Source organism: Mesorhizobium sp. B2-6-4 (assembly GCF_006441495.1).
Lineage (GTDB): Bacteria > Pseudomonadota > Alphaproteobacteria > Rhizobiales > Rhizobiaceae > Mesorhizobium.
This window is the reverse complement of sequence record NZ_VFUE01000001.1, coordinates 1-56,444: the sequence shown is the minus strand read 5'-3', so window position 1 is coordinate 56,444 and position 56,444 is coordinate 1. Positions and strand designations below refer to the sequence as shown.

The window sequence follows — 56,444 nt, the reverse complement described above, 5'->3', positions numbered from 1 at the left end:
GCCGGCGCGGCGACGGCGCCAAACCCTGCCGCGACTCCGAAGGCGGCCCGGCAACGTGACTATGTGGCCTCGATAGCGCCGGTGCGTTGACGATGCTCATGGACCCTCTCAATCCGTTCTCCAACGCAAAGGGCGGCGCGGCGCTTACCCTCCTGGCGTCGGTGCACGGCGACAGCAACCAGTTCGGTGGCGTGGCGCCTCAGGCTGGTTCTGGCAGAGCGCCGTCGTGCTCCAGCAATGACCTTGTCTTCGGTCGGACCGGAGAAAGCGACGTTGCTTCAACTTTGATCGATCCCGAGGCCCGAATATTAGGCAGCACTTGCGATGATCTCCCCACATTACGAGGGGACTGTAACAATGAATCTGCATTCTGTCTTTGTTGCGGGCGTCGTCTTGGCGTCGGCGCCTGCCCAAGCCGGCAACGAACTGGTTATCCTGGCCCAGCACGGGTTGTCCAATTCGCTCATGCTCGGCGTGAGCGGCAGCCTCAATGCGGTGTCCGTTCTTCAGGCCCACCACGGTCTCGGCGCGGCGAACGTGATCGACGTCAACATCGAGAGCGATTTCAACGGCGGCCCGCTTGGCCCGTCCTTCATCGGAGCGATCCTCTCGGCTGGCCTCACGCCCGGTTCGATCACACAGAGCGGATTCGACGACCACATCATCGCCAGCGTAACCGGCAGCTACAATCTCTTCGCTTTCGCGCAGGAGGGCAGCGGCGACCGGCTTACAGCCTCGATCTCGGGCATGGCAAATCAGGCAGCCGTCACCCAATCCGGAAGAAATAACGTCGTGGGATTTTCACAGTCCGGAAACGGCAATACGGTCAGCGTCTCGCAGACATCCTGGTGACGCAACACAGGGAGCTTGTTCGCATCATGCGCAAATCTACGGCTGTTCTGGCGAGCGCTCTCGTCTTATGTTCCTCTCCGGCCTTTGCTGGCGACAATAACGTCCTGAAGATCATCCAGACCAGCCCTCCTGGCGCGCTCGAGGGAAACGTCCTGTCGTCAGACCAGTCGCGCGCCACCGGTTCGCTTGTCGCCGGCCCGACGCAGCAGATGATCGATAACGCGCTCGGCGGCACGCTTGCTGTCGGCGACCTGTACCGGATGGACCAGGCGACTGCGCCGTCCGCGCTTCAGACAGGCCAGGGCAACACCGCAACGCTGACCATCGAAGGCGATGGTGGTCAGTTGTTTCTTCTCCAGGACAATTCGGCTGGCGGGACGTTGGGCAATTCGGCTCAGTTGAGCGCATTTGGAGCCGATTCCCTTGGCGCCGTCCTGCAGCTCGGCGATGGCAACGATGCATCGCTGACCGTAGGCGGTGGCGCAACCGGTCTGATCGTGCAGAACGGCAGCGGCAATGCCAACTCACTCACCGTGGGTTCTGGTGGCAGCGGCGAGATAGTTCAGAACGGCAACGGCAACACCTTCTCCACGTCCGTGGCGGCCAACACCGCCGTGACCATCACGCAGAACGGCAACAATCTTAGCCCGGTAGGCGTGACAGGCATGCAGGTGTTCTCGACGGCGCCGGGAACAGTTTCGATCACCCAGACCGGTTTCTAGCGATGCGCGGCGCGGCTGCACTCGTCGTGGGTCTTGCCGCCGCCTGCGGTGCAGGCGGCGCGGTGGCGCAGCACGGAGGCGCCGTCGCGGTCCCCTCCATCGCCATCGTGCCCACGGGCGCCGGGGTCCAGATCACTGCATCGGCCGTCGGCCTTGGCGTTGTGGAGATCGAGGGCTCGGTTGAGATCGACCGGACGGGCGGCTCGGGCACGATGACCACGCGCCAGAACCGCACACTGAGGCTCTCCGCCGGCCAATCCCAGGACATAGCCAGGACTGCGCTGTCTCTCGCCAAGGGCGACCACATCTCCATCAGGGTTGTTCTCCGGCAGGACGGCAGGGTCGTCGGCCAGGCCGAGGTTTCGGCGGGCGAGCCCTGAGGAAGTCGCTAGCTCCCTAATTTTCGACTTTCGCGTAGCGGAGAGGGCATCATGAAGGTTGCGAGATTTTTGACCGTCGTTCTGGCCGTGGCGGGCATGTCGTTCCCGGCCACGGTGGTACGGGCGCAGTCCGTGGACCAGTTCGTTCAGGCATTCAGCGGCACTTGGCAGCTCGTTGATGCGCGCTATTCCAACCTTCCCTCAACTTGCCACATGGCGCTGGGGTCGACAGCCGATGCGAACGGCCGCTTCGCCATTAAGGGGCTGGGCTGCCGCGGCGATGCCGCTCTGGTCAGTTCCTGGGGCGTGAGCGAGGGTCAGATGGCCCTGTTCGATGCGGCCGGAGCGGTGATCGCCCGTCTTGGCGGCAACCAGCGGCGGATCAGCGGCACCAGCGTATCGGGCGCTCCGCTGATCTTCGAGAAGGTCGGTGTTGCCGGAACGGCGGCCATGCTCAAGACTGCCAAGCGGGCCGGGGGCTGCTTCTATTCGGGCTTCACCGGCAAGTGCGCGGATGCGGCACAGGCCGCGCCTCCCGCGCCGGAAGGCGCCAGCGTCCAGGTCCTGGTTAACCTGAACGTCCGCGCCGAGGCGCGCGACGACGCCGAGGTGGTCGGCGTGGTTCCGTCGCAAACCTGCGTCACGACCGAACTGTGCATGACGGCGACCGACGGCGCCTGGTGCCGCGCCAAGTTCGGGGAGAGGACCGGATGGATGCGCAAGTTGGCCTTGCGCCAGAACCGCTGGGCCATCGTCACCTTCGACAACTCTTGCCCCAAGCAGGGCGGCTAACTCTCTATGAGGTCTTTCGGTACGCGGACGTGAACATAGTAGATGCCATTTCGGATGATTGTGTTTGGTATCTTGCGCATGTCGTCCATTCCTCGACTGTATCACAGCGTGTGTGACAGTCGAGGTGGGTCAAACCCTTGGAAAATAACGCTTCAGGAAAATCAGCGGCTTGGGGGGAAATGGTGCCCAGAGGCGGATTCGAACCACCGACACGCGGATTTTCAGTCCGCTGCTCTACCAACTGAGCTATCTGGGCCTGTTCCGGCTTACGAAAACTCGCGCTCCGGATTTCATGGAAGCGCCGTGGGCGTCCCCTTGAAAGCGCGTGGGTTATAGCATGGGAATCCGGCCTGTCCAGCGCCCAGATGTGGATTTCCGGCAGGAAAAGAAGTGCCGCCCGATGCGCTGGTTTCCGCGCCTCACCGCCGCTATCGGGCGCCCGCCAATCCCTTGCGAAAATCCGTAGGTGTCATGCCGGCGAGCTTCCGGAACGACTTGTTGAAGGCGCTGAGCGAACCGAAGCCCGAATCCATCGCGACCCTGAGCACATTGGCGTCCTGGTGCATGAGCAGCGCCTGCGCATAGCTCAGCCGCAACAGGTTGACATATTCGTTGAGCGTCATGCCGGTCGATTTCTTGAAGATGCTCATGGCGTATTTGGGATGGAGGTCGGCGGCCGCCGCTATGTTCATGCAATCGATGTCGTAGAGGAAATTCTCGGCGATGAAATCGCACATGCGCCCGACATTGCGCGACGACTGCTGGTCGAACGGGCTGCCCGCTTCCTGTCCGGCCGCGTTTTCCGGCACCAGCCTGTAGGGCTCGAACCGCACCCGCTCGAGCCGCAGCAACAGTTCGTTGACGGCGTGCTCGGCCTTGGCCGGGTCGCCGGAGCGGGCGTAGCGGTTCCAGCGGTCGAAATTATCGTTGTCGGACTGATCGGTGGCGCTGGTCACCAGCGTGGCACCCGTCATCAGCCGGTGACGTATGTCAGCCGGCAGATGCAGCCGGAAGAAATGCACCAGCGGCAGATGCGCGCCGGCATAGATGGCGTCGTCGCTCAAATCGTCCATCTGGTGCGGCAGTCCGCCCCAGAACAGACACATCTCACCGGCCGAAAGCGAGATTTCGTGGTCGTTCATGCGGTAATGCACGCTGCCGCGCACGATGAAGTTCACCTCGACCTGCGCATGCCAATGCGGCTTGAGCATCACCAGGGGAGCGGTGTGGAACATCTGCAACAGCAGCGGCATTCCTTCCACGCTGCTGGCGCCAGGCTGGTAAAACTGCCGGTCCGGCATCTTACTTTCCGCCAATTTCGTATTCCCTTTGTCGGGGACAAGCCTTCCGCACCGCATAGTCTAGCCCGGCTCGCAGAGAGAGCAAATGAAATGGGAGGATTTCAATGCGCATCACACTGTCCTGCGCCGCGCTCGCGCTTGCCTTGGGTTCAGCCCCGGCCTTCGCGCAATCGGGCGAAATCACCATCTGGAGCTGGAACATCGCCGCCTCGTCGCTGAAGGCGACGATTGCCGGGTTCAACAAGCTGCATCCTGACATCAAGGTCACCGTCCAGGATCTCGGCAACCAGCCGACCTATGACAAATCGATCGCCGGCTGCGCCGCCGGTGGCGTCGGCCTGCCTGATGTCGTCACCATCGAGAACGGCGAGGCCGAGAATTACTGGAGCCAATTTCCCGATTGCTTTGTCGACCTGCACACGCTGGGCTACAGCGCAGAGGACCAGGCGAAATTCCCCGATTTCAAGCGCACCGAGCTCGAAGTCGGCGACAAGGCCTATGCAATGCCGTGGGATTCCGGCCCGGTCGCCGCCTTCTACCGCCGCGACTTCTACGAAAAGGCCGGCGTCGATCCGGCGTCGATCAAGACCTGGGACGATTTCATTGCCGCCGGCAAGAAGATCCAGGCCGCCAATCCCGGCGTCACGATGACCAACGCCGACTTCAACGGCGACACCGAATTCTTCCGCATGATCTCCAATGAACAGGGCTGCGGCTATTTCTCCGAGGATGGCCAGTCGATCACGGTGAACCAGCCGAAATGCATCGATACGCTGGCCAAGATCAAGGAGATGAAGGACGCCGGCGTCATCTCCTCGGCCGACTGGGGCACCAAGATCACCAACAACACCGCCGGCACCGTCGCCACCCAGGTCTATGGCGGCTGGTATGAAGGCACCATCCGCACCGAATCGGCTGGCGAAAACGGCAAATGGGGCGTCTACCTGATGCCGAGCCTTACCGCCGACGGGCCACGCGCCGCCAATCTCGGCGGGTCGTCGCTGGCCATCGCTTCCGGGTCGAAGAACAAGGAAGCGGCTTACGAGTACCTGAAATACACGCTCGAAACCAATGAGGGCCAGATCACCATGCTGAAGGAGTTCGGCCTCGTTCCCTCGCTGGTCTCGGCGCTGAACGACCCCTACGTCTCTGAAGGCCTGCCCTATTGGGGCGGCCAGGCGGTGTGGAAGGACATCCTCGCCACCCTGCCCAAGATCGTCCCCAGCCGCGGCACGCAGTTCCAGAGCGACGCCGAAATCATCATGCGCGCGGTGCAGACCAAATATCTCGCCGGCGGCTATCCCGATGCCAAGGCGGCACTCGACGATGCCGCCGGCCAGATCGCGGCGGCGACCGGACTGCCGGTCAAGTCATAACCTCCCAGACGGGGTCCGGGCAGGCATGCGCCGCCCGGACCCGACCGCGGCCCGCGGGGCTTCCTCGCGGGACGTGTGAAATGTCGCATGTCCCGACCAACCGGTTGCCGCTGCGCGCGGGACCACAGCTTGAAACGCCGACGAGAGAAGGAGGAGCACGATGCGCAACCGCAACGCCACGGCCTATCGTTTCCTCGCGCCCTATTTGCTGATCTTCTCCGTCTTCTGGGTATGGCCGATCATCTCTTCGTTCCTGATCTCGTTCCAGGCGACGCGCACCGTGCCCTGGCGCTTTGCGCCCGGCTTCAACTGGGGCCGGCTGATCGGCGATCCGGCCTTCTTCAATGCCTTGAAGAACACGCTGCTCATCCTCGTCATCCAGGTGCCGGTGATGATCGCGCTGGCGATGGTGATGGCCGTGCTTTTGAATTCGCCGCTCCTGAAGGCGAGAGGACTTTACCGCTTCGCCTTCTTCGCTCCCGTGGTGGTCGGCGAGGTCGCCTATTCCGCGGTGTTCCGGCTGATGTTCAACCTCGATTTCGGCATCATCAACAAGCTCCTGAACAGCGTTGGGCTGCCCAAGATCGACTGGTTCTCCAATGTCACGCCGGCCATGGCGCTGATCATGATCGCGGTCACCTGGCGCTGGGCCGGCTACAACGCCATCATCCTTCTGGCCGGCATGCAGTCCATCCCCGAGGACGTCTACGAGGCGGCGACGCTCGACCGGGTCAGCAAGCTCAAGCAGTTCTTCTTCATCACCTTGCCGCTGTTGAAGCCGGTCATCGTGTTCTGCACCGTGCTGTCGATCATCGGCACCATGCAGCTGTTCACCGAGCCGTTCCTGATCACCGAACGCGGCGGGCCGGGCGGCGGCACCGAGACGCTCGGCCTGCTGCTCTATCGCCAGGGCTTCCGGTCGCTCAATTTCGGCTACGCCTCGGCCGTCGCCTACACCATGGCGGGGCTGGCGATCGCCATCACGCTGGTGCAACTGTGGCTGACGAGGGAACCGAAATGAGCTCGCTCGCCTCGGCCAGGCTGAAGCGCAGCCTCTTGCTGCATCTTTTCCTCACGCCACTGGCGCTGATCTGGCTGTTTCCGCTATGGATGATGGTCGTGTTCTCGACCATGCCGGACAACGGCATCTTCAGCCCCGGCATCGAGTTGCTGCCGCACGGCAATTTCGTGGACAATTTCAACAACCTGCAGCGCGACACCGACTTTGTCGGCGCGATTTTCATCTCCGTCTCGGTGGCGGTCACCTACACTTTTCTGTCGGTGCTGCTGACGTCGATGGCCGGCTGGGCGCTGGCGCGTTACCGGTTCGTCGGCAAGGGCTTGGTCGTCGCCATCATCCTGGGCACCATCACGCTTCCCTATGCGGTGGTGCTGATCCCGCAATTCATCATGGTGGCGCGCGATTTCAAGCTCGCCAATACCTGGGTGGCGCTGATCGTGCCGCCGCTGTTCAATTCGCTGGGCGTGCTGTTCATGCGCCAGAGCTTTTCCATGATGCCCGATGACCTGTTCGATGCCGCCCGCGTCGAAGGCGTGAAGGAGTGGCGCATCTTCGTCTTCATCGCGCTGCCGCTGGCGCGGCCGATGCTGGCCGCCCTTTGCATCATCCTGTTCCTGGCGTCCTGGAACAATTATCTCTGGCCGCTTTTGATCAACAGCCAGCCCGGCGCGATGACCGCACCGGTGGCGCTCGGCACGCTGATCGGCCTCACCAAAGTGTCGTGGGGCGGCATCATGGCGGGCGCGGTAATGCTGACGGTGCCGATGCTGATCGTGTTCGTGCTGCTGCAACGCCATTTCATTGCCGGCATCGCCGCCGGCGCGGTCAAGTAAGGGTAGGCATGGCAACCGTCACGCTCACGAATGTCGTCAAGCGCTTCGGCGTTTTCGAGGTCGTCCATGGCGCCAACATCGACATCAGGGATGGCGAGTTCGTCGTGTTCGTCGGTCCGTCTGGCTGCGGCAAGTCCACGCTGCTCAGGATGATCGCCGGGCTGGAGGATATCAGCGATGGCGAGATCGCCATCGGCGGCAAGGTGGTCAACGATGTCGAGCCGGCCGACCGCGGCATAGCCATGGTGTTCCAGTCCTACGCGCTCTATCCGCATATGAACGTGGAGCAGAATCTCTCCTTCGGCCTGCGTATGACCGGCAATCCGAAGGCCGACACCGACCGCAGGGTGAAACGGGCGGCCGAGATCCTGCGCATCAGCGAATTGATGGAGCGCCGTCCGAAGAAACTCTCCGGCGGCCAGCGCCAGCGCGTTGCCATCGGCCGCGCCATCGTGCGCGAGCCGCAGGTGTTCCTGTTCGACGAGCCGCTGTCCAACCTCGACGCCGAACTGCGCGTCCAGATGCGGGTCGAGATCTCGCGCTTGCACAAGGAGCTCGGCACCACCATGATCTATGTCACGCACGACCAGACCGAGGCGATGACGCTCGCCGACCGGATCGTCGTGCTGCGCGGCGGCCATGTCGAGCAGATCGGCCGCCCGCTCGATCTTTATGACAATCCCGACAATCAGTTCGTGGCCGGTTTCGTCGGCTCGCCGAAGATGAATTTCATCGAGGGCCGCGTCGTCGGCTGCGATGCGCGCGGGGTCGTGGTGGAACTCGCTGGCCAGGAGAAGACCCGCATCACGCAGCCGTTGAAGGGCGCCGCGTCCGCAATCGGCAGCAAGGTCATCGTTGGCGTGCGACCCGAACATTTTGGCAGCGCCGGAGAAGGCGACGCCGATCTTGCCGTCACCATCGATGTGGTCGAGCACCTGGGCGGTACGAGCTTTCTCTACGCCAGAACGGCCAATGGGGAGGACGTGGTGATCCAGCGCGACGCGGCCAAGGTCCCCGAGACATCAGAGATCATCGTATCCATCCGCAAATCCTACCTGTTCGACGAAAAAGGGCTGCGGCTGCGCTGATCGGCTGCCCTTTCCCATCCCGCAAGGAGAATGACAATGACTGCAACCACGCCCATCCGCTGGGGCATTCTCGGCCCGGGCAGCATCGCCAAGGCCTTCGCCGGCGGCGTCGCCGGCTCCCGCAACGGAAAGCTGGTCGCCATCGGTGCGCGCGATCCGGGCAAGCCGAGTTTGGCGCAGAGCTTTCCCGGCGCGCGCATTCTCGAGGGCTACGAAGCGTTGCTCACTGACGCGGAAATCGACGCGATCTACATTTCGGTCCCGCACCCGGGCCACGCGCAATGGGCGATCCGGGCGGCGGACGCGGGAAAGCATGTGCTGTGCGAAAAGCCGCTGGCGCTGACCGCCTTCGAGGCCGACGCCATGATGCATGCGGCGCGCAAGGCCGGCACCTTTCTCGGCGAGGCCTTCATGTACCGGCTGCACCCGCAGACGCTGAAGCTGGTGGAACTGATCAAATCCGGCGTCATCGGCGAGATCAGGATGATCAAGTCGAGCTTCGGTTTTGCCATGCCTGATTTCATGCCGCAGCACCGGCTTTATGCCAACGACCTCGCCGGCGGCGGCATCCTGGACGTCGGCGGCTATCCCGTCTCGATGGCGCGGCTGATTGCCGGCGCCGCGGCCGGCAAGCCGTTCCTCGAGCCGGACAAGGTGACCGGCGTTGCCCATCTTGGCCAGTCCGGCGTCGACGAATGGGCCTCCGCGCTGCTGCATTTCCCGGGCGGCATCGTCGCCGAGGTCTCCTGCAGCATCTCCCTCAACCAGGACAATGTGCTCAGGATTTTCGGCACCAGGGGCCGCATCGAAGTGCCGGATTTCTGGTTCGCCGGCGGCGACCGCGATGTCGGCCTCGGCCGGATCGATGTGATCGGCGCGGACGGCGTGCGCGAAACCATCAGCGTGAACGAAAAGCGTCACGTGTATTCCTTCGAGGTCGACGCCGCCGGCGACGCCATCCTCTCCGGGCGGCAGGAATTCGCCTGGCCGGGCATGGCCTGGGCCGACAGCCTCGGCACACTGCGCGTGCTCGACAGATGGCGCGCGGCCGTGGGGCTGGAATACGAGATCGAAAAGGCCCCGCTGCGCACCAACACCATCTCCGGCCGGCCTTTGCGCCCCGGCGGCACGGCGATCGCCAAGCGCGGCATTCCGGGCCTGTCGAAGCCGGCCTCGGTCGTGGCGCTCGGTTTCGAGGACTTCCGCACCTTCTCCTCGGGGTCGATCCTGCTCGATGCCTTCTTCGAGGCAGGCGGCAATCTGTTCGACACCGGCTATGTCTATGGTGGCGGCTACACCGAGACGCTGCTTGGACAATGGCTGAAGAACCGTGGCGTGCGCGAGCAATCGGTGGTCATCGCCAAGGGTGCGCATTCCCCGCTCTGCTATCCCGACGTGATCGGCAAGCAGCTCGACCAGTCGCTCGACCGCCTGCAGACCGACCATGTCGATATCTATTTCATGCATCGCGACAATCCGGACGTGCCCGTCGGAGAATTCGTCGATGCGATGGACCGCGAGGTCAAGGCAGGCCGCATCCGTGGCCCGTTCGGCGGCTCGAACTGGACGATGCAGCGCATGGACGAGGCGATCGCCTATGCCGAGCGCACCGGCAAGCAAAAGCCCGGCGCGCTCTCCAACAACTTCTCGCTGGCTGAAATGCTGGAGCCGATCTGGGCCGGTTGCGTGACCTCCTCCACCGATGACTGGAAGGCCTGGCTGACCGCCCGGCAGATGCCGAATTTCGCCTGGTCGAGCCAAGGGCGCGGCTTCTTCACCGAACGCGCCGGGCGCGACCGGCGCGACAATGAAGAACTGGTGCGGGTCTGGTACTCGGAGCGCAATTTCGGCCGCCGCGACCGGGCGATCGAACTTGCCGCGCGGCTGGGCAAGAGCCCGATCCATATTGCGCTCGCCTATGTGCTCAACCAGCCTTTCCCATCGGTGCCGTTGATCGGCCCGCGCACGCTGGGCGAACTGGACGACAGCTTGCGCGCCCTCGACATCGCGCTTTCACCTGCCGATCTCCAATGGCTGGACGGCGGCAGCCGGCAAGCGGCGTAGTGCATGTCATGCAAGGCTGCGCTGGACGGCGACGGGGTCAGGTCTCGTCGTCGGACACCCTGATGTCGCGCCTGGCCGGAACCCTCATGCTGGCATACATGCCGGTGGTGCGGAACTGGCCCGGGCTAATGCCGTAACAGCGGCGGAAGACCTTCGAGAAATAGTTCGCGTCCTCGAAGCCGCACAGGATGGCGACTTCCTTCACGGGCAGGAAGTCAGCCTTGGTCAAAAGCTTGGCGGCGCGTTGCAGCCGCTGCTGCAGTACGAACTCCGCGGGCGGGATGCCTTCGCTCTCGGCGAAGCAGCGCGAGAAGTGCGCCCGGCTGAGGCCGCTGATCTGGACGAGGTCCGCTACCGGCAGCGGCCTGTCGAGATTGGCGTTGATGTGGTCGATGACCGGCTGCATGGCGCTCTGCTTCTCCGCAAAGGCGTGCGAGCCGAAGACATCGTCGTAGAGCGCCATCGCCGCCTCATAGGCGATCGCTGAAGCCGCCCCCGGCGCAGCGGCCCCGTTGATGAGACGCAGGCTGCAATCGGCGAGATGATCGATCGTCTCCGGCTGCAGCCGGAACACCGGACCCGAGACGTCGAGGATCGATTTGTGGATGCGCAGCGCCTCCTCGCCATTCATCGAGATCCAGAAATATTCCCAGCGCTCGTCCTTGGCCAGCCAGTAGCGGTGGTTGTGCGGCACCAGCACCAGCAGCGTGTCGTTCTGCTGCAGGCGATAGTCGCGGTTCTCATAGCGAAGCCGGCCGCTTCCGTTGATCGTGTGCTGGAGCACGGTGAATGGCGTCTGGCCGCGCTTGCGCCCGTCCCAATCATAGATTTCGCCTTCGCGCACTTCGTAGCCGGTGCTCGTCGGCATGGCATGCAGGCGCTGGCGACCGCGCGGCAGCGAGATCGTGCGCATCGACTGTCCGTTGGCGATCAGATCCCGCAGCACAAAATTACCCTTGAAAGCATAATCCTTCTCTGGCCGCGCTCGCGAATAAGCGCATAATCCATCCCCGAAGAACGTGAAGAACCCGCGGTCGAGGAGCGGGCGGGAGGAGAAAAGCCGGAATTCGGCTCGATTGGCACGCGCGCCTTGGCGTGTGGCCATATCCTCCCTTGCTGCTCCTTGCCTAGCATCCGATCGGATCGAGGTGAAGGTGATGAGTTTCAAAATCGCTATTATCGGCGCCGGCAGCGTCGGCTTCACCAAGAAACTGTTCACCGACATACTGTGCGTGCCGGAATTCAAGGGTATCGAATTCGCGCTGACCGATGTCAGCGAGCACAATCTCCAGATGATCAAGGCGATCCTCGACCGGATCGTCGAGGCCAACAAATTGCCGACCAAGGTGACGGCGACGACAGACCGCCGCGAGGCGCTCGAGGGCGCTCGTTATGTCATCAGCTGTGTGCGGGTCGGTGGCCTCGAAGCCTATGCCGACGATATCAGGATCCCCTTGAAATACGGCATCGACCAATGCGTCGGCGACACGATCTGCGCCGGCGGCATCCTCTATGGCCAGCGCAACATCCCGGTGATCCTCGATTTCTGCAAAGATATACGCGATGTCGCCGAGACCGATGCGAAATTCCTCAACTATGCCAACCCGATGGCGATGAACACCTGGGCGGCGATCGAGTACGGCAAGGTCGACACGGTCGGGCTGTGCCACGGGGTCCAGCACGGCGCCGAGCAGATCGCCGAGGTACTGGGCGCGAAGTCACCTCGGGAGCTCGACTATGTCTGTTCCGGCATAAACCACCAGACCTGGTTCATCGAGTTGCGCCTGAACGGGCGCGAAATCGGCAAGGACGAGCTGGTCGCCGCCTTCGAGGCTCACCCGGTCTATTCCAGGCAGGAAAAGCTGCGCATAGACGTGTTGAAGCGCTTCGGCGTCTATTCGACCGAAAGCAACGGCCATTTGTCCGAGTATCTTCCCTGGTACCGCAAGCGCCCGGACGAGATCACCCGCTGGATCGACATGTCCGACTGGATCCATGGCGAGACGGGCGGCTATCTCCGTTATTCCACCGAGACCCGCAACTGGTTCGAGACGGAATATCCGCAATTCCTCGAAGCGGCGTCGAAGCCGATCGATCCGTCAAAACGCTCCAACGAGCATGCCAGCCACATCTTGGAGGCGCTGGAGACCAACCGCGTCTATCGCGGCCACTTCAACGTCAAGAATGACGGTGTCATCACCAATTTGCCGCAGGACGCCATCGTCGAATCGCCCGGCTTCGTCGACCGCTTCGGCATCAACATGGCGGCCGGCATCACCTTGCCGGAAGCATGTGCCGCGACCTGCATATCCTCGATCAATGTCCAGCGCATGTCGGTGCATGCCGCCATATCCGGCGACATCGACCTGCTCAAGCTTGCCGTGCTGCATGACCCGCTGGTTGGTGCGGTATCGACACCGGAGGAGGTCTGGCAGATGGTCGACGAAATGGTCGTCGCCCAAGCGGCCTGGCTGCCGCAATTTGCGCATGCGGTTCCGGCGGCAAAAGAGAGGTTGTCGAAATCCAGGGTCAAGACCCGCGAATGGGCGGGCGCCGCTTGGCGCAGCGTCCGCTCGATCGAGGAGTTGCGCGCCGAAAAGGCCGCGCTGAAGCAGGCCGGCTGAAAACCCAGGTGGCGGCGACGGGCCTGCGGGAGACAGGTCCGCCGCGGTCGCCGTCCGGGCAGAAGACGAGCAGCAGCAAAACAAAACGTCCGAACACGAGGGAGGAGACAATGAGGAACCTACGCAGCATTGGCATGGTCGCGGGACTGGCGCTGGGCGTTTCCGTCCCGGCGCTTAACGCTTTCGCCTCCGAGCCGACGGTCCCGCCGGTACCGGCGGCGTTTCCGGCCGAAGGCAAGATCACTTATGTGCCGCGCGACTCCATCCTGGAGTTCAAGGCGCTGCCCGACTATCACGAGCCGGACTGGGTGACCGAGAAATACGTCAAGGCCGGCAAGCTGCCGCCGGTGAAAGACAGGCTGCCGAAGGAGCCCTTGGTTTTCAAGACGGGCAACATGCCTGATGGCATCGGCGTCTACGGCGATACAATGCGCCACGTTATCGGCGGGCGGCCGGAAGGCTGGAACTACGGCGCCGGTCAGACGCAGGGATGGGGCGGCATCGATATCGGCCTGTCCGAATGCCTGACGCGCACCGCGCCGCTGTTCCAGGTCGAGGCCAAGGACACCGAACCGCTGCCCAACCTCGCCAAAAGCTGGGACTGGTCGGCGGATGGCCACAAGCTCACCATGCACCTCGTCGAGGGTGCCAAATGGTCCGACGGCGCGCCCTTCAACTCAGACGACGTCATGTTCTACTGGGACGACGAGGTCGTCGATCCCAATGTCTCGCCGCTCAATGGTGCCACCCAGGAAACGTTCGGCGTCGGCACCACGCTCAAGAAGGTCGACGACTACACCGTCGAGTGGACCTTCAAGGAAGCCTTCCCGAAACAGTATCTCTACGCGATGGCCTACGGCACTTTCTGTCCTGGCCCCGCGCACATATTGAAGCCGCAGCATCCGAAATATTCGAAGAACACCTACGACCAGTTCAAGAACGCCTTCCCGCCGGAATATATGAACATGCCGGTCATGGGCGCCTGGGTGCCGGTTGAATACCGGCCAGACGACATCATCGTCATGCGCCGCAATCCCTATTATTGGAAGGTCGATGAGAAGGGCAATCAGCTGCCCTACCTCAACGAATTACATTACAAGCTGTCCACCTGGGCCGACCGCGATGTCCAGGCGGTGGCCGGCTCGGGCGATTTCTCCAATCTGGAGCAGCCGGAGAACTTCGTCGCCTCGCTGAAGCGGGCCGCGGAGGCGAATGCGCCTGCACGCCTGGCGTTCGGTCCACGGCTGATCGGCTATAATCTGCGCCTCAATTTTTCCGCTAATGGCTGGGGCAACCCGGACGAGCGCGGTCAGGCGATTCGCGAGCTGAACCGCAATGAGGATTTCCGCAAGGCCGTTACCATGGCGCTCGACCGCAAGGCGCTGGGCAACTCCCTGGTCAAGGGGCCGTTCACCGCCATCTACCCCGGCGGCTTGTCCTCCGGCACCAGCTTCTATGACCGCAAGTCGACGGTCTACTATCCCTTCGACCTCGAGGGCGCCAAGGCCGAACTCGCCAAGGCCGGACTCAAGGATACCGATGGCGACGGTTTCGTGAACTTCCCGGCCGGCACGGCCGGCGGCAAGAATGTCGAGATCGTCATGCTGGTCAACAATGACTACGGCACCGACAAGAGCCTCGCCGAAGGCGTTGTCGCCCAGATGGAGAAGCTCGGGCTGCGGATCGTGCTCAACGGTCTCAACGGCACGCAGCGCGATGCCTCGCAATATTCCGGGCGCTTCGACTGGCTGATCCGGCGCAACGACCAGGAGTTGACCTCCATCGTGCAGAACACCGTGCAGCTCGCTCCCGTCGGCCCCAAGACCAGCTGGGATCACCGCGCACCTGAAAGCGGCGAGGTCGACCTGATGCCTTTCGAGAAGGACCTCGTCGACATCGTCAACAAATTTGTCACGTCTGAGGACAATGACCAGCGCGCCGCCCTGATGAGAGACTTCCAGAAGATTTCGACGGAGCACGTCTACAATGTCGGCCTGACGGAATATCCCGGTGCGCTGATCGTCAATAAGCGCTTCTCCAACGTTCCAAGGGGCACGCCGATCTACATGTTCAACTGGGCAGAGGATTCGATCATCCGCGAGCGGGTCTTCGTGGCGGCCGACAAGCAGGCGAAATACGAACTGTTCCCGGAAGAGCTGCCCGGCAAGCCTGGAGACAAGGGCCCGATGTAAGTTTACCTCCCCTGACTGAGACCTCCGGCCGCGCCGCTGGCGCGGCCGGACAAAGGCAACCTCCGAACGCACCAAAAGGACGCGATCGGCAAGACGAGGAAGCGGACCGTCCATGCTGCGATTTCTGCTCATGCGCATAGCGTCGGCAATCCCGGTCCTTGCCATACTGAGCCTCGTCACCTTCGCCATCATCCAGGCACCGCCCGGCGATTATGCCGACTACATCCGCTCGCAGCTGATCAACCAGGGAGGCGCCTCCTTCGCCGAAGCCGACGCGCAGGCCAACGCCTACCGGATCGAACATGGCCTCGATAAGCCGCTGCCCGTCCAGTATCTCAACTGGATCGGCGGCATCGTCACCCGCGGCGATTTCGGCTACAGCCTCTACTACAACAAGCCGGTGGCCGACGTTGTGGGCGAGCGCCTGCCGCGCACCCTCATCCTGGCGCTTGTGTGCCATCTGCTCGCCTCGGTGCTCGGCATCACCTTCGGCATATGGGCGGCGACCCGGCAATACACCTGGATCGACTCGACACTTTCGGCCATCTCCTTCCTCGGCATGACGGTGCCGCGCTTCCTGATGGCGCTGATCATCGTCTATCTCCTGGTCTTCCAGTTCAACGTCTCGGAGATAGGCAGCTTCTTCTCGCCGCAATATGGCGGCGCGCCATGGTCGTGGGCCAAGTTCCTCGATCTGGTCAAGCATGTCTGGCCGGTGGTTGCGATCGCCACCTTCGGCGGGCTCGCCTACAACATGCGCGTCATGCGCGGTAATCTGCTCGACACGCTGAACGCCCAATATGTCGAGACGGCCAAGGCCAAGGGGTTGACCGGCAGCGCCGTCGTCATGCGACACGCCGTGCCCAATGCGCTGCATCCGCTGGTCATGTATCAGGGCGTGGTGCTGCCTTACATGCTGACCGGCGAAATCGAGACGGCGATCATCTTCGCGCTGCCGACCGTCGGCCCGGCGATCGTCGGCTCGATGGCGGTCGGCGACGTCTATGTCACCGCCACTTTCATGATGGTGCTGTCGGCGACGCTGATCGTCGGCAACATCATCGCCGACATGTTGCTGGTCCTGCTCGATCCGCGCGTGCGCCAGTTCGGGGAGAGCTAGATGTTGGCCCGCGATACATCGCCACCGCCGCTGCCGGCTGAAGGACCCGTCGAGAGACCCGCGCACGGCAACGAGAGCTACACCGCGCTCGTCTGGCGCCGGCTGAAGCGCTCCTGGACCGGCATGGCGGGGTTCTGGCTCGTCGTGCTGCTGATCCTCATGGCGGTATTCGCCGAGTTCCTGGCGCCGATGGACCCGAAGGTGACCGATGTCGCCTTCGCGCCGCCGCAACTGCCTGCTTTCCACGACAGGGACGGCGATTTCGTCGCCCGGCCCAGGGTCTATGCGCTGGCGGATTCGGCGGATCTCGATCCGGTCACCTTTCAGCCCATCGTCGGTCCCGACTATGATCATCCAAGATTGCTCGGCCTTTTCGTCGAGGGCGCGCCCTACAGGCTCTTCGGGCTCATTGCGGCGAACCGGCATTTCTTCGGTTCGATGGACGGCCAGCCGGTGCATTTCCTCGGCACCGACAAGTTCGGACGCGACGTGCTCTCGCGCGCCATCCATGGCTCGCGCGTCTCGCTGATGATCGCGCTGACGGTGGTCTTCATCATCACCGTCATCGGCACTACGGTCGGCATGGCTTCCGGCTATTTCGGCGGTCGGTTCGATGTCTGGATGCAGCGCTTCGTCGAACTCGTGCTGGCCTTCCCGCAGCTGCCGCTCTATCTGGCGCTGACGACGCTGATCCCGGTCACCGCGCCCACCAACGTCTTCCTCGCCTTCGTCATCATCGTCATGTCGGCGCTGGGCTGGGCGCAGATGTCGCGCGAGGTGCGCGGCAAGACGCTGGCGCTTGCGCGCATTGAATACGTACGCGCCGCCATGGCGGTCGGTGCCACCGACCGGCGCATCATCATGCAGCACATCTTCCCCAATGTGATGAGCCATGTGATCGTCGCGGTGACGCTGGCGATCCCCACCGTGGTGCTGCTCGAATCCTTCCTCGGGTTCCTCGGCTTCGCGGTGAAGCCGCCGCTGATCTCGTGGGGGCTGATGCTGCAGGACACCGCGACCTACTCCGTCATCGGCACCTATCCGTGGATCCTGTCGCCGGTCGGTTTCGTGCTGGTCACCGTCTTTGCCTTCAACGCGCTGGGCGACGGGCTGCGCGACGCCGTCGATCCTTATTGAGGTGGTTGGGATGACGCTCGCGCTCGCCGAACCTTTCGCACCTTCCGTCCGGCACGACCATGACGGACGCCAGGGAGAACCCGTCATCGATGCCCGCAACATCGAGGTCGTCTTCAAGGTCGAGCACGGCACGGTCGAGGCGGTCAAGGACGTCTCGTTCCAGCTCTATCGCGGCGAGACGATCGCCATCGTCGGCGAATCCGGTTCCGGCAAATCGGTGACGGCGCGCACCGTCATGGGATTGCTGTCCCGGCGCGCCACCGTGTCGCCGAGATCGACCGTCTGTTATGATGGGCAGAACATCCTGAAGTTCCCCGAAAGCGCCCGGCGCAAGCTGCGCGGCAACCGCATCTCGATGATCTTCCAGGAGCCGATGAGCTCGCTCAATCCGATCTATACGATCGGCAGCCAGATCGTCGAGGCGATCAGGGTTCATCGCAAGGTCGGCCGGCGGCAAGCCTGGGCACGGGCGCTCGAACTCCTGCAGCATGTCCAGATCCCGGATCCCGTCGCGCGGCTCAAGCAATATCCGCATCAGCTCTCGGGCGGCCAGCGCCAGCGCGTGATGATCGCCATGGCGCTGGCCAACGATCCCGACGTGCTGATCGCCGACGAACCGACGACGGCGCTCGACGTCACCGTCCAGGCACAGATCCTGAACCTGATCCGCAATCTGCAGAAAGAGCTGCGCATGGCGGTGATCCTGATCACCCATGACCTCACGGTCGTGCGCAAATTCTCCGACTACGTCTATGTCATGCAGCATGGCGAGATGCGGGAGCATAACGTCACCGAACGTCTGTTCTCCGATCCCCAGCATCCCTATACGCAACGACTGCTCGCCTCCGAACCGCGCGGGCGGCCACAACCGCTGCCGGAGGGCTCCGGCACCATCCTCGAAGCGAACGGGGTGCGCGTCTGCTTCATGCTGCGTCACGGCACCTTCCTCAAACCCGACTGGCGCGAGCTGGTCGCCGTCGACGATCTCGATCTCAAGCTTTGCCGCCACGAAACACTGGGACTGGTCGGCGAATCCGGCTCCGGCAAGACCACATTCGGCCAGTGCCTGCTCAGGTTGATCGATGCCAAGCGCGGCGAGATCCGTTTCGACGGCCAGCCGATCCATGGGCTGTCACGGGCCGAGATGCGGCCGCTGCGATCGCGCATGCAGGTCGTCTTCCAGGATCCGTTCTCCTCGCTCAACCCGCGCATGACGATCGGGCAGATCATCGAGGAAGGGCTGATCGTCAACGGCATCGGAGCGACGCGGCGCGAGCGGGTCGAGCGGGTGCGCGAGGCGCTGGTCAGCGCCGGCATGCCGGGCGACATCCTTTCGCGATTTCCGCACGAGTTCTCCGGCGGACAGCGGCAGCGCGTCGCCATCGCCCGAGCCATCGCGTTGGAACCGGAATTCATCCTGCTCGACGAGCCGACATCGGCGCTGGACCTCTCCGTCCAGGCGCAGATCATCGATCTCTTGCGCAGGCTGCAGGACGAGCGCGGCCTGAGTTATCTCTTCATCTCGCACGATCTCAAGGTGGTTCGCGCTCTGTGCCACCGCGTCATCGTCATGCAGCACGGCAAGATCGTCGAACAGGGACCTGTCGACGAGGTCCTCACCAATCCCAAGACCGCCTACACCGAACGGCTCGTCCGGGCCGCTTTCGACGTGGCCTGAACACATGCCGGAGGTTAGCGTGGCAAGAAATCCCAGGATCACTTTCATCGGCGCCGGCTCGACCGTGTTCATGAAGAACATCGTCGGCGACGTGCTGCAGCGGCCGGCGCTTTCGGGCGCGACGATCGCGCTGATGGACATCGATCCGCAGCGGCTGGAAGAGAGTGCCGTCGTCGTCAACAAGCTGATCGCGACGCTCGGCGTGAAGGCGAAAGCGGAGACCTATTCCGACCAGCGCAAGGCGCTGGCCGGTGCCGATTTCGTCGTCGTCGCCTTCCAGATCGGCGGCTACGAGCCCTGCACCGTCACCGACTTTGAAGTGCCGAAGAAATATGGCCTGCGCCAGACCATCGCCGACACGCTCGGCGTCGGCGGCATCATGCGAGGCTTGAGGACCGTGCCGCATCTGTGGAATATCTGCGAGGACATGCTCGCCGTCTGCCCCGATGCGATCATGCTGCAATACGTCAATCCGATGGCGATCAACACCTGGGCGATCTCGGAGAGATATCCAGAGATCAGGCAGGTCGGCCTCTGCCACTCGGTGCAGGGCACCGCGATGGAACTGGCGCACGATCTCGATCTTCCCTACGAGGACATCCGCTATCGCTCCGCCGGCATCAACCACATGGCCTTCTACCTGAAGTTCGAGCACCGCCAGGCCGACGGCTCCTACCGCGACCTCTACCCGGATCTCCTGCGCGCCTATCGCGAAGGGCGTGCGCCCAAGCCCGGCTGGAATCCGCGCTGCCCCAACAAGGTGCGTTACGAGATGCTGACCCGGCTCGGTTATTTCGTCACCGAAAGCTCGGAGCATTTCGCCGAATACACGCCCTATTTCATCAAGAGCGGTCGTCCCGATCTGATCGAGAAATACGGTATCCCGCTGGATGAATATCCCAAGCGCTGCATCGAGCAGATCGAGCGTTGGCAGGGGCAGGCGGAGGCCTACCGTTCGGCCGAGCGCATCGAAGTCGAGCAGTCGAAGGAATATGCCTCCTCGATCATGAATTCGGTCTGGACCGGCGAGCCGTCGGTGATCTACGGCAATGTTCGCAACAATGGCTGCATCACCTCGCTGCCCCGCGAGTGCGCCGCCGAGGTGCCGTGCCTGGTCGACGCCTCCGGCATCCAGCCGACTTACATCGGCGACCTGCCGCCGCAATTGACGGCGCTGATCCGCACCAACATCAACGTGCAGGAACTGACGGTGCGGGCGCTGACGAGCGAGAACCGGGAACACATCTATCATGCGGCGATGATGGATCCGCACACGGCAGCCGAGCTCGACCTCGACCAGATATGGTCACTGGTGGACGAGCTTCTTGCCGCTCACGGCGACTGGCTGCCGGCCTGGGCGCGCGTGAGCCGCAAGATCCAAGCCGCCTGATCAAGCGTCGCTCTTAGCTTATTTCGGCTCGTCGGCGTCGGGTTCTTCCTCGTCGTCGCGGGCTTTGATGACATAGGCGCCCTTCAGCCAGCGGTTGAGGTCGATGTCTTTGCAGCGCTTGGAGCAGAACGGGTAGGTCTCGCGCGCCGAAGGCTTGCCGCATTCGGGGCAGGGGCGCTTTGGCCGCAGCGGCGTCACCTTGTCGTCCGCGCTCATGGCCGCGCCGAGGACCAGTTTTGATGGACCTTGAAGCCTTCGCCCGAAAGCAACGCTACGGTCTCGTAGAGCGGCAAGCCGACGACATTGGTGTAGGAGCCGACCAGCTTGACGACGAAAGCGCCCGCAAGCCCCTGTACGGCATAGCCGCCGGCCTTGCCGCGCCATTCTCCCGACGCGACATAGGCGTCGATCTCCTCGCGCGGCAGCCGCTTGAACCGCACGCGCGTCTCGACCAGCCGCTGGCGCAGTTTGCCGCCGGGCGTGATCAGGCAGATGCCGGAATAGACCCGGTGCGAACGCCCCGACAGCAATCCGAGGCAGTTGGCGGCATCGTCGAGCGTCTCGGCCTTGGGCAGGATGCGCCGCCCGACAGCGACCACCGTGTCGGCGGCCAGCACCAAGGCCGGCGCGTAGTCGGTTTCCGACTTCAGCGAGGCGAATGCCTTTTCGGCCTTTTCCTTCGACAGCCTTTTGGCCAGCGAGCGCGGATGCTCGGCACGCAGCGGCGTCTCGTCGATGTCGGCAGGCAATATGCGGTCCGGTTCGATGCCGGCCTGCTGCAGGAGTTCAATGCGGCGCGGCGAACCCGAGGCAAGCACCAGCTTCAGCAAAATGCTCATCGCGGACCAGTCGGCCTTGATCTTACTTGAAACGATAGGTGATGCGGCCCTTGGTCAGGTCGTAGGGCGTCATCTCGACCAGGACCTTGTCGCCGGTCAGCACGCGGATACGGTTCTTGCGCATGCGGCCGGCCGTATGGGCTATGATTTCGTGTTCGTTTTCGAGTTTCACTCGGAACATGGCGTTGGGCAGCAGTTCCGTGACGACACCCGGAAACTCGAGGACTTCTTCCTTCGGCATTCGATACCTTTGCTTGGATGGTTTCCCGGCGTTTAGAGCATGATGCCGAAAAGTATGAGGCGGTTTTCGGACGACATCATGCTCTACTTCTTTGATCTAGAGTCGGAAGCTGTCAGGTCGAAGAGACCCAACCGCATCCGACTCTAGCCGGAAATTCGGCGGAACCTATATGATAATCGTCGGCTTGTGAACACGCTTAATCCGTCGCGTTTTTTGCTTCCGGAAGCAAAAAACGTCGGCCTATGCGCAACTTCAGCCGTTCACGCACATCGCGATAGGCCGCGATGATCTGCTCGCGCGTGCCGCTGGCGCCCGTAGGATCCGGCGTCGGCCAGTATTCGACCTCGACGGCGAGCGAGCGGGTGAGCTCCAGCGCGGCATGGTGCGCCTCCGGCGCGAGCGTGACGATGAGATCGAAATAGTCGTCTTCCAGCTCGTCCATCGTCCTTGGGTGGCGCTCGCCCAGCGACAGGCCTTCCTCGGCAAGCACGGCATCGACGAACGGGTCACGCTCGCCGCTGCGCACGCCCGCCGAGGCGACGAAGGTGCTGGCCGGCAGCATGCGCCGCGCCAACAGTTCGGCCATCGGCGAGCGCACGGCATTCATGCCGCACAGGAACAGGATCGAACGGGGCTGCGCGCCGGCGGTCAGGGGTTAACCCCGCCAATGGAGCACGCAGACCAGCGTGAACAGCCGGCGCGCCGTGTCGAAATCGATGTCGATCTTGCCGGCGAGCCGGTCCATCAACGTCTGCGAACCCTCGTTGTGCAGGCCGCGGCGACCCATGTCGATCGCCTCGATATGGCTCGGCGTCGAGGAGCGAATGGCGTCGTAATAGCTTTCGCAGATCATGTAGTAGTCCTTGACGATGCGCCTGAGCGGCGTCAGCGACAGGATATGGGTCACCACGGCGGAACCGTCGTCGCGCGTCACGGCGAAAACCAGGCGGGACTCGGCCAGCGACAGCTTCAGCCGGTAGGGGCCGGCGCCGCTGTCATTGACCGGTTGAAAACTGTTCTCCTCGATCAGGTCGAAGATCGCCACCGCGCGTTCGTGCTCGACGTCGGGCGTCGAACGGCCGATCGATTCATCGAGTTCGACATCGATCAGCCTCGCCCGGGTTTGATCGGAGCCCGACATGGCGCCTACATGTTCAGCCGGATAGCGACGGAGCGTCCATGCGCGTCGAGCCCTTCCGCCTTGGCCAGCGCGATCGCGGCGGGCGCCAGCGCGCGCAATTGCTCGGGCCCGAGCTTCAGGATCGAGGTGCGCTTTACGAAATCGAGTACCGAAAGCCCTGACGAGAAACGCGCCGAGCGCGCCGTCGGCAGCACGTGGTTGGAACCGCCGACATAGTCCCCGATGGCTTCCGGCGTATGGCGGCCGAGAAACACGGCACCGGCATTGTGCATCCGCGACAGGAAGCCCTCGGCGTCGTCGATTGCCAGTTCGACATGCTCGGCCGCGATGCGGTCGACCAGAGGCAGCGCCGCCTCGATCGCCTCGACCTCGATCACCGCGCCGAAATCGCGCCAACTCGCCGCTGCCGTCTCCGCCCGTGGCAGGTTTGGCAGCTGCCGTTCGACCGCCTCCTCCACCGCCTTGCCAAAGGCCGGATCGTCGGTGATCAGGATCGACTGCGCGGACGCGTCATGTTCGGCCTGGGCCAGGAGATCGGCGGCGATCCAGTCGGGATCATTGTCGCCGTCGGCCACGACCAGCACTTCCGAGGGGCCGGCGATCATGTCGATGCCGACGGTGCCGAACACCTGGCGCTTGGCCGCCGCGACATAGGCGTTGCCAGGGCCGACGATCTTGGCGACCGGCTTGATCGTCTCGGTGCCATAGGCCAGGGCAGCGATCGCCTGGGCGCCGCCGACGCGATAGATTTCCGGCACGCCGGCAAGGTCGGCCGCCACCAGCACAAGCGGATTGATGACGCCGCCGGGTGCCGGCACCACCATGACGATGCGCTCCACGCCGGCGACCTTGGCCGGTATGGCGTTCATCAGCACCGAACTCGGATAGCTCGCAGTACCGCCCGGCACGTAAAGCCCGACCGCCTCGACCGCGGTCCAGCGCCAGCCGAGCTCGACGCCCGCGGCGTCGGTAAAGCGGTCGTCCTTCGGCCGCTGCCGCTCGTGATAGGCGCGGATGCGGTCGCGCGCGAATTCGAGCGCCTCGATCGTCTGGTGGTCGCAAGCGGCATAGGCGCGGGCGATCTCGTCCTTCGACACGGCAATGCCGAGTTCCCTGAGGTCGGCCCGGTCGAAGCGTCTGGTAAAGTCGACGAGGGCGGCGTCGCCGTCGGCGCGCACGCGCGCGATGATCTGGCGCACGGCCGCGTCGACATCGGCCGACACTTCTCTCTTGGTGGTGAGGAAAGCGGCGAAACGCTGTTCGAAATCGGCGTCGGACTGGCGAAGCGTGATGGCCATCGCTCAGGCCCTGTGCACGGGACGCGACGTGGCTTCCCACGCGCCGCCGACATCGGCAAGGCGGGCCTCGATGCATTCGACATCGAGCATGATTGCGCCGCCTCCCGAAAAGATCAGCTCGACGATGCCGGCCGGCTTGCTGATCTCGATGAAGCTGATCGCCAGCAGCGACAGCACTTCGGCCGGCTTGTCGCGGGCTATGCCGCTGGTCTTGGCGCCCAGAACCCGATCGAAATGCAGCACGGCCTGGCGCCGTTCGTTGTGCTGGCGAAAGAAGCCCGATTTGGCCTCCCAGACGAAACGGTTCATGGTCAGCACGAAACGCTTGGCCGCGGGAAGGTATTCAAGGTCCGAGACTTTCATCACGGCGTCCTGGACATGGGCGGAGACGATGCTCAGGTCCTGGTCGTCGAGGGCGATAAGCTTAAGGCCGTTCATGCGGATCTCGCACCTGAAAATTGACTGTTCAGCCTTCTGTTAGAGCATGATCCCGAAAAGTGGAAACCGCTTTTCGGAAAAGATCATGCTCGAACAGGAATCCGGAGGTCATTCCGGTCCGTGCAGCCGTGAGGCGGGCGGGGATCGGCCTAAGCCGAGATCCGTTCGATCACCGCGCCGCAATTGGACAGCTTTTCCTCCAGCCGCTCGAAGCCGCGGTCGAGATGATAGACGCGGTTGACCGTGGTTTCGCCTTCGGCCGCCAGGCCGGCAATGACCAGCGAAACGGAAGCGCGAAGGTCGGTCGCCATGACAGGCGCGCCTTTCAATTTCGGCACGCCGTCGACGATCGCCGTCTGGCCCGAAAGTGTGATGTGGGCGCCCAGGCGCGCCAGTTCCTGCACATGCATGAAGCGGTTTTCGAAGATCGTCTCGGTGATGCGCGACTTGCCCTTGGCCATGGTCATCAGCCCCATGAACTGCGCCTGCAGATCGGTCGGGAAAGCCGGGAAGGGCGCCGTCGTCACGTTGACCGGTGAAATGCCGGCGCCGTTGCGCTTGACGCGGATGCCGGAATTGGTCGGCGTGATCTCGGCGCCCGTCTGCGCGATCACGTCCAGCGCGGTCTGCAGCAAATCGGGACGCGCGCCCTCGAGCACGACGTCGCCGCCGGTCATGGCGACGGCCATGGCATAGGTTCCGGTCTCGATCCGGTCCGGGATGACGCGCACGCGCGCGCCCGACAGCGCCTCGACGCCGTCGATGGTGATGGTTGGCGTGCCGGCGCCGGAAATCTTGGCGCCCATGGCATTGAGGCATTCGGCGAGGTTGACGATCTCGGGCTCGCAGGCGGCGTTTTCAAGCACCGTCTCGCCCTTGGCGAGCGACGCCGCCATCATCAGCACATGGGTGGCGCCGACCGACACTTTCGGAAAGACATAACGGTTGCCGACGAGGCGGCCGTTCCTGGTCTTGGCGATGACATAGCCGGTGTCGACGTCGATGTCGGCGCCCAGCGCCTGCAGGCCTTCCAGGAACAGGTCGACCGGCCGCGTGCCGATGGCGCAACCGCCCGGCAACGACACCTTGGCCTCGCCCATGCGGGCCAGCAGCGGGCCAATGACCCAGAACGAAGCGCGCATCTTCGACACCAGCTCGTAGGGTGCCGTCGTGTCGACGATGTTGCGGGCGGAGAAGTTGATGGTACGCGAATAGCCTTCATTCTGCTTTTCGCGGCGTCCGTTGACCGAATAATCGACGCCGTGATTGCCCAGGATGCGGATCAGCTGCTCGACATCGGCCAGATGCGGCACGTTTTCGAGCGTCAGCGTGTCGTCCGTCAGAAGCGACGCGATCATCAACGGCAGGGCGGCGTTTTTCGCGCCCGAGATCGGAATGCTTCCGGCGAGCTTGTTGCCGCCGACAATTCTGATGCGATCCATGAAGACTATCCCCTCGGCCCCGAAAGCCGGTTTCAATCGTTTGAGTATCGGCCCGTCTAGACCATCGGCCAGCCTGGTTCAAGAAATAGGATTTCCTGGTACCCGACCCAAGAGTCGCTGATTTGAGTTAATCTTTTTGTATTTCCTTCGCCGCGCCGAGCCCGTCCGGCCGCTTGTCGGGCTCGTCGGGCTCGCCGGCGCGCCGCTTGTCGGCGTCGTCGGCGTGCTGCCTGCCAATGTGGCCCGCGCGATGTTTGTCAGCCTCGCCGGTGCGCTGTTTGTCCGCGTCTCCCGCGCGCCGCGAGCGCGACTGCGCCTTGCGTTTCAGCAGATTCGCGCGCAGCTGCTCGGCCAGCCGGTCCTTGCGGCCGGTGCCGCCCTTTTTCGGTGGAGTTGTCGTGTCGTTCATTGTCCCGTCCTAGCCGGCGGCCGGCCAGCCCGCTATTCAGGCATAACCAACATTGTGGCGCGGCCATGTCATCAGAACCTATCCGGCAAAGGCTTTCACAGATGCTTTGCACTTGGCCTTGCGCTCGCCGGTTCGATATGGCAGAAGCCCCGCCATCAGCGGCTGCGGTAGCTCAGTGGTAGAGCACTCCCTTGGTAAGGGAGAGGTCGAGAGTTCAATCCTCTCTCGCAGCACCAGACTGCCCGACATTTTCAGCGCCATCCGTCCCATTCTTAAGCCCTTGCGGCACGAACGGGCAAAAAAAGGCGCATCCGGCACCTGAATCCGAGATTTCGCGCAAGGTTGGTTCCCGTCGTGCTTTCATGGCGGGAGCAAATCGGCCTGCTTGCTTTCCTCCGCGACGAGCGCCGGCCCATAGCGGGCGACCGCTTGGCGCCCTTCCGCCCCCCACCCGCCCGATCGGACGGTTGAAAACATCGGCATTGGCGAGCCGGGCGAGTCCGCTCCGGTCAGTGCCTTGAAGCATGATCTGGTGCGGCCGTCGTCCCGATCAGAGTCGCAGGGCGAAGCGCCGTCCGCGCAGACGGCGCTGGTTGCGGCTTCATCGGAACGCAAATGCCGATATCGGGATTTGCGCTGGTCGCCCGATCGTGATTCAAGTCGGCGATTCCGAGGGCTTTCCCGCTGGAGCGCAGCATGACCTTGATCACACGCCGTCGACTTCTGAAATCGGCAGCGTTTGCCGGTGCGGGCGGGCTCGTCGCGATGGGGAGGCTTGGCGGCTGGGCCGCCGCCACGCCCGAGCCGGTGGTACTGCGGACGGCCAAAATCCAGGCCAGGCTGATGGAGATCGGTCCGACCCGGGACGTGCTGACCTATGGCAGCGCCGGGATGCCGCCTGTGCTGAGGATGAAAAAGGGCGAGCCCTTCGCCGCCCGGCTCGTCAACGCCATCGACGACCCGACGACGATCCATTGGCACGGCGTTCGGGTCCCCAACAGGATGGACGGCGTTCCGTTCCTGGTCCAGCCCTATGTCTATACCGGCGATCATTTCGACTACGCCTTCACGCCGCCCGATGCCGGCACCTTCTGGTACCACCCGCATTGCAACACGCTGGAGCAGATGGGGCACGGCCTGACCGGCGTCATCGTGGTCGAAAATCCCGGTGATCCGAAATTCGATGCCGAAATCGTCCTGAATCTGCGCGACTGGCGCCTCGGCGACGATGGCCAGTTCATCGATCAGTTCCGGCCGCGGGATGCCGCGAGAACCGGCACCTATGGCACGGTGCGCACGGCCAACTGGCTCGACCAGCCGCACTATGACGCGCCAGCCGGCGGGCTGGTGCGGCTGCGCGTCGCCATCACCGACGTGACGCGCATCCATGCCTTTCGCGTCGACGGCGCGGAGGCGACGGTGATCGCGCTGGATGGCAATCCGGTGCCGCAGCGTTTTTCGCCCGATGCCTTGCTGCTTGGCCCGGGACAGCGCATGGAACTCGCCATCCGCATGCCTGACGCGGAGGGCGCGGTCGTGAGCCTGCGGGACGTCAGGGGCACCAAGCCCAAGGTGCTGGCTACCTTGCGTGCGGCTGGCAGCTCGCTGAAGCGCGACATTCGTGATGTCGCGCCGCTGGAGGCCAATCCGGTGGCGGAGGTCGATCTCTCCGCTGCCCAGCATATTTCGCTGGCGCTCAGCGCCACGGCCGAGAACATTGCGAGCGACGGCATATGCGGTTCGCTCGGCTACAGTTTCTGGGCCATCAACAAGGTGCCGTGGCCGGGTGACACGCCGGATCCGACCGCGCCGCTGGCCGAATTGAAGCTTGGCAGGAGCTATGTCATCGACATGGAGAACCTGACGCCGCAATCGCATCCGATGCATTTGCACGGCATGAGCTTCAAAGTGCTGTCATCCTCGACTCGGCCCGTGCAGCCGCTGATTTCAGACACCTATCTCATCCAGCCCAACGAGAAGGTGAGCCTCGCCTTCGTCGCCGACAACCCCGGCGACTGGCTGCTGCACTGCCACATCATCGAGCATCAGAAGTCGGGCATGACGAGCTACGTCAGGGTGACCTGAAACCGAGCGCGTGCCGCGGCCTACTTGCGCAGTTGCGCCTCGATCTCGTCGAGCACCTTGTCCTTGCCGATGCCGGTGAGGAAGGCGAGGCCCTTGATGACCGGCTTGGTCACCGAAGCCGAGATCGGCGTCGTGGCGACGATGAAGTCGACGCTGTCGGCCAGCCCCGGCACTTCGGTCGCCTTGGCCTGCTGGGCGTTGAAGGTCAGGCCGCGCTGCTTCATCGCCTCGGTGACGGCGACGTTGACCGCGGTTGAGGTGGCTATGCCCGTGCCGCAGGCAAAGAGAATTGTTTTCTGTCTGGACATCTCTTGCTTCTCCTTGTTCAGCCGAGCACGGCCCGAACGTCGTCTAGCGTCGTGGCCGACCTCAGGCCGTCCAATGCATCTGGATTCTGGATGGTGGCCATAACGGCCTGCAGCGCTTCAATCTGCTTGTCCTTGTCATTGATGGCAAGCAGGAAGACGAAGCCGACCGGCAGCTTCTCGTCGGGGTCTTCCATGTTGGCGAAGACGACGGGGTGCTTCAATGTGCCCAAAGCGATCCCGGGCTTCAGGACATGTTCCGGATCGGTGTGCGGCACCGCGACATTGTCGGCGCGCTCCAGCGGCAGTCCTGTCGGGATGGTCAACTCGCGGCGCACGACCGCGTCGGCGTAGGAACTTCTGACATAGCCGAGCGTCTCGAGCCGGCCGGCCAGGATGCGGATGATCTGCTCATTGGTCGAGGCATCGGATCCGAGCACGATCGCTTCGGGGTCCAGAAGCTGCATGAGTCCGTCAGACATGTTTTTGCTCCGTCGATAAAATCATGCGCCCGGGGAGGGCACACGATCATTTCAAACGTCAGGCGTGATGAGGCTCAGGCCGTGCCTTCGGCCGGCTCGTCCTCGGCGCCCGCTGCCCGTTCCCAGCCGAGCGTGTTGCGGCGATAGAGGACGAACAATGCCGCGATGACCACGGCGATCACGACGATGCCGGCAAGGCCAAGTCCCTGGATCGCCTCGATGATCACATAGGGCACCCACAGGAAGCCGTCGACGACCGAGGTGATCTGCAGCGCGTCTGCCGGCAGCTTGAAGCCCGACGCGACGGCCGCACTTGTGAACAGCGGCGCCAGCGCGTTGGCGACGTAGAAACCGATCGCCAGCGTCACCGTGCCGATCACCACCATGCGGAACACATTGCCTTTGACCAGAGGGGCGGTCATGGCGACGATGAAGGGAATGACCGCCAGGTCGGCGAACAGGATGACGCGGTTGCCCGGCAGGATCACCGACAGGATGATCGCGATAGGCACCAGGATCAGCGACGACGAGATCGCGGCGGGATGCCCGATCAGGATGGCGGAGTCCAGGCCGACCAGAAGCTCGCGGTCGCCGGTGCGCTTGCGCACGAATTCCTGCGCCGCGTCGGAGACCGGGATCAGGCCCTCCATCAGGATCTTCACCATGCGCGGCAAAAGCAGCATGACGGCTGCCAGGGTCATGCCGGTGCCAAGCACCTTGGCGAGCACCGTGCCGAGATCGCCCGCATTGTAGAAGGCGATGGCACCGAGCACGAGACCGATGATCAAGCCGAGCACGACAGGTTCGCCGAACACGCCGAACCGGCGCTCGATGGTCTCGGTGTTGATGTTGATGCGGTTGATGCCGGGAATACGGTCCATGATCCAGTTCAGGATGATGGCGATCGGCAGGATCTGCGCGGAGGCCAGGTGCGGCACCGAAATGCCGGGCACGCCATAGAACTGCTGCACCGCGCGCGCCGACCAGTCGGCGAACAGCAGCGACAGCGCCGCGACCAACGCCGCGATGGCGATGCCGTAGGCCAGATTGTCGGTCGCCGCCACGACCAGCGAGCCGACAAAGGCGAAGTGCCAGAAGTTCCAGACGTCGACATTGAGCGTGCGCGTCATGCGCGTCAGCAACAGCACGATGTTGACCAGGATGCCGACGGGGATGACCCACAGGCCGACCGACGAGCCGAAGGCGATGGCGGCCGCCGACGGCCAGCCGACATCGATGATGTCGCGATGAATGCCGGTGTTGGTGACGATGGCTTTGGCGACGTCGCCGATCGACGTGAACATCAGGCCAAGCACGAGATTGATGCCGATGAAGGCGACGCCGATGGTGACCGCGGCGCGAAAAGCCTTGCTGACCTTTGCGCCCAGAACGACGGCTATGATGAAAATGACGATCGGCAGCAGCACTGTTGCGCCGAGCGTGTCGATGGCCCCTTTGAGGCCCGCAAGAATAGTATCCATTTGTCCTCCCCTGGAGCACCGAGCCCGACCCCCGGGTTCGAAATGATGCTCCGTTGACCTCCAACGCCTTTGCCGCCAACCTCGGCGCAAAGGCACTCCCCGTTCTGCCCGCGAGGCGGAATGCGTCCCGCTCGGTGATGCGGGATGAACATTTGCCTTCGCTGGCGAACGAATGTTTTATTGAGGCAGTTCAAGGCAATGTCAATTGGCAAGTCTTTGAACCCAAGGCATCCGGGCTGACGGAGCCTTCGCCTGTGCGCTCTTGACGGACCATTGAACGGAAAAATCCGCCTGTGCGGCGGGCCCTTGGCGCAACTCAGCACCATAGGCAAATATGTAGCATAGTTGCCCTCACCCAGTCAAGAAAAAATTCCTATCAGGAGAAACTGCCGGCACAGCGGACTGGCAGTCGTCAGGTCTTTGTCGCCGAGTTCGGAGCCCAGTCTTTGGGCCAACCGAACCGTGGCGAGCGCATCTGTCCTGCGCGATTTCATGGGAAATTGACGGGCCGAGGCCAGTTTCGTTGGCAAGGAGGAGCTATTCCCTGCTAATCCGACGCGAACCAGGAAGCTGTGGACATCCCCGCATGACCAATGTCGCCTTGACCGGGCTCGCCCGCGATCTCGCCAGCCGTGCCGCCGAGGGCCGCCCGGTACGCATCGGCGTCATCGGTTCGGGCGAAATGGGCACCGATCTGGTCACGCAAGGCATGCTGATGCCCGGCATTTCGGTCTGCGCGGTCTCGACAAGACGTCCGCACACGGCGCGCGAAGCGATCCGCATCGCCTATGGTGACGAAGCGATGGCCGTCGAAGCCGATACCACTTCGAAAGTCACCGCGGCGATCGAGTCGGGAAAGATCGCCATCACCTCCAACGAGATGCTGGTCACCAATCCGCTGATCGACGTCGTCATCGACGCCACCGGCAAGCCCGGCGTCGCCGCCGACTTCGACCTGATGGCGATGCAGCATGGCAAGCATCTGGTGATGATGAATGTCGAGGCCGACGTCACCATCGGCTGCTATCTCAAGCAGCAGGCAGATCGCCTCGGCGTCGTCTATTCGGTCGGCGCCGGAGACGAGCCCTCGAGCTGCATGGAGCTGATCGAGTTCGCCTCCGCACTGGGCCTGACCATCGTCTCGGCCGGCAAGGGCAAGAACAACCCGCTTAACCACGATGCCGTGCCCGACGACTATCGCGAGGAAGCGATCCGCCGCAACATGAACCCGCGCATGCTGGTCGAGTTCGTCGACGGTTCGAAAACCATGGTCGAGATGTGCGCCATCGCCAACGCCACCGGGCTGGTGCCCGATGTGCCCGGCATGCACGGCCCGAAGGCCGACCGCGACGACCTCGTCAAGGTGCTCATTCCGCGCGAGCATGGCGGGCTGCTCACGAAAAAGGGCGTTGTCGACTACACGGTCGGCAAGGGTGTCGCACCCGGTGTCTTCGTCATCGTCGAGGCGACCCACCCGCGCATCGTCGAGCGCATGGACGACCTGCATATCGGCCACGGTCCCTATTACAGCCTGTTCCGGCCCTACCATTTGACCTCGCTGGAAGTCCCGCTGACCGCAGCCCGCATCGTGCTCTTCGGCAAGCCCGACATGGTGCCGCTGCCAAGGCCGGTCGCCGAGGTATGCGCCGTCGCCAAGCGGGATCTGCTCGCCGGCGAAACCTTCGATGCGATCGGCGAGACCTGCTATCGCTCCTGGACGATGACCGTCGAAGACGCTCGCGCCCGGCGTGCCGTGCCGGTCGGCCTACTCGAGGGCGGCAAGGTGCTGAAACCGGTGAGGAAAGGCGAGCTGTTGACGGTCGACAACGCCGCACCCGACCGGGCGACGAGACTGTTCGCTCTGCGCCGGCTGCAGGATGAGATGCTGTACGAAAAATAAGCCCGTTGTGGCGCTGTCATGACAGATGCACTATATTGTAATGGCAGATGACGCTGAGGATCGACCAATGAACCTCCAGATCAGGGACCCGCGTGCACGTGAGCTGGCACAGCGGCTCGCCGCCAAACGCAAGATTTCGATGACCGAGGCGGTGATCGAAGCTCTTGAGTCCGAACTGAAACGGGAAAGTGGACGCGCTCCGTTGGCGCAGCGGCTGGCTGCCATCGCTGATGAACTCAAAGCCAGAGCTGGTCATGGCGGCCGGCCCGTAGACAAGGATGAGATCGATGAGATGTGGGGCCACTCTTGATGTTTGTCGACACCTCGGTGGTCGTCGCAATTCTTTCGGGAGAGGGAGATGCTGGCGAGTGGAGCAACCGCATCGCGGTAGCACCTCGCAAAATTACTTCCGCGTTGGTGGTGCTCGAAGCGGCTATGCGGCTTTCAACTATGCTGGCCGTTGAGCCGCTTGTCGCTGAAGTGGCGATAGAGGCTTTTCTGCGCGAGTCCGAAATCGAAATCGTTCCGATCGGCGCCGGCGACGCCAAGCTCGCGGTCCAAGCTTTTTCAGACTATGGAAAAGGACGCGGGCATCCCGCCCAACTCAACCTGGCCGATTGCCTGTCCTATGCATGCGCAAAGAGTCGTGGCTCTGCTCTGCTCTACAAAGGCAACGACTTCTCGCATACCGATCTGGCCTAGGGAGTCTGCTCTATTTCCCCAGTTCGATCGACCGCAGCCGCGCCGCTTCCACCGCTTGCGTGAGGAGATTGGTCAACCGGTCCTCGCCCATCAGCACACCAAGCGCCGCCGCCGTCGTGCCGTTCGGGCTGGTCACCTGCTGGCGCAGCAGGCCCGGCTCCTCGCCGCTTTCGGCGGCGAGGGAGGCGGCACCATAGACGGTCTGCATGGCGAGCAGCCTGGCGGTCGCCGCCGGCAGGCCCGCCTTCTCGGCGGCGACGGTCAGCGCTTCGATGAAATGGAAGATATAGGCCGGCCCCGATCCCGACACGGCGGTCACCGCATCCATCAGTCCCTCCTCGTCGATGGTGGCCACTTCGCCGCTGGCCGACAAGAGGTCGGCGACGAAACGCTTGGTGTCGTCGGAAACCAGCGGATTGGAAAACACCACCATCATGCCCTTGCCAATGGAAGCAGGCGTGTTGGGCATGCAGCGCACAACAGGCGCGCGGTCGCCCAGGATTTCCTCGAAGGTGGCGACCGGCGTGCCCGCGGCAATGCTGACGAAGGTGGTGCGCCCATCGCCGAAACGTTTGTAGGCGGCGGTGACGTCGCGGATCACCTGCGGCTTCACGGCGATAACGATGAGATCAGGCACGGCACTGGCCGGAATATCGGTGGGGTCGGCAGCCGTTCCGCATCCCAGTGCGGCCGCGCGCTGGCGCAGGTCGGCATTGGGCTCGACCACGAAAACGGCCGACGGTGCAAGCTTTCCGGATTTCAGCCAGCCCGAGAGCATGGCGTAGCCCATATTGCCGCAGCCGGCGAGAACAAGCCTGATCGTCATCGAAAGCCCTCCGAGGAAAGGCTTCACATAGACGCTCGCGGATCAACGGGGAAGCCCTGTCAGGTGGAGTGGCCCAATCGCGCGCCACGACCGGCGTTACGCAGCGCGACCGGACGCAGCGAAACTTGTCTGAGCCCAAGCACACCGAGCACGAAGAACAGCCACACCGGATCGCCGCGATGAAAGAAGAAGCTTTCGAGGAAGGCGTTGAGCGCGGCGAACAGCACCACCATCATGAAGAAGTCGCCGAGATAGATGTTTTCCTTGCGCAAGGGAATGCGCATGTAGTCGCGCAAAGGGGCGATCAGGAAAGTGTAGACCGCCACGCAAAGCGCCGGAATGCCCATCAGCACCGCGATGTCGAGATAACCGTCATGGCCGTGCACGATGGTCCTGATATCCCACGGCCGGTCGAAGGGCTGATCCTGGTTGAGCAGCAGCGGCGTTCCCCAGAAACTCTCATAACCGTAGCCGGTCCACGGTTTCTTCGCCAGCATCTCGCCGGCGAACTCCCAGAGCGTGGTGCGCCCGGTATAGGTCAGGCCGGGAAAATAGATCGCCGCCAGCTGTTTCACCGGCGGCAGGAAAACGATGCCCAGCGTGCCGACCGCGGTAGCGATGATCGCCAGCGCGAACAGGATCGGCGTGCCGAGTCGCATGCCCATGAGGCTTGGAAACATGACGATCAGGATCGAGAACGGCACCAGGCCGGCCGTGGTCTTGGATCCGGTGTGCAGCATGAACACCATCGCCGCGAAGAAAATTCCGGCGCCCCAGAACCGCTGCCCGCGCCGGAAGAGATAGAGGCCGGCGAAACTGAAGCAGGCCATGACCGGACCGGCGATGTTCTTGTGGGTGAAGACGCCGCGCCACAGGCCGGCATGTTCGGGTTCCTGCGAATCGGCCGTGTGCATTGCCTCGTGCGGAAAGGCGATGAGGCCGAGATAGGAAAGGCCCATGACCGCCACCGCGGTGAAGATGATGACCTTCGAGAAGGCGTCCGCGTCGCGCGGCAGCACGAGGATCGTCGCCATCGTCAGGATGCCGATCATGGTGAAGGAGGCGGCGCGCATCGCCGAGGGCGGGTCTGTCGCCAGCACCACCGACAGAAAGAAGAAGCCCAGCATCAGCACCCAGGAAGGGCTGAGCAGCGAGCGCACGATGCGCGGATCGGCGAAAGCCATCAGCGAAAAGACGGAAACGGCGCCGAGCGAGCCGAAGCCGAGCTGGTTGACGATGTCGCCGCCTTCGCCGGTGAGTTCCGCGCCCGCGGGCTGGAACGGGCGGAAGGACACCATGACGACGGTGAACAGCAACGCCGCGATCGCGGTTGCCACGCCGTCGCGCGTGAACGCGGCGCCGAGCGGCGCGCGCTCAGTTCTTTTCAGGCTGGCGGTATTGCTCATTGGCATATCCGAATTCGGCCAGCACGCGGCCCAGCGCCACATGGACAGGGTAGATTGCGGCCGCGGGCGATCCTGTCCGTGCCAGCCTGGCGGCCCCGCGAAATGGCGAGGCGGCAAGCAGGGCCAGGCTCTTCAGCAACACCTTGACGCCGGCCAGCGGGGTGCCGGCGCGTTTCTTCTTTTCGACCAGCGTCGAGATCACGCCGTTGCGCAGGCTGCGGGCGCGGATCCAGTCGGCCTCGACCCGCCGGGCCGGGACGGTCTCGGTCACGCTGGCCTCGGCGCACCAGCCAAGCGCGAAGCCGCGCTGCGCCGCCCGGCTCAGGAAGTCGGAATCGCCGCCGCCCATGAAATTGAATCTCAGGTCGAGGAACGGCGGCCCCATGGCGGTAAGCACGTTGCGCCCCACCAGGAGATTGCCGGACGAATAGAGCGCCGGCACGAGGCCCGTCTTGCGGTAGGGCGGCGCGAAGACCGGATGCTTGGCCCAGCGCGCATGGGCGGGATCGGCGAAGTCGGGCACTTGCGGGCCACCGACAATATCGGCGCCAAGGCTCTCGGCCGCCCCGCACATCCGTTCCAGCCAGTGCGGGTCGGCTATCTCGTCATCGTCGATGACCAGCAGGTGCCTGAAATTCGGAAAGTGCAGGATCGCCGCCTGCCAGCCGGCATTGTAGGCGCTGCAATTGCCGCGCTGATGCGCGATGATCACCATGCCCGGTATCTCGCCGCGCTCGAACAGCGGCAGCGACGCCTGGGCGCCGGCCCGCGCCTCGGCCTCGTTCTCAATGACGATGACGGCAAAGGGCCTGCCGGTCAGCTGCGCGCGCAGCGACGCCAGCGTTTGCAGGACCTGGTCCGGCCGCTTGAAGGTCGGCAAGGTGACGACGGCTTCGACGGCCTGCGTGTCAAGCCGGGGGGATCGTCCCGCGATCGATACCGAACCGTCCGATGGCAAAGGGATCATCCGTGTCAGCCGCATGGTGGGTCGAGTTCTGTTAGCACCACGACGATAACGTTTCGTTAATCACCTTTCACGGAGTGGCCCTTCAGGCGGGGGTTTTGGGCCGTCGATGCGCGCGCGTTTAATCAAGGGTTCACCGCGCTTTGCTACCGGCTGCACCACAGGATAGGTGAGATGCATCTGCTGTTCGCCACATCGATCGTGCCCGATGGCGCTCTCGCATCGGGCTACGAGATCGCCAATGCTGCAATCATCGCTGCCTTGCGGCGCGCCGGCGCGCGCGTCACCGTCATCGGCTTCATCTGGCCGGGGAAAGCCGCCGCCGATCCTGAAAGCACCATCGTTCTGGGTGCCGTCGACGTGCGCACCGAAAATGCTTCAGCGCTGCAAAAGCTTGCCTGGGTCGGCAAGGCGATGCTTTCGGGCCTCACCTTCGCGTCGGCCAAGTTGCGTGCGGTCTCCGATGCCGAAGTCCTCGCCGCCATCGAGCGCGCCGGCCCCTTCGACGGCTATGTGCTTAATTCCGTGCAGTTCGCCGGCGCCTTCGAAAAACTCTTCGACGAGCGGCCTTCGATCTTCGTCGCCCACAATGTCGAGCATCTTTCGGCGCGGGAAAATGCCGCTGCCGCCCCGGGCATCTTCCAGCGCCTGTTGTTCCGCCGCGAGGCAAGGCTGCTCGAGAGCGTGGAAGAGCGTCTGTGCCGCCGCGCGCGTTTCGTCTTCACGCTGGCCGAGGAAGACCGTTCGGCACTTGGCGCGGCCTCCGACGACCGCTCGGCGGTGCTGCCGCTGGTGACGGGCGCCAGGCCACCGGCGCACAGCGGTCGGCGCAAGATCGAGTGCGACGCGGCGCTGATCGGCACCTGGACTTGGCAGCCGAACCGCATCGGGCTCGGCTGGTTCCTGGACAAGGTGGTGCCGCATCTGCGCCCAGACTTCCGCATCAGGATCGCCGGCAGCATCCCGTCTGACATCGCCTCGACGCATCCCGGCGTCGCTTTCGTCGGACGCGTGCCGGACGCCCAGGCTTTCATACGCGGCGGCGCCGTCATCCCGCTCATCAGCACCGCCGGCAGCGGCGTGCAATTGAAGACGATCGAAACGTTCGAGCTCGGCCTGCCCGCCGTTGCCACCAGCCACGCGCTGCGCGGCATCGACCATCGCCCGGTCAATTGCGCCGTCACCGACGATCCGGTCGCCTTTGCCAAGGCGCTGGAGGCCGCGGCGGCCGATATTACGGACGTCGACGGCAGCGCGTTCCACCGCCGGCAGCTCAAGGCGCTGGACGCCGCCATTCGGTTTGGCCTGGAGAAGCTCGGTCCGGTCATGCAGGAGGCGTTTGCATGAACATGCACGCCGCCCGCGCCTCGTTCGGGCCCGACACATTGAAGACGATCTTCGGCATCTCCGTGCTCGCCATTCGCTGGGACGACGCGATCGCCCTGCTGACGCGGCTGATCGTGGAACGACGCTTCACCAAGGTCAGCTTCCTCAACGCCCATAACGCCAATCTCGCCTACACCGATCCGGTGTTCGCCCAGGCGCTCGACGATTTTCTCATCCTGCCGGACGGCATCGGCGTCGATCTCGCAGCGCAGCTTCTCTATGGCGCGCCGTTCCCGGACAATCTCAACGGCACCGACTTCGTGCCGGCCTTTCTGCGGTCGGTGACCCGGCCGCTGACCGTGGGGCTGCTCGGCGCGACGCGCGTCAATGCCGAGGCCGCGTCGAAGAAGCTCGCGGCGATTGCCGTCCAGCACAGATTCGTGGTCATCCATGACGGCTACTTCTCCGCTGCGCAGGAGCCGGAAATCATCGAACGCATCGCGGCGCTGCGGCCTGATATGCTGCTGGTCGCCATGGGCGTGCCGCGCCAGGAATTGTGGATCGAACGGCACATCGACGAGCGCCACTGCACGCTGCCGGTCGCGGTCGGCGCGCTGCTGGATTTTCTCAGCGGCGCCGTGCCGCGCGCGCCCTTGTGGATACGGCGCCTCAGGCTGGAGTGGCTGTTTCGGCTGGCGGTCGAGCCGGGACGGCTCTGGCGCCGCTATGTGGTCGGCAACCCCTTGTTCCTGTGGCGGGTCCTCAAACAGAAATTGTTGAACCGGCCCCAAGCCGCCGGAGACGTCCGTTGAACGAGAGGTTCGTTCCGGGCGCGATCGCCGAACCCGGACTGCTTCGGGCAACGCCGACGGCAGCCATGGTGACGGCAAGCTATGCGCCGGATTTCGAGCGTTGCCGCTTGCTCTGCGAAACCCTCGACCGGCACGTCACGGGCGTCGCGCATCACTACATTCTGGTCGAAGGCCGCGACGTCAAATTGTTTCGACGGTTGGAGAGCGCCAACCGTTCCGTCGTCGACGAACGTGAGCTGCTGCCGCGCTGGCTGCATGTCTTCGACGATCCGCTCAGCCTGTTCCGGCGGCGCGTCTGGCTCAGCTTGAAGACGCAGCCGCTCCGCGGCTGGCACGTGCAGCAACTGCGCCGCATCGCCGTTGCGGCGCACGCATGCCAGGACGTCCTGGTCTTCTGCGATTCCGACGTCGCCTTCCTGAAGCCTTTCGATTGCGGCGCGTTCTGGCGCGACGGCAAGGCGCGGCTGTTCCGCCGTGACGGCGTGCTTGCGCAGGACGGTCATGACGAGCATCGCATATGGTCGCGCAATGCCGGCTCCGCGCTCGGCATCGATCCGTCGAGGAATTCGGTTCACGATTACATTTCGACGCTGATCGCCTGGCGCCGCGACACCGTGCTGGCCATGTGCAGTCGGATCGAGGAGGTGCATGGCCGAAACTGGGTCGAGGTCGTCGGCTCGGCGCGCAAATTCTCCGAATGCATGATCTATGGCCGCTATGTCGACGATCTGCTGGACGGCGCTGGCCACTTCCATGGCTCGGAAGAATTCTGCCGCGTCCACTGGACCGGTGAGGCGCTGTCGGATGATGAATTCCGTCGCTTCGTTGCCGCCATGGCGCCCGAACAGGTGGCGATCGGCATGCAGTCCTTCATCGGCACCGATACCGGCCGCATCCGCCGGCTGATCGGGCTCGACCGACCCTGATCCTGAAAAGCGAACCGGTTCGCGGAAAGACTGCCCGGATGAAGGATCAGATCGCCTTCGCCGGCTTGCGCAGCGCCGAATAGGTCAGCAGCATCGACGCGAGATAGAGCAGCAGGAAGACGACGTTGAGCGACAGCACCAGCTTCGATGTGTCGGCAATGGTTGTCAGCACATAGGTCAGCAGCAGCGCCTTGAGAGCGGCGAGCAGGCCGAGATTGAGCGCCCGCACCAGCGTCTGGCCGCGCGCGAACAGAAGTTCCGCCTGGTATTCGACCAGATTGCGCAGTCCCGGAACGCCGATCGCAAGCGCCACCAGGGGAGCGGCCTCCGAGACGTTCTTGCCGAGCGCCCCGGGGAAGAAATGCAGCACCACGGCAAGCGCCAGCAGCGCCAGCGTCGAGACCGCGAATACGCCGCCTTCGATGCCGCTCTTGACCGCCAGCCGTGACAAGAGCTCCGGGGCGCGCATCATGCGCTGCACCAGCATCATGGAGAAGGTGCGGATCGGGATCGCCGTCAGGTCGACCAGCCGCATGATGATGGCATAGATGCCGGCCAGGTGCGGCCCGCCGATCGCCAGCACCAGAAGCTTGTCGAACTCCATCTGCAGGTAGAACAACACCTCGGCGCCGGCGACGTAGATCGAATCGGCGAGCCGCCTGAGATAGAGCTCGCCGCGCAGCCGCAGCCGCTGGCGCGGATAGAAGAGGCCGAACGCGACCAGCAGCGAGGCCGCGTTCGCGCCGATATAGAACCAGGACCACACCCAGACGCTGTGTTGCGCCCAGAACATGAACAGCACCGCGCCGGCCGCCCGCAAAGCGGTCGCCAGGATCGCCAGCACGGCGGCACGGCCGAATTTGCCGAGCCCGTTGTTGACGATCAGCGCCACCTCCACCGGCCGCCACAGAAGCGCCTCGGCAAAGACGATTGCCGCGAACACCGGCAGCGGCACGGTGCTGGCAAAGAAGATCAGGTAGACGATGTAGGAGGCCGCGGCGAGCAGCGGCAACGAGACGATGCCCAGCAGCAGGAAGCCTGCGGTGAAGGTGCCGATCAGGTTGGGGCGGATGGTGGCGGTGCGGTAGAGTGCCGAGATGAAGCCGAAGGCCAGAAGCCGCGACAGCATCACTCCGGCGGCCGAGGCGGTGGCGAACATGCCGAACTCGGCGATGGAAAGCGTATTGGCCAAGGCGATGAAGTAGGCGAGTGAAAACACCAGCCGCCCGCCGGCGCCGCTGATCGCTGAAAAATAGTCGCGAACCATCCCCCGTCTTTCGGCCACGAAGGTGCCGATCCGGGCGAGGGGCCGCCTCTGCGGTATGTCGCTGGCCTCAGTCATAGGTCAGGGAAAGGCATAGGCGGCAAAGTTTAACGTGCCCTTCTGAATTCTTCCTGCATCTGCTGAAATTCCAAGCAGCCGGCATCAAGCAATGCTTTCGGCCGCCTAAAATTAACCTTTTGTTTCCTATGCTTGTTTAGCGTGGCTTAACAAATGGCCGACTGCCGCTGTCTGGCGGCTGAAAGTAAGCTCCGCGACAATGGGCGACAGGGAAAATCGTGAGGACTGGAGGCGCGAGCGATCCTTGCTGGCGCTTGGCCAAGCCGTGCGCGGTGAGGACGAGGCATCGCTGGTCTCGCTAGGGGATCGGGCAAATCCGTCATGGCGCGAGGATGCCGCCACACGTCATCGCCTGGCGCGTTCGCAGCGCGAGGCGAAGATGAATCCGGCGCCTTCCGCATCCGCCGCAACGCAACGCTTGCAGCCGGGCGACGAGCCGGCTCCGGCGTCCGCCGGCATTTCGCATTCGCACCATGGGGCCGGTATCGGCGGTTCGGACCCGGCGATGCCGTATGAAGAGACGGTTCCTGAGATCGCCTCGAGCGTTGATTCCCCGCGCAGCACATCCGAACCGCTGAGCGCGAGCGAAGCGGGAGCATCTCCTGGCGAGGATGCCGACAGCCAGCAATGGAAGCCCCTGATCGATCCGATGCAGGTGGTTCGCGGCGTCGCCAGGTCCAAAGCGCTGATCATCACCACGACGGTACTGGGCGCGGCGCTCGGCGTTGCGATTGCCCTGTCGACGCCGAAGAAATACGAGTCCACCACCGAACTGATCGTCGACCCGCGCGACCTGAAGCTTACGGATCGCGATCTCACCCAGGCGGTGGTCATGCCCGACGCGGCGCTCGTCAACGTCGAGAACCAGATCAAGTTGCTGACCTCCGGCACCGTGTTGAACAAGGTTGTCCAGGAGCTCAACCTTGTCGACGACCCCGAGTTCAACGGCCAAGGCAATGGCGGCCTGAGCGTCATATCGCTGATCCGCTCGATCCTGTTGCGCCAGGACGGACCGGGCGGTGTCGACCAATCCCGCCGCCTTTCCCTTGCCATCGTCAACCTGGCCGAGAGCGTTTCGGTCGAGCGCGGCGGCAAGACCTCCGTGATCACCATCGGCGTCACCACGCAGGACGCCCAGAAATCGGCGCTCATCGCCGAAACGATGACGAAGGTCTTCCTGCAGACTTCGGGTGAAATCCAGTCCGACACTGCCGGCCGGGCCAACAACGAACTGACGGCGAAACTCGACGAGATGCGCAAGGGCGTCGAGGCGGCCGAGCGCAAGGTCGAGGATTTCAGGGCCACCCATGATCTTGTCGACGCGCAGGGCCATCTGATCAGCGACGACCAGATGCTCAAGCTCAACGAGCAGCTTTCCGTCGCTCGCGCCCGCACGCTGGAGCTGAACGCCCGCGCGGCCTCGGCACGTCAGGTCAACGTGAATTCGGTGCTCAGCGGCACCTTGCCGGAAGAGATCAACTCCAACTCCATGAGCGATCTGCGCTCGCAATACGCAACGCTCAAGCAGGAGGCTGATCGGGCAGCGGTCCGGCTCGGACCGCGCCATCCCGAGCGCCAGGCGCTCGAGGCCCAGCTCACCGGCGCGCGCGAACGCATCCTCGCCGAACTCAGCCGCATCGCATCGTCGCTGCAGGTTGACCTGAAACGCTCGGTCCAGCTCGAACAGGACCTTGCTTCCCGCCTGGCGCAGATGAAGGTGCGCAGCGGCGATGTCAACAGCGACCTTGTCTCGATGCGCGAACTGGAACGCGAGGCCTCGGCCAAGCGCTCGGTCTATGAGCAATATCTCCTGCGCGCCAAGGAGACCGGCGAGCAGAAGAATATCAACACCGCCAATATGAGCGTAATCTCGCCCGCCTCCATTCCGCTGGAGCCGAACGGGCCGTCGCGCGCCGTGGTGGCGCTTGCCGGCCTGCTGCTGGGCTTTGCCTCCGGCGTCGGTCTCGGCGCCATGCGCGGCGCCTATGAAAGCCTGCGTGAGACCGCCAGGTCACGATCCCGCCGTGACCGCAAGATAGAGGAGCGCCGGGCGCCGCTCGATGACCAGGCATTCCGGGCGCCGCCTCCGCCGGCGCCGCCGATACCGCAAGCATCGCCGCCGCAATCACCGCCGCCGCCACCAGCATCAGTGCCGCCGCTTGCCGCGCAGCCCGGAGCCGCTGCCACCGAGGGTCCAAGCCGGATCGGCTTGCTGATGTCGAGGCTGCGCAAAGCCGTGTCCCGCAAGCCCGCCACCGAGGCGCAGGACGATGCGTTTCCCGGTGCATCTGCATCGGCCGCTGTCGCCGAAGAGGGCCGGCCGGCGAGCACTCCGGCATTTCCCGACTATCCGGCTCCGGATTCCGCCTCTGGACATCGCCCGCCAGCTCCAGACTATCCGCGGCCATCTTTTCAGCCAGACGCGGACGCCGGCTATACGCGGCCCATGGGACCGCCATTGCGGTCGCCCCTGGTGCCGCAGCAGGCGATGTATCCGGCCTCGTCCCATCCCTATGCGCAGCCCTTGGTCTATCGGCACATGCAGCCTTGGCAGACGCGGTCGGCGGCAGGCCATCCCCAGGCCACGGCGCCCTATGGCGCGCCCATGCCCTACCCGGCCGCACCCGCTCCGGCTCAGCCGTCGGCCTATCCCGCCGCGCCGCTGGAGCAGCCCGCCGCCGCCGAGAAGGGCGCCGAGCAGGCGTCGATCGAGGAAATTCGCGCCAGCCTGCGCGAATTTCGCGAGGCTGTTCGCGAGCTTACCGAGAGCCGCGCGGGCCGCCGCTATTTCTGAGCCACAAGATAGTCTCCTGTGTCGAACAAAAGCGCGCCGGTTTCGCGTAAACGGCATCGGACGGCGCTTTGACGGGATTGCGTGTTCGAATTTTCGTCAAAATGCCGCGCGGTGTCTTTGCTGGGGACGCAGCCCGGCTGGCCGGGCCATGCAGGCTTCGGCGCACGCTTGAGAAAAGGATCCAAAGCGCCGCATTTTCGGACGCGGCCGGTTTGGCGGAACGTATCGAGGGGTGATTCATATGGCCGAAGTGATTGACGGCAAAAGCGTTGCCGAAGACGTGGTGCGGACGGTGAAGACCTTGACCGCCGAGCTTGTCGCCAAGGGCAAGATCCAGCCCGGTCTCGCCGTGGTCATCGTCGGCGAGGATCCGGCGAGCCAGGTCTATGTCGCCTCCAAATCCCGCACCGCCAAGGAATGCGGCTTTCATTCGGTCCAGCACACGCTGCCGGCGGATACCTCCCAGGAGGCGCTGCTCAAGATCATCGCCGACCTCAACGCCGATCCGGCCATCAACGGCATCCTGGTGCAGCTTCCGCTTCCCGCCCACATCGACGCCGGCAAGGTCATCCAGGCGATCGCGCCGCAGAAGGATGTCGACGGCTTCCATTTCATCAATGTCGGCAAGCTCGGCACCGGCGAACTCGACACCGCTTTCGTTCCCTGCACGCCCGCCGGCTCGATGCTCCTGATCGAGCGCGTGCGCGGCAAGGATCTGTCGGGCCTCAATGCCGTCGTCGTCGGCCGTTCCAACATCGTCGGCAAGCCGATGGCCAATCTCCTGCTTGCCGCCAATTGCACCGTCACCATCGCGCACAGCCGCACGAAGGATCTGCCGGGACTGGCCCGCACCGCCGACATTCTCGTGGCCGCGGTTGGCCGGCCGGAGATGATCAGGGGCGATTGGGTGAAGCCCGGCGCAACCGTCATCGACGTCGGCATCAATCGCATCCCGGCCCCGGAGAAGGGGGAGGGCAAATCCCGCCTCGTCGGCGATGTCGCCTATGCCGAAGCGGCCAAGGCCGCCGGCGCCATCACGCCCGTGCCCGGCGGCGTCGGGCCGATGACCATTGCCATGCTGATGGCCAATACGTTAGCCTCCGCCTACCTTGCGGCCGGGTTGAAACGGCCCTCCTTCTGACCACCAGAAAGCAGCAGCTTTGCCGAACCCAACTATTCCCTTGGAACGGCCGGTCATGAATGATCCCGTTCAAGGCGGCCGGCAATTCGCATTCCTGCTGGTCGACAAGTTCTCCATGTTCTCGCTGGCCGCCGCGATCGACACGTTCCGTTCGGCGAACCGGCTGCTCGGCCGCGATTTCTACGGCTGGACGACGGTATCGGCCGATGGCGATCCGGTGATGGCGTCCAACGGCTTGCCGCTCAAGATCGACTATGCGGTTGCCGACCTTCCGCCGGTCGACATCCTCTTCGTCTCGGTCGGGCTGACCACGGAGTTTCCCGGCAAGAGCAAGGTTCTGGCGGCGCTGCGCAGCTGGGGCCGGCGCGGCAATGCGCTCGGCGCGCTGTCGGTCGGATCCTATTTGCTGGCCGAGGCCGGCCAGCTCGACGGCTATCGCTGCACCATCCATTGGGAGAACCGCGCCGGCTTCGTCGAGCGCTTTCCCGACATCAACTGCACTGGCAACGTCTTCGAGATCGACCGCAAGCGCTACACCTGCGCCGGCGGCACCACCTCGATCGACCTGATGCTGGAGATCGTGCGCGGCGACTTCGGCTCGAACCTCGCCAATGGCGTCGCCAACCAGTTCCAGCACGAGCGCATCCGCTCGGCCGGCGACCGCCAGCGCGTCGGGCCGGAGCGCGATCTCACCGGCAAGTCGGAGAAGCTCAGGCGCATCGTCGAGCTGATGGCCGACCATCTCGACGAGCCGCTCTCGGCGGTGCAGCTCGCCAAATCGGCCGGCCTTTCGGTGCGTCAGGTGGAGCGTTTGTTCCTGCGCCACCTCAACGTCACGCCCGGCCGCTACTACATGCGGCTGCGGTTGGAGCGGGCGCGCGAATTGTTGCGCCAGACCAACATGCCGATCCTCGATGTGGCGATCGCCACCGGCTTCACCTCGCATTCCTATTTTGCCCAGAGCTACCGGCTGCAGTTTGGCCGCCCGCCTTCCGAAGAGCGCCGCACCACCTACTAAGCCGCGGACAAGCCGCGTCCGGGCTTGTGTCCCAGGGTGGGCTCAAATAGCTTCAGCCGGCGGACGGGGCGGCTACTCAGGAGATTTTGATGGCGGGACTTGCACGGAGCGTCGCTGCGGCGTTTCTCCTTTTGTCGATGACGACATTCGGCTTTGCCGCGAACAAGCTCATCATCATCCTCGACGCTTCAGGGTCGATGTGGGCGCAGATCGACGGCAGGCCCAAGCTGGAAATCGCCCGTGAGTCGCTGAGAAGCGTGCTGCAATCGGTTCCCGCCGACGATGAACTCGGTTTCATGGCCTATGGCCATCGCAAGAAAGGCAGTTGCGAGGACATCCAGCTGATCGTACCGCCGCAGGCCGGCGCGGCGAGCGCGATTTCGGCCGCGGCCGACAGCATGAAATTCCTCGGCAAGACGCCGCTGACATCAGCCGTCAAGCAGGCGGCCGAAGCGCTGAAATACACCGAGGACAAGGCGACCGTCATTCTCATCACCGACGGGCTCGAGACCTGTGGCGGCGATCCTTGCGCGCTTGGCAAGGAACTCGAATCGTCCGGCGTCGATTTCACAGCCGACGTTGTCGGCTTTGGCCTTACGGCCGACGAAGGCAAGCAGATCGCTTGCCTCGCCGACAACACCGGCGGCAGGTACATCCAGGCGTCCGACGAGAAGGCGCTGCGGCAAGCTTTGGTCGAAACCGTCGCCGCACCGGCGCCGTCACCGCCCCCCGCGCCGGCGCCGGCAACCGAACCGGCGCCAGCGCCAGCGCCTGCGCCGGAGCCTGCAAGGCCTGCTTTCAATTTCCAGCCGACCGTGGTGATGGCCGAAGGCGGCGAGCCGATCACCGACGGCAATGCCTGGGAGATTTACAAAGCCAACCCCGACGGCTCGCGCGGCGAGTCCGTCACCACCGAATATGGCAGCTATAGCGGCAAACTCGATCCCGGCGACTATATCGTCGTCGCGCGCGACGACGAAGCCAAGGTCGAGCAGAAGGTCAAGATCGAGGCCGGCCAGGTCCAAAAACCGCTCTTTATCCTGAACGCCGGCACATTGATCATTCACCCGCATGCCAGCCAGGGTGCCGAGATCAGCAGCGAAGCCCGCGTCGATTTCGCCTATCCCGGTGGCAGCACCACCCATTACGGCGACACCCAGGCCATCGTGCCGGCGGGCGAACAGAAGGTGACGGTGCAGATCGGTGCCGGCACGGTGACGGAAACAATCCAGCTCGCCGCCGGGCAGACCGTAGAAAAGGACGTCGTGGTCGGCGTCGGCCAGGCCATGCTCAATGCCTACTATACGTCTGGCGGCGAGAAGGCCGACAATTCGGCCATCGGCTTTGAGATCGTCAAGGCGAAGAAGAAGATCGACGGCAGCCGCGACAGCGTCGAGCACTCCTATGGGGCCGACAGCAAGTTCTGGCTGCCGCCCGACGACTATGTGGCGGTGACAACGCTCGATCTCGCCGTCGTCGAGCAGCCTTTCAGCATCAAGCCCGGCGACAGCCAGGACGTGAAGGTCGTGCTCGATGCGGGCGTGCTCGCAATATCGGCGCCCGGCGCTTATTCGATTGAGGTGTTTTCGTCGAAAAAGGACATCGATGGCAAGCGCAAATCGCTCGGCTTCAACTACGGCGACAACTGGCAGCAGACGATCCCCGCCGGCGATTATGTCGTCGTCCGGCATATGTCGGATGAGGGTCATGACAAGGAGATGCCGGTGACAGTCAAGGCTGGCGAACGGGCCGAGATCACGGTTCAGTAGGGTTTGGTTGTCAGCAACAGAAGGGGCGGCCCACGAGCCGGCCTACCAGGCCGGTCTCGATTGGCGAACCGTCAAGTCAATCAACGACACCTACGACATTCCGGCCGTGCTGAAAGCTCGACCATGGCCGAGATGCGATGAATGTGCTGCCCGAAATCGCCGGCGCTTTAGCCGGCCGAGCGAAGGTTTACCCAGCGGCTCCAGTTACCATACCGAGCGGTTTAAGCGCCTTTCCTCTGTGGGTTTGTCGCGCTCCTAAAACCCTCGACATTTCACGAGTGAAAAGGGGATTTGCGGTCTATACGGAAATCCCGTATGATTGTAGCCCATGACGCAGGACAGGTTCGACTCTGCCAAGGATGCGGCGAACCGCGAAAAGCACAAGTTACCGCTAGCCTTTGGCGATCGGATTTTTGAGGACGACAACCATCTGATTATCCCCTCCATCCGAGAGATCGACGGCGAGGAACGGTTCAAGGTGGTCGGCATCGTCGGGGAGAAGCTGTTCACCGGCGTCTTCGTCTGGCGGGGTGAACAGCCCCGCTTCATCTCAGTGAGAAGGAGCAACAAGGGTGAAGAACGAGCATATCTCGCTACCTGCTGACCCGGCTGACGCCGATGACTTCGACGTGACGGCTGGGGCGATGGACCGGGGCCAGCGCGCCCGCCTGATCCGCAAGACGAGGACCGGGCTTGGCCTGTCGCAGTCCGAGTTCGCCAGCCGCTTCCGGGTTCCGGTCGGCACGCTACGCGATTGGGAGCAGGCGCGGGCAACCGCGCCGGATTTCGCTATCGCCTATGTGCGCGTGATCGGTCAGCATCCGGACATGGTGGCGAAGGCCGTCGCATAGCTGGCGTCACCGAGGAGTTTCGGCTTGCATGTCGTAGTTTCGGCAGCTTCGCGAATTTGCCCATATGGCGAGCTGACGAAAAATTGAGATTTTGTGGTGATTCGGAGGAATCATGAACAGCTAGCGTACGCCGCCAGCGGAGAGCAGTTGCATTCGAGAAGCACAGTGGGGCGAGTTATTTACGGAAAGCCTTGTGCTTTGCCCTTTCGGCCACGTCCGATCTCAGAAATCCTAATCTTCGCAACAAAATAACCGGCTTTGACGACGATCCCCGCGACAAGCAAGTAATCCACATTTCAGCTACGGCGGCCAGGAGCCGTCCCTTTTCATTGCAGTGCGAATTCCGCTGCGTCGGTTCCAAACGCGCTGGCCCCATGGTCGGCTCGACCCACCAGCTGCCGGAATCCGGCGAAGAGCTCACGGCCAAAGCCGAACTCATTACCGATGAGATCGGCTTCCGCTGTCCGACGCAGCGCGAATTCCGCCGCCGGTACCAGCACTTCAAGCGTGCCGGCATCGGCATCCAGCCGGATGATGTCGCCGTCGTGGATCCTGGCGATCGGGCCGTCCTCGACCGCTTCCGGCGTGACATGGATCGCCGCCGGCACCTTGCCGGAGGCGCCAGACATGCGCCCGTCCGTGACCAGTGCGACGCGCTGGCCGCGATCCTGCAGGATGCCGAGCACGGTGGTCAGCTTGTGCAGTTCCGGCATGCCGTTGGCCTTCGGCCCCTGGAAGCGGATGACGGCGATGAAGTCGCCGGTAAGCGTGCCGGCCTTGAAGGCTTCGTTCAGCCCTTGCTGGCTGTCGAACACCTTGGCCGGCGCTTCGATGAGGCGCCGTTCCGGCTTCACCGCGGACGTCTTGATGACGGCATGGCCGAGGTTGCCGGCCAGCACCTTGAGGCCGCCCGTCGGCTGAAAGGCTTTCTTGAACGGCGCCAGGACCTTCGCGTCGCCACTCGCGCGCGGGGCGGCTTCGCGCACGACGCTGCCGTCGGCACCGAGCTTTGCCTCGACTGCGTAGGGTCGCAGGCCTTCGCCCCATACCGTCTGCACATCTTCATGCAGCACGCCTTCGTCGAGCAGCTCGCGAATGAGGAAGCCGAGCCCGCCGGCGGCATGGAAATGGTTCACATCCGCAAGCCCGTTGGGATAGACGCGCGCCAGGAGCGGCACCGCTTCCGAGAGGTCGGAAATATCCTGCCAGGTCAGCGCGATCCCAGCGGCTGCGGCCATGGCGATCAGATGAATGGTATGGTTGGTCGAGCCGCCGGTCGCGTGCAGGCCAACCACGCCGTTGACGATGGAACGCTCGTCGATCATCCGCCCGACCGGCGTATAGGCGTTGCCAAGCGCGGTGATCGCCAGCGCCCGCTTGGTCGCCTCGCGGGTCAAGGCATCTCGCAGCGGCGTGCCCGGATTGACGAAGGAAGCGCCTGGCGTGTGCAGGCCCATGATCTCCATCAACATCTGGTTGGAGTTGGCCGTGCCATAGAAGGTGCATGTCCCCGGTCCATGGTAGGATTTGGACTCGGCCTCCAGCAGTTCGGCGCGGCCTGCCTTGCCCTCGGCATAGAGCTGGCGAACCCTGGCCTTTTCATCGTTGGGCAGGCCTGTCGTCATCGGCCCGGCCGGAATGAACACCGCCGGCAGATGGCCGAAGGTCAGTGCCGCGATCACCAGCCCGGGCACGATCTTGTCGCAGACGCCCAGATAAACGGCGGCGTCGAACATATTGTGCGACAGGCCGATCGCGGCCGCCATGGCGATGACATCGCGCGAGAACAGCGAAAGCTCCATGCCCGGCTGCCCCTGGGTGACACCGTCGCACATCGCCGGCACGCCGCCGGCAACCTGGGCGATGCCGCCGGCCTCCCGCGCCGCTTCCTTGATCAGCGCCGGGAATGTCTCGAAGGGCTGATGCGCCGACAGCATGTCGTTGTAGGAGGTGATGATACCGAGGTTCGGCACCTTGTCGGCACCCAGCGCCACTTTCTCCGAGGGGCTGCACACGGCAAAGCCATGGGCAAGATTGCCGCAGGACAGCACCGCCCGGTTGGCGGTCTGGTTCGATGCGCTGGCGATGCGGCCGAGATAGCGCTCGCGGCCCGGCTTGGAGCGTTGGCGGATGCGCTCCGTGATGGCTTCGATATCGCGTCTTGCGGTCATGGCGTTCGGTCCTTTCAAGCGAGGTCCCGGAAACATCCTCCCGCCGTTTGCCGGGACCAGATAAGTCTAGAGTTAGGGTGCCCAGAAAACCTCTACAGGCCTGGGGGCGGCGTCGAGCACGGCGCGGATCGGCTTTCGCGGACCGGGTGCCACCGCGCCGTCGAAGGCGGTGCGTTTGTCCTCGCCCTCTATGTGCAGCGCCAGGAAGCCGGCATCGACGATGCGCGCCAGCGACAGGGTCAGCCGCGGCTCGCCGGCGCTTGCCGCATGAACCGGCAGCACGATCCTGTGCGAGGACGGGTCGAGCAATTTCGCCAGATCGTCGGCGTCGGGAAAGAATGAGGCGGTATGGCCGTCAGGTCCCATGCCGAGCACGGCGACGTCGAGCGGCCAGGGCAGGGACTGGAGCGCCGCATTGTCCGATGCCGCGGCATCCTCGATGCTGACGGCTTCGTGATAGAGCGGCACGAACCGTGCCGCCGCAGCCGCGTTCTGCAACAGATTGGCGGCCACCAGTCCGGCATTGGAACGCGGCGAGGAGGCCGGCACGAAGCGCTCGTCGATCTGCGTCACCGTTACCTTGTCCCAGGCGATCGGTATTCCCGACAGGGCAGCAAAGAATTTTGCCGGCGTCGTGCCGCCGGAAACGGCCAGTAACGCCGTGCCGCGCGCCGCGATTGCCTTTGCCAGCCGGTCGGCGACGCGGCCGGCCAGCGCAGCCGCCAGTTCCGCGCGGTCGGAAAAGCCATTCCAGTTGTAGCTGGCGCTGTTCAATTGCTCTCGTGCCATGTCCGCCCGTCACGTTCGATCAGCGCTATCGAGGCCGAAGGTCCCCAGGTGCCCGCCGTATAGCCCTGCGCCTCCTGCCTGGCGCTTTCCCAGGCGTTCTGGATCGGGTCGATCCACCTCCACGCGGCCTCGACCTCGTCGCGGCGCATGAACAGCGTCTGGTTGCCGCGCACGACATCCATGATCAGCCGTTCATAAGCGTCCGGCGCGCGGCCGTCGAAGGACTGCGCGAAGCTCATGTCGAGCGAAATCTGCCGCAGCCGCATGCCGCCCGGACCCGGGTCCTTGATCATGATGAATTGTTTGACGCCTTCGTCGGGCTGCAGCCGGATGACCAGCTGGTTGGCGAAGATCGGCCCGGCGCTGTCGCCGCCGAAGATCGAATGCGGGATCGGCTTGAACTCGATGACGATCTCCGAGACCCGGGTTGCCAGCCGCTTGCCGGTCCTGAGGTAGAACGGAACGCCTGCCCAGCGCCAGTTGCCGATCTCGGCCTTGATCGCGACGAAGGTTTCGGTGTTGCTGTCCTTGCCGAGCTCCTCGACATAGCCTTTCACCGGCCCGCCTGCGGAAGCGCCGGCGCGGTATTGTCCACGCACCGTGTGCTTCGGCGCCTCGTTGCCGTTGATGCGCTTGAGCGCGCGCAGCACCTTCAGCTTCTCGTCACGCACGGCGTCGGCGTCCATCGACGATGGCGCTTCCATGGCCACCAGGCAGAGCAGTTGCAGCATATGGTTCTGCACCATGTCGCGCAGCGCGCCGGCCTTGTCGTAATAGGTGACACGGTCTTCCAGGCCGACCGTCTCGGCGACGGTGATCTGCACGTGGTCGATATGGGCGGAATTCCACAGCGGCTCGTAGAGCGCATTGGCAAAACGCAGCGCCATCAGGTTCTGCACCGTTTCCTTGCCGAGATAGTGGTCGATGCGGAAGATCTGGCTTTCGTGGAAATCGTCGCCGACCAGATCGTTGAGCGTTTGCGCAGAGGCGAGGTCGCGGCCGATCGGCTTCTCCAGCACGATGCGCGAATTCGGCGTGATCAGGTCGTGTTCTTTCAGCTTGTGCGAGATGTCGCCGAACAGCGCCGGCGCCACCGCCAGATAGAAGGCGCGGATGCAGTCGCTGTCACCGATCGCCTTTTTCAGTCTGTCGAACCCCGCGCCGCTCGTGGCATCGGCCGGGACATAGGAAAGCCGCGCCAGGAAGGTCTTGAGCTCCTTGGGATCGATATCGGCCGCCTTGACGTGGTCGGAAATAGCCTGCTTGGCGAAAGCCCGAAATTCGTCATCACTCATCTTCGAACGCGATGTGCCGATGATGCGGGTTGGCTCGGAAAATTGATGGTCGCGCTGGCGATAGTAGAGCGACGGCAGAAGTTTGCGTTCCGACAGGTCGCCGGTGCCACCGAAAATGATGAAGTCGAAAGGGTCGACGGGGATGATCTGGCTGGTCATGGTCTATCCGCTTTGACGCCGGTCGCGAGTACGCGGCTGATATATTCTAATCGATTTAAATTTTCCAGTGCCATGGTGTCACATCGACGACCGATCGCTACATATTTGCGTCGGTCCAGATGTGCGCTTGACACTGGCACCAAGCGAAGGCTTGTCGGCAAACGACAACTCCGCCAAGCCTTCGCAGTTGCAGCATAGGACGTGAATGTGACGAAAGCTAAGGGAGAATCAGCGCTTTGCCTGTCGTGGCACAGGCCATGACGCCGGCAGCCCGCGGTAAAAGCCACGCGATGAACCCAGGGAGCGGAAAAACATGCGTCTGAAGGACAAGGTCGCCATCGTCACCGGGGCCGCTTCGGGTTTCGGCGAGGGCATTGCCCGTCGCTTCGCCGAGGAGGGCGCCAGGATCGTCGTGGCCGACCTCAATGCCAAGGGCGCCGAACGCGTAGCCGGCGAGATCGGCGAGGCGGCGATCTGGACCCAGACCGACGTTTCGCAGCGCTCCGAATTCGACGAGATGGTCCATGCCGCCAAAAGCGCCTTCGGACGTATCGACATCATGGTCAACAATGCCGGGTTCACCCATCGCAATGGCGACATGCTCGAAGTCGACGAGGCGACGTTCGACCTGATCACATCGGTCAACATGAAGGCCATCTATCATGCTGCCCTTGCCGTCGTGCCGATCATGGAGCGGCAAGGCGGGGGCGTCATCCTGACCACGGCCTCCACCGCTGGCCTGCGCCCTCGGCCCGGCCTCACCTGGTACAACGCCTCCAAGGGCTGGGCGATCACCGCCACCAAGTCGATGGCGGTGGAACTCGCGCCGAAGAACATCCGCGTCAACTGCCTGTGTCCGGTGGCCGGCGAGACCGGCATGCTGGAAAAATTCATGGGCGCCGATACACCTGAAATCCGCGAGAAATTCCGCGCCTCGATCCCCCTCGGTCGGCTTTCGACCCCGCTCGACATCGCCAATGCGGCACTGTGGCTGGCATCCGACGAGGCCGTCTTCATTACTGGCGTTGCGCTGGAGGTCGACGGCGGGCGCTGCATCTGACGCACACCGTCATCGCTGCGCCAAAGATCGGCTCGGCCGTGCCTGCCTTAATCGTGGCGCTGGTGCGTCAGGCGCCGGTCTTGATGTAGGTTTTGTAGACCCAGCCTGTCTTGCCGTTGTAGACGATCTGGCACCAACGCTTGCAGCTCATCACTTGCACCGAGGTCTTGGCGGGCACCGTGACGATGGCGGCCGCATTCTTCTTCGGGCCGCTACGCATAGTCACGGCCCTGAGGATGCGCCCGGTGCCAGCCGCGGCCGCTTTGCGCGGTTCGGCCTTGCTGTCGTCATCCTGCGCGGCAGATTGCTGCGACGGTACTTGTGGTTGCGCGGCGGGAATGGCGGCGGTCTGCGCGCCATCGGGACTGCTGCCCGCCGCCGGCGCCGGTGCGGCGACCTTGGCGAGCTCGGTGGCGGCGTCGGTGTCGGCAGCGGGTTGCGCGAATGCCGCCGCCGCCGGCTTGTCAGGCGTCTGCCCGGCCTTGCTCGCCGACTGGCCGGAAGCAGCCGGTGCGGTCTTCGATTGGGAGGCGGTCCAGCGCGGGTCGTTCGCCGCGAGCGCCGGAATGGCGGCTTCCGAGACAGCCACGGTCGGCGAGACCTGGTCGGACTTTCGCGCCGCTTGCGGCACCGCCGCCGCGGCTACCGTGATCCCCGCCGGCGCGATCTTCGTCGTCTTCACCGGAACGGCCGGAATGGCTTGCTCTGGATTGGCAACCGCTTGCCGCTCGTTCGCCGGCAATGCCAGCCACAGTGCCACCGCGGCCACGCCGAGCAGCGCGGCCGTGCCGACCGCGGCAATCACCAGATGCGAGTTCGAACGGACTTCCTGCCAGAATGACGGGCGCATGTCGTAGCCGAACTGCATGGCAAAGCGCCGACGTTCCGGAGCACCGAAACTGAAGGGCTCTCTCACTCTTGCCACCTCCATAAGGGGCCGATGTTCTTCGATCAAACACCGCAATGCGTGCGTCGATCACACCGGTCCCAAATCAAACAGCGGGCGGGCCCGCAGAAAATCCCCGTCTATATTCGCCTAGAGATTGCACTTTTTGCCCGCGATTGTGGCATCAGTGCGCCATTGCTGAAGATTCTGCAACGCTTGGATGTCGCGGCCCCCATGATATTACTCAACAATTGTTAAATCCTGTCGCGCAACGCGAACCAGTTGAGCGCCAGGAAAAGCAGCGGCGCGCGCAAGCGCCGGCCACCGGGGAACGGCGGAATCTTCAAATCCTCGATCAGCTTTAGCCGGTCGCGGTTGCCGGCTACCGTTTCGGCATAGAGCTTGCCGAAGAAGTTCGACAGCATGACGCCGTGGCCGGAATAGCCGCCGGCCGAGATCACATTCGGCATGACTTCGCGCACGAACGGCTTTCTCGGTACCGTGATGCCGACATAGCCGCCCCAGCCATGCGTGATTTCGACGTCCCTCAGTGCGGGATAGAGTTCCGCGATCTGGCGGCGGATATGGATATGGATGTCCTTGGGGTCGTTGACGCCGTAGACCTCGCGTCCGCCGAACAGCAGCCGGCCATCCCTCGACTTGCGGAAGTAGCGCACGACGAAGCGGGAATCATCGACGGCCTCGCCGCCCGGCAGCACGTTCGAATCCGCTCCAAGCGGCACGGTCGCGCCGATGAACGACCCGATCGGCATGATGTGCGCGGCACTCACCGGTTCGAGCGTGCCGCCATAGGCATTGACAGCGATCAGGCATTTCTGCGCTGTGATCGTCCCCCTGGCTGTCGAAACCTTCACCGTGCCGCCGCTCGAAACAATGCCGGTCGACGGCGTCGCTTCGAACAATCGTGCGCCGGCCTGTGTCGCCGTCCGCGCCGTGCCGATCACCAGTTTCATCGGATGGATATGGCCGGTGCCGGTGTCGCGCGTCCCGCCGAAATAAGCTGTCGAGCCCAGCCGCTGCGCAGTTTCCGTCGCATCCATGAACGAAATATGCGGATAGGAGAAGCGGCTGGCCATGATCTCGGCATGCGCCTTGTAGTCGTCGACATAGCGCGGCTTGTGCGCAACCGAGAGCTGGCCCGGCATGTAGTCGATATCGATCTGGTTGGCGGCGGCGAATTCGAGCAGATGCGCCTTCGCCTCCTCGGCGAGGTCAAACAGTGCCTTGGCGCGGGAAAACCCGTACTCGGCCTCCAATTCCTCGGCCCAGGCGCGCTGCCCGGTGCCGAGCTGGCCGCCATTGCGCCCGGAAGCGCCCTCTCCGAAGCGATACGCCTCGATCAAAACTACATTGGTGCCCGCCTTGGCCAGATGCACCGCCGCCGACAAGCCGGTGAAACCGCCCCCAACGATAACGACGTCGCAGCTCCGGTCACCGTCCAGCGCCGGATACTCGGGTCGCGGGCCGGCCGTGTCCTCGTACCAGGAACGGCCGGGGGAGATCGGGGATTGGTAGGGCATGATGCTCACGGAGTAGGGGAGTAGGGGAGTAGGGG

52 protein-coding genes, 2 tRNA genes and 2 pseudogenes (1 of these 56 running past the window's edge) are annotated in these 56,444 nt (G+C 63.8%); 32 read left to right on the top strand and 24 right to left on the bottom strand.

The window, feature by feature from the left end; all coding sequences use genetic code 11:
• The 5 genes from FJ426_RS00280 to FJ426_RS00260 form a co-directional block, all read left to right on the top strand.
• Positions 1-90: the end of a CsgG/HfaB family protein gene (locus tag FJ426_RS00280; RefSeq protein ID WP_181165454.1), read on the top strand. Its footprint begins 1,107 nt before the window's first position; only the last 90 of its 1,197 coding nucleotides appear in the window; its start codon lies off the left edge, out of view; its stop codon occupies positions 88-90.
• A gap of 267 nt (positions 91-357) precedes the next feature.
• The gene (locus FJ426_RS00275; RefSeq protein ID WP_181165453.1) at positions 358-852 is read left to right on the top strand and encodes a hypothetical protein; all 495 of its coding nucleotides are present in this window, start codon (positions 358-360) and stop codon (positions 850-852) included.
• Positions 853-878: 26 nt separating this feature from the next.
• Complete coding sequence (locus FJ426_RS00270; protein WP_140525781.1) at positions 879-1,574, top strand: hypothetical protein; 696 nt, start codon at positions 879-881, stop codon at positions 1,572-1,574.
• Positions 1,575-1,576: 2 nt separating this feature from the next.
• Positions 1,577-1,954, top strand: a complete 378-nt coding sequence (gene csgH, locus FJ426_RS00265) for a curli-like amyloid fiber formation chaperone CsgH (protein WP_140501008.1) — start codon at positions 1,577-1,579, stop codon at positions 1,952-1,954.
• Positions 1,955-2,023: 69 nt separating this feature from the next.
• Entirely contained in the window at positions 2,024-2,746 is a 723-nt protein-coding gene (locus FJ426_RS00260; RefSeq protein ID WP_181172013.1) for an AprI/Inh family metalloprotease inhibitor, read from the top strand.
• Positions 2,747-2,926: 180 nt separating this feature from the next.
• Here FJ426_RS00260 and FJ426_RS00255 read toward each other — a convergent pair.
• Both FJ426_RS00255 and FJ426_RS00250 read right to left on the bottom strand, forming a co-directional pair.
• Positions 2,927-3,002 (bottom strand) — tRNA-Phe (locus FJ426_RS00255).
• A 172-nt stretch (positions 3,003-3,174) separates the two neighbouring features.
• A complete protein-coding gene (locus tag FJ426_RS00250; protein WP_140633737.1) occupies positions 3,175-4,047 on the bottom strand; it encodes a helix-turn-helix domain-containing protein in 873 nt (290 codons plus the stop codon).
• Positions 4,048-4,151: 104 nt separating this feature from the next.
• On the opposite strand from FJ426_RS00250, the gene FJ426_RS00245 reads away from it, so the two are divergent.
• The 5 genes from FJ426_RS00245 (at position 4,152) to FJ426_RS00225 (ending at position 10,429) form a co-directional block, all read left to right on the top strand.
• Positions 4,152-5,423 (top strand): extracellular solute-binding protein, encoded by a 1,272-nt coding sequence (locus FJ426_RS00245; protein WP_140567750.1) that lies wholly within the window; start codon positions 4,152-4,154, stop codon positions 5,421-5,423.
• 160 nt (positions 5,424-5,583) lie between these two features.
• Positions 5,584-6,444 (top strand): sugar ABC transporter permease, encoded by an 861-nt coding sequence (locus FJ426_RS00240; RefSeq protein WP_140501017.1) that lies wholly within the window; start codon positions 5,584-5,586, stop codon positions 6,442-6,444.
• Entirely contained in the window at positions 6,441-7,277 is an 837-nt protein-coding gene (locus FJ426_RS00235) for a carbohydrate ABC transporter permease (RefSeq protein WP_140513329.1), read from the top strand. The genes FJ426_RS00240 and FJ426_RS00235 overlap by 4 nt, the downstream gene beginning before the upstream one ends.
• A gap of 8 nt (positions 7,278-7,285) precedes the next feature.
• Positions 7,286-8,365 carry a sn-glycerol-3-phosphate ABC transporter ATP-binding protein UgpC gene (gene ugpC, locus FJ426_RS00230; protein ID WP_140672512.1) on the top strand — a complete coding sequence of 360 codons (1,080 nt, stop codon included), beginning with the start codon at positions 7,286-7,288 and terminating at the stop codon, positions 8,363-8,365.
• A 36-nt stretch (positions 8,366-8,401) separates the two neighbouring features.
• Positions 8,402-10,429 carry an aldo/keto reductase gene (locus FJ426_RS00225; RefSeq protein WP_140672511.1) on the top strand — a complete coding sequence of 676 codons (2,028 nt, stop codon included), beginning with the start codon at positions 8,402-8,404 and terminating at the stop codon, positions 10,427-10,429.
• Between the two features lie 37 nt (positions 10,430-10,466).
• On the opposite strand, the gene FJ426_RS00220 is transcribed toward FJ426_RS00225, so the two are convergent.
• Positions 10,467-11,342, bottom strand: a complete 876-nt coding sequence (locus FJ426_RS00220; protein WP_140501110.1) for an AraC family transcriptional regulator — start codon at positions 11,340-11,342, stop codon at positions 10,467-10,469.
• 244 nt (positions 11,343-11,586) lie between these two features.
• Here FJ426_RS00220 and FJ426_RS00215 point away from each other — a divergent pair, with 244 nt between their 5' ends.
• The 6 genes from FJ426_RS00215 (at position 11,587) to FJ426_RS00190 (ending at position 20,570) form a co-directional block, all read left to right on the top strand.
• Positions 11,587-13,053 (top strand): alpha-glucosidase/alpha-galactosidase, encoded by a 1,467-nt coding sequence (locus tag FJ426_RS00215; protein ID WP_140672510.1) that lies wholly within the window; start codon positions 11,587-11,589, stop codon positions 13,051-13,053.
• 110 nt (positions 13,054-13,163) lie between these two features.
• The gene (locus tag FJ426_RS00210) at positions 13,164-15,245 is read left to right on the top strand and encodes an ABC transporter substrate-binding protein (RefSeq protein ID WP_140672509.1); all 2,082 of its coding nucleotides are present in this window, start codon (positions 13,164-13,166) and stop codon (positions 15,243-15,245) included.
• Positions 15,246-15,357: 112 nt separating this feature from the next.
• Complete coding sequence (locus FJ426_RS00205; protein WP_140513339.1) at positions 15,358-16,365, top strand: ABC transporter permease; 1,008 nt, start codon at positions 15,358-15,360, stop codon at positions 16,363-16,365.
• Positions 16,366-17,502, top strand: a complete 1,137-nt coding sequence (locus FJ426_RS00200; RefSeq protein ID WP_140501031.1) for an ABC transporter permease — start codon at positions 16,366-16,368, stop codon at positions 17,500-17,502.
• Between the two features lie 10 nt (positions 17,503-17,512).
• On the top strand, positions 17,513-19,180 hold the full coding sequence (locus FJ426_RS00195) for an ABC transporter ATP-binding protein (RefSeq protein ID WP_140562207.1): 1,668 nt from the start codon (positions 17,513-17,515) through the stop codon (positions 19,178-19,180).
• Positions 19,181-19,199: 19 nt separating this feature from the next.
• The gene (locus FJ426_RS00190) at positions 19,200-20,570 is read left to right on the top strand and encodes an alpha-glucosidase/alpha-galactosidase (RefSeq protein WP_140562206.1); all 1,371 of its coding nucleotides are present in this window, start codon (positions 19,200-19,202) and stop codon (positions 20,568-20,570) included.
• Positions 20,571-20,588: 18 nt separating this feature from the next.
• Here FJ426_RS00190 and yacG read toward each other — a convergent pair whose 3' ends face one another.
• The 9 genes and pseudogenes from yacG to FJ426_RS32135 form a co-directional block, all read right to left on the bottom strand.
• Positions 20,589-20,786, bottom strand: a complete 198-nt coding sequence (gene yacG, locus FJ426_RS00185; RefSeq protein WP_140562204.1) for a DNA gyrase inhibitor YacG — start codon at positions 20,784-20,786, stop codon at positions 20,589-20,591.
• On the bottom strand, positions 20,783-21,409 hold the full coding sequence (locus tag FJ426_RS00180; RefSeq protein ID WP_140501039.1) for a Maf-like protein: 627 nt from the start codon (positions 21,407-21,409) through the stop codon (positions 20,783-20,785). The genes yacG and FJ426_RS00180 overlap by 4 nt, the downstream gene beginning before the upstream one ends.
• 22 nt (positions 21,410-21,431) lie before the next feature.
• Positions 21,432-21,650 (bottom strand): translation initiation factor IF-1, encoded by a 219-nt coding sequence (gene infA, locus FJ426_RS00175; protein WP_006200926.1) that lies wholly within the window; start codon positions 21,648-21,650, stop codon positions 21,432-21,434.
• A 196-nt stretch (positions 21,651-21,846) separates the two neighbouring features.
• Positions 21,847-22,257 carry a low molecular weight phosphatase family protein gene (locus FJ426_RS00170; protein WP_140501041.1) on the bottom strand — a complete coding sequence of 137 codons (411 nt, stop codon included), beginning with the start codon at positions 22,255-22,257 and terminating at the stop codon, positions 21,847-21,849.
• Positions 22,258-22,305: 48 nt separating this feature from the next.
• The gene (locus FJ426_RS00165; RefSeq protein WP_140501043.1) at positions 22,306-22,791 is read right to left on the bottom strand and encodes a UPF0262 family protein; all 486 of its coding nucleotides are present in this window, start codon (positions 22,789-22,791) and stop codon (positions 22,306-22,308) included.
• A gap of 5 nt (positions 22,792-22,796) precedes the next feature.
• Entirely contained in the window at positions 22,797-24,089 is a 1,293-nt protein-coding gene (hisD, locus tag FJ426_RS00160; protein ID WP_140501045.1) for a histidinol dehydrogenase, read from the bottom strand.
• Positions 24,090-24,092: 3 nt separating this feature from the next.
• The gene (locus FJ426_RS00155; protein ID WP_140501047.1) at positions 24,093-24,527 is read right to left on the bottom strand and encodes a DUF2948 family protein; all 435 of its coding nucleotides are present in this window, start codon (positions 24,525-24,527) and stop codon (positions 24,093-24,095) included.
• A gap of 149 nt (positions 24,528-24,676) precedes the next feature.
• Entirely contained in the window at positions 24,677-25,969 is a 1,293-nt protein-coding gene (gene murA, locus FJ426_RS00150; RefSeq protein ID WP_140501049.1) for a UDP-N-acetylglucosamine 1-carboxyvinyltransferase, read from the bottom strand.
• A 274-nt stretch (positions 25,970-26,243) separates the two neighbouring features.
• Positions 26,244-26,445 (bottom strand): annotated as a pseudogene (locus FJ426_RS32135) (hypothetical protein); the annotation flags it as partial.
• Positions 26,446-26,539: 94 nt separating this feature from the next.
• Between FJ426_RS32135 and FJ426_RS00140 the strand changes: the two are divergent.
• Together FJ426_RS00140 and FJ426_RS00135 are read left to right on the top strand one after the other, a co-directional pair.
• Positions 26,540-26,614: transfer RNA gene (locus FJ426_RS00140), tRNA-Thr, on the top strand.
• Positions 26,615-27,074: 460 nt separating this feature from the next.
• Positions 27,075-28,463 carry a multicopper oxidase family protein gene (locus FJ426_RS00135; protein ID WP_140562201.1) on the top strand — a complete coding sequence of 463 codons (1,389 nt, stop codon included), beginning with the start codon at positions 27,075-27,077 and terminating at the stop codon, positions 28,461-28,463.
• A gap of 20 nt (positions 28,464-28,483) precedes the next feature.
• On the opposite strand, the gene FJ426_RS00130 is transcribed toward FJ426_RS00135, so the two are convergent.
• The 3 genes from FJ426_RS00130 to FJ426_RS00120 all read right to left on the bottom strand — a co-directional run bounded on the left by FJ426_RS00130 (position 28,484) and on the right by FJ426_RS00120 (position 30,731).
• Positions 28,484-28,771 carry a PTS sugar transporter subunit IIB gene (locus FJ426_RS00130; protein ID WP_140513359.1) on the bottom strand — a complete coding sequence of 96 codons (288 nt, stop codon included), beginning with the start codon at positions 28,769-28,771 and terminating at the stop codon, positions 28,484-28,486.
• A gap of 17 nt (positions 28,772-28,788) precedes the next feature.
• Complete coding sequence (locus FJ426_RS00125) at positions 28,789-29,250, bottom strand: PTS sugar transporter subunit IIA (protein ID WP_140562200.1); 462 nt, start codon at positions 29,248-29,250, stop codon at positions 28,789-28,791.
• A 74-nt stretch (positions 29,251-29,324) separates the two neighbouring features.
• On the bottom strand, positions 29,325-30,731 hold the full coding sequence (locus tag FJ426_RS00120; protein ID WP_140562198.1) for a PTS transporter subunit IIC: 1,407 nt from the start codon (positions 30,729-30,731) through the stop codon (positions 29,325-29,327).
• 586 nt (positions 30,732-31,317) lie between these two features.
• Between FJ426_RS00120 and FJ426_RS00115 the strand changes: the two genes are divergently transcribed.
• The 3 genes from FJ426_RS00115 (at position 31,318) to FJ426_RS00105 (ending at position 33,333) form a co-directional block, all read left to right on the top strand.
• Positions 31,318-32,631 (top strand): NAD(P)H-dependent oxidoreductase, encoded by a 1,314-nt coding sequence (locus tag FJ426_RS00115; RefSeq protein ID WP_140562196.1) that lies wholly within the window; start codon positions 31,318-31,320, stop codon positions 32,629-32,631.
• Positions 32,632-32,698: 67 nt separating this feature from the next.
• On the top strand, positions 32,699-32,941 hold the full coding sequence (locus FJ426_RS00110; RefSeq protein WP_140501063.1) for a type II toxin-antitoxin system VapB family antitoxin: 243 nt from the start codon (positions 32,699-32,701) through the stop codon (positions 32,939-32,941).
• Positions 32,941-33,333 carry a type II toxin-antitoxin system VapC family toxin gene (locus tag FJ426_RS00105; RefSeq protein ID WP_140562194.1) on the top strand — a complete coding sequence of 131 codons (393 nt, stop codon included), beginning with the start codon at positions 32,941-32,943 and terminating at the stop codon, positions 33,331-33,333. Before FJ426_RS00110 ends, FJ426_RS00105 begins: the two co-directional genes overlap by 1 nt.
• A 10-nt stretch (positions 33,334-33,343) precedes the next feature.
• Here the strand turns inward: FJ426_RS00105 and proC are convergent, their stop codons facing one another.
• From proC to FJ426_RS00090, 3 genes are read right to left on the bottom strand one after another with little or no spacing between them, the layout of a single operon-like run.
• Positions 33,344-34,159 carry a pyrroline-5-carboxylate reductase gene (gene proC, locus FJ426_RS00100; RefSeq protein ID WP_140562192.1) on the bottom strand — a complete coding sequence of 272 codons (816 nt, stop codon included), beginning with the start codon at positions 34,157-34,159 and terminating at the stop codon, positions 33,344-33,346.
• 59 nt (positions 34,160-34,218) lie between these two features.
• On the bottom strand, positions 34,219-35,565 hold the full coding sequence (locus tag FJ426_RS00095) for an O-antigen ligase (RefSeq protein WP_140562190.1): 1,347 nt from the start codon (positions 35,563-35,565) through the stop codon (positions 34,219-34,221).
• Complete coding sequence (locus FJ426_RS00090; protein ID WP_140562187.1) at positions 35,534-36,532, bottom strand: glycosyltransferase; 999 nt, start codon at positions 36,530-36,532, stop codon at positions 35,534-35,536. Before FJ426_RS00090 ends, FJ426_RS00095 begins: the two co-directional genes overlap by 32 nt.
• Positions 36,533-36,703: 171 nt before the next feature.
• Between FJ426_RS00090 and FJ426_RS00085 the strand changes: the two genes are divergently transcribed.
• From FJ426_RS00085 to FJ426_RS00075, 3 genes are read left to right on the top strand one after another with little or no spacing between them, the layout of a single operon-like run.
• Complete coding sequence (locus FJ426_RS00085) at positions 36,704-37,876, top strand: glycosyltransferase family 4 protein (RefSeq protein ID WP_140824705.1); 1,173 nt, start codon at positions 36,704-36,706, stop codon at positions 37,874-37,876.
• The gene (locus tag FJ426_RS00080; RefSeq protein ID WP_140568171.1) at positions 37,873-38,667 is read left to right on the top strand and encodes a WecB/TagA/CpsF family glycosyltransferase; all 795 of its coding nucleotides are present in this window, start codon (positions 37,873-37,875) and stop codon (positions 38,665-38,667) included. Before FJ426_RS00085 ends, FJ426_RS00080 begins: the two co-directional genes overlap by 4 nt.
• Positions 38,664-39,593: a DUF6492 family protein gene (locus FJ426_RS00075; protein WP_140686545.1), complete on the top strand. Its 930-nt coding sequence runs from the start codon at positions 38,664-38,666 to the stop codon at positions 39,591-39,593. Before FJ426_RS00080 ends, FJ426_RS00075 begins: the two co-directional genes overlap by 4 nt.
• A gap of 46 nt (positions 39,594-39,639) precedes the next feature.
• On the opposite strand, the gene FJ426_RS00070 is transcribed toward FJ426_RS00075, so the two are convergent.
• A complete protein-coding gene (locus FJ426_RS00070; RefSeq protein WP_140501079.1) occupies positions 39,640-40,935 on the bottom strand; it encodes a lipopolysaccharide biosynthesis protein in 1,296 nt (431 codons plus the stop codon).
• Positions 40,936-41,134: 199 nt separating this feature from the next.
• Between FJ426_RS00070 and FJ426_RS00065 the strand changes: the two genes are divergently transcribed.
• From FJ426_RS00065 to FJ426_RS00035, 7 genes and pseudogenes are all read left to right on the top strand, one after another.
• The gene (locus FJ426_RS00065) at positions 41,135-43,729 is read left to right on the top strand and encodes a GumC family protein (protein WP_140824704.1); all 2,595 of its coding nucleotides are present in this window, start codon (positions 41,135-41,137) and stop codon (positions 43,727-43,729) included.
• Between the two features lie 241 nt (positions 43,730-43,970).
• Positions 43,971-44,870 (top strand): bifunctional methylenetetrahydrofolate dehydrogenase/methenyltetrahydrofolate cyclohydrolase FolD, encoded by a 900-nt coding sequence (folD, locus tag FJ426_RS00060; RefSeq protein ID WP_140501082.1) that lies wholly within the window; start codon positions 43,971-43,973, stop codon positions 44,868-44,870.
• Positions 44,871-44,925: 55 nt separating this feature from the next.
• On the top strand, positions 44,926-45,888 hold the full coding sequence (locus tag FJ426_RS00055) for a GlxA family transcriptional regulator (protein WP_140501084.1): 963 nt from the start codon (positions 44,926-44,928) through the stop codon (positions 45,886-45,888).
• 89 nt (positions 45,889-45,977) lie between these two features.
• On the top strand, positions 45,978-47,657 hold the full coding sequence (locus FJ426_RS00050) for a VWA domain-containing protein (RefSeq protein ID WP_140676725.1): 1,680 nt from the start codon (positions 45,978-45,980) through the stop codon (positions 47,655-47,657).
• A gap of 40 nt (positions 47,658-47,697) precedes the next feature.
• Positions 47,698-47,989 (top strand): annotated as a pseudogene (locus FJ426_RS31650) (hypothetical protein); the annotation flags it as partial.
• The gene (locus FJ426_RS00040) at positions 47,986-48,261 is read left to right on the top strand and encodes a BrnT family toxin (protein ID WP_140501088.1); all 276 of its coding nucleotides are present in this window, start codon (positions 47,986-47,988) and stop codon (positions 48,259-48,261) included. The pseudogene FJ426_RS31650 and the gene FJ426_RS00040, both read left to right, overlap by 4 nt.
• Positions 48,230-48,508, top strand: a complete 279-nt coding sequence (locus tag FJ426_RS00035) for a helix-turn-helix domain-containing protein (protein ID WP_140501090.1) — start codon at positions 48,230-48,232, stop codon at positions 48,506-48,508. The genes FJ426_RS00040 and FJ426_RS00035 overlap by 32 nt, the downstream gene beginning before the upstream one ends.
• Positions 48,509-48,834: 326 nt before the next feature.
• On the opposite strand, the gene edd is transcribed toward FJ426_RS00035, so the two are convergent.
• From edd to zwf, 3 genes are all read right to left on the bottom strand, one after another.
• Positions 48,835-50,679 carry a phosphogluconate dehydratase gene (gene edd / locus FJ426_RS00030; RefSeq protein WP_140525577.1) on the bottom strand — a complete coding sequence of 615 codons (1,845 nt, stop codon included), beginning with the start codon at positions 50,677-50,679 and terminating at the stop codon, positions 48,835-48,837.
• Positions 50,680-50,751: 72 nt separating this feature from the next.
• Complete coding sequence (gene pgl / locus FJ426_RS00025; protein WP_140562179.1) at positions 50,752-51,468, bottom strand: 6-phosphogluconolactonase; 717 nt, start codon at positions 51,466-51,468, stop codon at positions 50,752-50,754.
• Positions 51,450-52,922: a glucose-6-phosphate dehydrogenase gene (gene zwf, locus FJ426_RS00020; RefSeq protein WP_140501096.1), complete on the bottom strand. Its 1,473-nt coding sequence runs from the start codon at positions 52,920-52,922 to the stop codon at positions 51,450-51,452. Before zwf ends, pgl begins: the two co-directional genes overlap by 19 nt.
• A gap of 313 nt (positions 52,923-53,235) precedes the next feature.
• Here zwf and FJ426_RS00015 point away from each other — a divergent pair, with 313 nt between their 5' ends.
• Positions 53,236-53,982 carry an SDR family oxidoreductase gene (locus tag FJ426_RS00015; protein ID WP_140513390.1) on the top strand — a complete coding sequence of 249 codons (747 nt, stop codon included), beginning with the start codon at positions 53,236-53,238 and terminating at the stop codon, positions 53,980-53,982.
• 67 nt (positions 53,983-54,049) lie between these two features.
• Here the strand turns inward: FJ426_RS00015 and FJ426_RS00010 are convergent, their stop codons facing one another.
• Both FJ426_RS00010 and FJ426_RS00005 read right to left on the bottom strand, forming a co-directional pair.
• A complete protein-coding gene (locus tag FJ426_RS00010; RefSeq protein ID WP_140562177.1) occupies positions 54,050-54,898 on the bottom strand; it encodes an SH3 domain-containing protein in 849 nt (282 codons plus the stop codon).
• A gap of 224 nt (positions 54,899-55,122) precedes the next feature.
• On the bottom strand, positions 55,123-56,409 hold the full coding sequence (locus FJ426_RS00005) for an FAD-binding oxidoreductase (RefSeq protein WP_140824703.1): 1,287 nt from the start codon (positions 56,407-56,409) through the stop codon (positions 55,123-55,125).
• Positions 56,410-56,444: the final 35 nt, after the last annotated feature.

Bases quoted from the DNA above. Each gene is read 5' to 3' on its own strand.
- FJ426_RS00275 (WP_181165453.1), top strand. From the start codon at position 358: ATGAATCTGCATTCTGTCTTTGTTGCGGGCGTCGTCTTGGCGTCGGCG.
- FJ426_RS00270 (WP_140525781.1), top strand. From the start codon at position 879: ATGCGCAAATCTACGGCTGTTCTGGCGAGCGCTCTCGTCTTATGTTCC.
- csgH (WP_140501008.1), top strand. From the start codon at position 1,577: ATGCGCGGCGCGGCTGCACTCGTCGTGGGTCTTGCCGCCGCCTGCGGT.
- FJ426_RS00250 (WP_140633737.1), bottom strand. From the start codon at position 4,047: ATGCCGGACCGGCAGTTTTACCAGCCTGGCGCCAGCAGCGTGGAAGGA.
- FJ426_RS00245 (WP_140567750.1), top strand. From the start codon at position 4,152: ATGCGCATCACACTGTCCTGCGCCGCGCTCGCGCTTGCCTTGGGTTCA.
- FJ426_RS00240 (WP_140501017.1), top strand. From the start codon at position 5,584: ATGCGCAACCGCAACGCCACGGCCTATCGTTTCCTCGCGCCCTATTTG.
- FJ426_RS00235 (WP_140513329.1), top strand. From the start codon at position 6,441: ATGAGCTCGCTCGCCTCGGCCAGGCTGAAGCGCAGCCTCTTGCTGCAT.
- ugpC (WP_140672512.1), top strand. From the start codon at position 7,286: ATGGCAACCGTCACGCTCACGAATGTCGTCAAGCGCTTCGGCGTTTTC.
- FJ426_RS00225 (WP_140672511.1), top strand. From the start codon at position 8,402: ATGACTGCAACCACGCCCATCCGCTGGGGCATTCTCGGCCCGGGCAGC.
- FJ426_RS00220 (WP_140501110.1), bottom strand. From the start codon at position 11,342: ATGCGCACGATCTCGCTGCCGCGCGGTCGCCAGCGCCTGCATGCCATG.
- FJ426_RS00215 (WP_140672510.1), top strand. From the start codon at position 11,587: ATGAGTTTCAAAATCGCTATTATCGGCGCCGGCAGCGTCGGCTTCACC.
- FJ426_RS00210 (WP_140672509.1), top strand. From the start codon at position 13,164: ATGAGGAACCTACGCAGCATTGGCATGGTCGCGGGACTGGCGCTGGGC.
- FJ426_RS00205 (WP_140513339.1), top strand. From the start codon at position 15,358: ATGCTGCGATTTCTGCTCATGCGCATAGCGTCGGCAATCCCGGTCCTT.
- FJ426_RS00200 (WP_140501031.1), top strand. From the start codon at position 16,366: ATGTTGGCCCGCGATACATCGCCACCGCCGCTGCCGGCTGAAGGACCC.
- FJ426_RS00195 (WP_140562207.1), top strand. From the start codon at position 17,513: ATGACGCTCGCGCTCGCCGAACCTTTCGCACCTTCCGTCCGGCACGAC.
- yacG (WP_140562204.1), bottom strand. From the start codon at position 20,786: ATGAGCGCGGACGACAAGGTGACGCCGCTGCGGCCAAAGCGCCCCTGC.
- FJ426_RS00180 (WP_140501039.1), bottom strand. From the start codon at position 21,409: ATGAGCATTTTGCTGAAGCTGGTGCTTGCCTCGGGTTCGCCGCGCCGC.
- infA (WP_006200926.1), bottom strand. From the start codon at position 21,650: ATGCCGAAGGAAGAAGTCCTCGAGTTTCCGGGTGTCGTCACGGAACTG.
- FJ426_RS00170 (WP_140501041.1), bottom strand. From the start codon at position 22,257: ATGAATGCCGTGCGCTCGCCGATGGCCGAACTGTTGGCGCGGCGCATG.
- FJ426_RS00165 (WP_140501043.1), bottom strand. From the start codon at position 22,791: ATGTCGGGCTCCGATCAAACCCGGGCGAGGCTGATCGATGTCGAACTC.
- hisD (WP_140501045.1), bottom strand. From the start codon at position 24,089: ATGGCCATCACGCTTCGCCAGTCCGACGCCGATTTCGAACAGCGTTTC.
- FJ426_RS00155 (WP_140501047.1), bottom strand. From the start codon at position 24,527: ATGAACGGCCTTAAGCTTATCGCCCTCGACGACCAGGACCTGAGCATC.
- murA (WP_140501049.1), bottom strand. From the start codon at position 25,969: ATGGATCGCATCAGAATTGTCGGCGGCAACAAGCTCGCCGGAAGCATT.
- FJ426_RS00135 (WP_140562201.1), top strand. From the start codon at position 27,075: ATGACCTTGATCACACGCCGTCGACTTCTGAAATCGGCAGCGTTTGCC.
- FJ426_RS00130 (WP_140513359.1), bottom strand. From the start codon at position 28,771: ATGTCCAGACAGAAAACAATTCTCTTTGCCTGCGGCACGGGCATAGCC.
- FJ426_RS00125 (WP_140562200.1), bottom strand. From the start codon at position 29,250: ATGTCTGACGGACTCATGCAGCTTCTGGACCCCGAAGCGATCGTGCTC.
- FJ426_RS00120 (WP_140562198.1), bottom strand. From the start codon at position 30,731: ATGGATACTATTCTTGCGGGCCTCAAAGGGGCCATCGACACGCTCGGC.
- FJ426_RS00115 (WP_140562196.1), top strand. From the start codon at position 31,318: ATGACCAATGTCGCCTTGACCGGGCTCGCCCGCGATCTCGCCAGCCGT.
- FJ426_RS00110 (WP_140501063.1), top strand. From the start codon at position 32,699: ATGAACCTCCAGATCAGGGACCCGCGTGCACGTGAGCTGGCACAGCGG.
- FJ426_RS00105 (WP_140562194.1), top strand. From the start codon at position 32,941: ATGTTTGTCGACACCTCGGTGGTCGTCGCAATTCTTTCGGGAGAGGGA.
- proC (WP_140562192.1), bottom strand. From the start codon at position 34,159: ATGACGATCAGGCTTGTTCTCGCCGGCTGCGGCAATATGGGCTACGCC.
- FJ426_RS00095 (WP_140562190.1), bottom strand. From the start codon at position 35,565: ATGAGCAATACCGCCAGCCTGAAAAGAACTGAGCGCGCGCCGCTCGGC.
- FJ426_RS00090 (WP_140562187.1), bottom strand. From the start codon at position 36,532: ATGATCCCTTTGCCATCGGACGGTTCGGTATCGATCGCGGGACGATCC.
- FJ426_RS00085 (WP_140824705.1), top strand. From the start codon at position 36,704: ATGCATCTGCTGTTCGCCACATCGATCGTGCCCGATGGCGCTCTCGCA.
- FJ426_RS00080 (WP_140568171.1), top strand. From the start codon at position 37,873: ATGAACATGCACGCCGCCCGCGCCTCGTTCGGGCCCGACACATTGAAG.
- FJ426_RS00070 (WP_140501079.1), bottom strand. From the start codon at position 40,935: ATGACTGAGGCCAGCGACATACCGCAGAGGCGGCCCCTCGCCCGGATC.
- FJ426_RS00065 (WP_140824704.1), top strand. From the start codon at position 41,135: ATGGGCGACAGGGAAAATCGTGAGGACTGGAGGCGCGAGCGATCCTTG.
- folD (WP_140501082.1), top strand. From the start codon at position 43,971: ATGGCCGAAGTGATTGACGGCAAAAGCGTTGCCGAAGACGTGGTGCGG.
- FJ426_RS00055 (WP_140501084.1), top strand. From the start codon at position 44,926: ATGAATGATCCCGTTCAAGGCGGCCGGCAATTCGCATTCCTGCTGGTC.
- FJ426_RS00050 (WP_140676725.1), top strand. From the start codon at position 45,978: ATGGCGGGACTTGCACGGAGCGTCGCTGCGGCGTTTCTCCTTTTGTCG.
- FJ426_RS00040 (WP_140501088.1), top strand. From the start codon at position 47,986: ATGACGCAGGACAGGTTCGACTCTGCCAAGGATGCGGCGAACCGCGAA.
- edd (WP_140525577.1), bottom strand. From the start codon at position 50,679: ATGACCGCAAGACGCGATATCGAAGCCATCACGGAGCGCATCCGCCAA.
- pgl (WP_140562179.1), bottom strand. From the start codon at position 51,468: ATGGCACGAGAGCAATTGAACAGCGCCAGCTACAACTGGAATGGCTTT.
- zwf (WP_140501096.1), bottom strand. From the start codon at position 52,922: ATGACCAGCCAGATCATCCCCGTCGACCCTTTCGACTTCATCATTTTC.
- FJ426_RS00015 (WP_140513390.1), top strand. From the start codon at position 53,236: ATGCGTCTGAAGGACAAGGTCGCCATCGTCACCGGGGCCGCTTCGGGT.
- FJ426_RS00005 (WP_140824703.1), bottom strand. From the start codon at position 56,409: ATGCCCTACCAATCCCCGATCTCCCCCGGCCGTTCCTGGTACGAGGAC.